This window comes from Salipiger sp. ABF4_146, assembly GCF_056161345.1.
Map to the genome: position 1 here is coordinate 1 of NZ_JBSWYX010000013.1, position 57,117 is coordinate 57,117.

The window sequence follows — 57,117 nt, forward strand, 5'->3', positions numbered from 1 at the left end:
AGAGGCGGCCGCGTTTCTTTTGCTTGTGTGGGACCTTGAGCCCTTCGCGCCGCCAAATGCGCGCCACCCGCTTGTGGTTCACCTGCCAGCCGGCACGCCGCAGCAGCACGGCGACCCGGCGGTAGCCGTAGCGGCCATACTCCCGAGCCAGCTCGATGACGTCGGCGGTCAGCCGCGCCTCGTCTTCCCGGCCCTGGGGCGGCTTGCGCTGCGTGGAGCGGTGCTGGCCGAGCACCCGGCAAGCCCGGCGTTCGGAGATGCCGAGTGTCTCGCACACATGCTCCACGCACTCCCGGCGGCGCGAAGGGCTTAGAAGTTTCCCCGTGCAGCCTCGGTCAGGATCAGCTTCTCGAGCGTCAGGTCGGACACCGCCCGCCGCAGCCTCAGGTTCTCCTTCTCGAGCTCCTTCAGCCGCGACAACTGTGCCCGGTTCATCCCGCCATACTGCTTCCGCCACCGGTAGAACCTGTGCTGCGATATCCCGATCTGGCGCACCGCATCGGCCATCGACAGGCCCTGGCCGTGCAGCACCTCGACCTGGCGCAGCTTGGTGACAATGTCTTCCGGCTTCTCTCGCTTTCCAGCCATTCCGTAGTCCTCCTGTTCGACGAAATCCTATCGGATTTCACGCTTCGTGGGTGGACCACTTCGAAGGGGCTGGCTCAAGCCTATGCTTGAGTTCCTGAGCTATCTCCGCGACGAAGGTTTCGCGACTTATATCGTCTCGGGGGGCGGCATCGACTTCATTCGCGCCTTCGCCGCAGACACCTACGGGATTCCCCCGTGGCAGGTGGTCGGCACCGAAGGCGACACCAGCTATGACGTCATCGACGGCGCGCCGACCCTCACGAAGAACTATGGCATAACCTTTCTCGATGACACGGAGGACAAACCGGTCGGGATCATGCGGCATATCGGGCAACGCCCGATTTTTGCTGCGGGCAATTCGGATGGCGACTTTATGATGCTGGAATACACGACCTCCGAAGGCGGGCCATCCTTGGGCTTGCTGGTGCATCACACCGACGCGGATCGGTAGTTCGCCTATGACCGCGACAGCCACGTCGGGCAACTCGCTCGCGGGCTCGACGAGGGCGAAGGGCGAGGTTGGCTGATGGTCGACATGGCACAGGACTGGGCAGGGTATGGCTCGGACAGTGACTTGCGAGCGCCATCTTCTGGCGCATCGCGAGCTCTTCAGTGCGCCCGCGGCCCGCGGCCTTTGCGGCAAGGCAGACCGGGTGCCGCGCCTCCCGTGATGGGGTCGTTGCAATGCCACGCGTGAGCGCCGACCATTTCGGCGGGCCCTCTTGAATGTCTCAAGAGGGGAGGGAAAGATGCCACGTCGGCGCGGCAACGCCCTGTCCGGAAGGGGCGCCGTAAGATGCAGAGGGCACAACCGGCGCGGACGTGCCCTCCGAAAGCGGAATTCCAGCCCGCCTCAGGCGGGTGCAGAGGCCGTTTTGCGCGCCGAGGCTGCATTGGTTGTCTTCTTGACGGTCGCCTCGGCCTCTTCAGCTGCGCCAGCAGACACCGTGCCCATCTGCTCGCCCGCGCCTTGCGCGACTTCGAAAAGCTGCGCCGCTGTGCTCTGGGCGAGTTCCATCTGCGCCTGCACGAAGCCCGCGAAGGCTTGGCCATAGGCCGAAGGTTCGTGCACCGTTGTCAGGTCGCGCATGTTGCCGAGCGCTTTCTTGGTCGAGGCCGTCATCACCTCGTTCGACTTCTCGGCGGCACTGAGCGTCACATCACTGATCTTCGCGTTGTACTCGGCGACCGATGCCAGTCCGCCCTTCGTCAGGTCCGGGTTGCACACGTTCGGGATCGCGCTGAACATTTTGGCGAATTCGTTCTGAGCAGTCATGAGATCCTCCTCTGGTGTTTCGTTGTTCCCAATCGATATGAATGCTGCAGTGCAGCATTTCAACCGCCACCCAAAAAAATAGCTTCGAGAAAACGGCGAGCTTACGGTTGGCTCGTGGTACTCGGGCGAACCTGCGCGGTGGGGCAGGCGGGCGTGTCCCTGACCAAAGAGGTATAGGCGCGCTGTTGGGCGATCATTGAAACACTGCCGGTAAGTTCGCGTGCGAATTTTACGGCGTCATAGGCCGTCCAGCGCGGCGACACGCCCTGTCTTTATGTCGGCCGAAAGGATCGCAGCGGAGCTTTTACCAATTCAGCGCCCCGCTGTCGTTTATCGAAGCTCTCCGGACTGACCTTGCAATGGCCTCCCGGCAGGATAAGTTCAGCGGAATGACCATTGCCGAAAGCTTTTCTGCAGAGTGAGACTTGAACTGACTTTACCGACGACTCTCCGCGGACAGACAGAGATGCTGGATGCGTTGGAGGCCGTGGATGGCGGCAAGCAGGCCAAGGACTTGCTGCGTCCGATCCTAGAAATCGTGAGGCGTGCAGTCTCTTCCGGAATCCAGCAGGAATTTTTCACCAAATTCGAGCGCTATGCGCAAGACGCGAACCTGCCTCGGCAGGGCTTCGGCGATGTGAGCGTCACGCTCGATCTGCCAGAGACCCAGTTGGAGGCGGCGCGGGGCGACCTCATAGATCTTGCAATGGCGGGGTCAGAATGGATCTGGCAGACCGCGTCGGACGGTCTGGCCGCCGCGGTCTTCGAAGTGCTTTGCGACGTCCTCGATGAGGGACTCGCTCCGGTTGATCAACAGGCGCTGCTTGACGCCAACCTTGCTGATTTGGCGGGCTAACTGCATTTCGGTGCAACTGTGCGCCCCTAGGAGGTCGCGCCCGGCTTGAGACCACCTTGTGTCTCCGGCGTGTGCCTGGTTGTTATCGCGCCATGGCCAGAATGACATTAAACCGGCAGACGCGCATGGATCTCAATCGGCGCAATCACTCCCCCCGCGATGTTTCGGACCATGTTTTGCACCTTGAGTGCGGTATCATCACCCATGACAAGATGCAGACCTAAGGGCGGAGGGCCGCCCGCACGGGCTTGTGCAGCAGCAAGCTCTGCAAAGAACTGTTCGGCAAATTCAGTGCGGTCGATGCGGTCCGTCACCTCGAAGCCAACCGTCTCCAAGATCGTGTCATACGTCTCGGGTGAGGCAAGCGCGCTCTGCTCCGGGGAAGAAGCCCATGGCGTTGGATAGTCCATGGCTCCTTCTCCGACTTGCATCACGTCGTAGATCGCAAAAATGCCGCCGGGTTTGAGCACGCGCTTTGCCTCCCGCGCCACCGCCACTTTGTCTGCAATGTTCATACCGACATGGATCATGTACGCGGCGTCCATGGAGGCTGCCTCCAGCGGCAGATCAAGTACGCTCCCTTCGATGAGCCGAACCTGATCAGAAAGACCCGTCCATTCCGTGAGCGTTTGCCCGGTTTCCACAAACTCGGGAGTCAGATCGATGCCGGTCACATGGGCTCCGGTGGTCTCGGCCACGTAGCGTGCCGGGCCTCCAAGCCCGCATCCGAGATCGACAACCCGACTGCCAGGCGTAAGACCCAGAGCCTGCACAAAAGGTTTGGTGGCGAGGCGCCCGCCAATATGAAACTCGTCTACCGGAGCCAATGCGTCCCGAGGCATCGGCGGCGCCAGATTGAGTGCCCTGCAAACGTCAGAAATTCTCTTGAGCAGGTTTCCGGAATGGTAATGGCCGGAGATGCGATTTGGATCGGTCATCGTGACGCCCTCTAAACAATAGGGGCAGGCTACACAGCGCGATCTGAGATGTCAGGTCTGTTCAGCGACGCGCCCGACCAAGATGGTGGGCTGATCGTCCGGTTCTGCGCGAAGCTGACCTCGCGGTTTATCTGGACTGGAGAGACCAGACCGTTGTCGCCTCTGGCGCAAGAAACCCGATGCTGGGGCGCGAGAAGCGGCGGGCCGTCGTGAGATCGGTGGTGATGCGCGTGTGGGCTCATCCTTGTGTCGAGGTCTCCGCATCATTTACGAGTCGTGCCCTGAGTGCGCATCATGCGACGAATTTGGTCTCTAGCCGCGGCGCGACCTTGCCTATCGGGCGAGAAAGAGTGGCCTTTATGGCCATGCCCCACGTCCAAGCCACCGGGAGCACCGGGCGATTGTTCGTAACGGGACCCTACAAGCGCGCCAGAAGTTCAGCCTTCTTCGCCTCGTACTCTTCTTTGGTGAGGATACCCTTTTCGAACAGACCCGCGAGCCGTTCTATCCGGCTGAAAACCTGGTCGTCATCCATGGCCGGAGCGGGCTCGACGGTCGGCGCAGGTTGCTGTTCCGCTCCGGCCGTTGGGGTAGGGGGTGGGGCGGCCGCGACAGCCGCTTCGGAGCACGGCAGTTGGGCGCTGTCTTGCAACGCCGGTGAGCCGCCATCGACGATCGGCAAGTCCGAGATCTGCACGAGCCCGAACTGGCTGGTAAAGGTCAGACTCTGGCCGGAGCCCTGCGCCTGTCCAAAGCCGCCGATCCGGTGCTCGCCGGTGTCGTAGACCGTGGTTTGCCCTCCTACCTTGACAGCCAGCCTGCGTTTGTCGGGGAAATAGGCGTAGCGCAGGTCATTTTGCGTTCCGACGGACGACGGCTGACCGAGGTCAGCGGGCCAGTCGTTGCTCTCCTGCACGAATAGGCTGACCCCGGACACGTCAGGCGTTCCGCTTTGCGATTGCGATTGCGAGGAAACCGGCGCGGCGAAAAGGCTGTGCTGCTGAACGATCCCCGAGAGCTCCGTGCAAAGCGTATCGACCCGCGCCTTTAGGCCATTGTTGAACATGTCACCGACCATCGTCATCCCGCCCAGTGACCATTGCCCCATGCCGCCAAGCTCGGGGTGGTTAAATTGCGCCTGCGTGCCATGCCCGGCGGACACGGCAACGAGCATGTGCGTGGCAGCATCGCCACTGATCCCATGGCGGGCTGCGATATCGGCGACGATCGCATCGCCTTCTTCAGTCAGTTGGGCCATCTGTCCAATCTCGTGTTGCTCCAAACCCGACGCTAGCACCGATGCGCCGCGACAGACACCGTCGATCGTGTCGGCGCTGCCCTTGTGACAATTCGCCCGCCGTAGACGCTCAGCGCAGCCGCAGCCGCAGCCGCAGCCGCAGCCGCAGCCCCGTGTGCCGAGTGGATGTTCAAAGATCATTGCGTGCAGAGGCCACCAGCCCGTGCCTCGCGGCCTCTGGAAGCCGTCCGAAACGGTTCGTTCCGGGCGGCTTTCAGAGTTGGCGCGGCGCTGGCCTAGGGGCAGCCAGCCTGCAACAGAGGCTTCGCCTGCGCTCGAGGTCGGGCCGTCCTTTGGCTTTCTGGCTGCTCTGCCAAGATGAGATAGCGTGTTCTGGACAACGGGCGCTCGAATGCTTTCGGACCGCGGCTGACGTTTACGCAAGCGCGCTGCGGAAAAACACGGCACGCCCTCTTCGGCTGGTTGGGGCGCACGCGCCTTTGATCCGAAGGTTGGTGTGGCACCCGGGGTGCGGCGTCAGACCGACCCGAGGTAATAGCCGATGGCCTCCGCCAGTTCGGTTTCCTCATAGCCGAAGTGGGAGCGTACGACCTGATCCAATTTTCGAAAGATTGTGGCAGCCTGAACGAAGTTCTCCTCTCGAGGGTCCTCCGCCAGTTCGGCGGCGGCACGACCAAGGCGCACGATCAGTTCATGGACCACTTCGTGCTCCGACTTCAGTTTCGCCACAATCTCAAGGAACTTTCCTCCGCCTGCGGCCTCGATCCGGGGGAACATGTCGGTGTTTTCTATGTCATGGTGAAACTTGAGCACTTGGCATTCGCGTCCGCACAGCGATCCAAAGGCCCGAAAATTCTCAGCCATGTCGAGTGAGAGCACGATCCTTTCTAGGTGCTCAGGCGGTGTCCCGCCCGCTTCGATCCGCGTCAGGACCGCACCGATTTGGCCCATCTCCATCAGGTAGTGACGGTGGATTGCCGCCAGTTGTCTTCCTTGGCGGCGATGGGCGTCGGTTGCCGCAGGGACCGGCGGCGCTTTGGGACGGGCAGCCTCGTCGAGGCCGAGTTCATCCAGAAATTGGGTCGAAAGGTCAGTCATGAGCGACAAGAAGAGCCTTGCACGGACCAAGTCAAGGGCGTAGCGCCATCTCTCGGGACGCGGCAGAGACTGTCCACGGCCTCCTTGCGACTGCAAGACGCGTGCACTGTCTTGGTTGCTGGTTGTCTGTGACCGCCTTCGGGCTGCGCGCCGCGCGGGAGTGCGCGACGGTCAGGCAGCCCAATATGAAAAGCGCGCTTCAGTGACGATTCCGAGCAGGCACAGGCGAATGCCCGGCGCAGCGGTTTGCTGCACCGAAGCGGTCCAGCTCTTGGAAGGGTTTGCCCGGGATGCCGCGGCGCTCAGCCGAGGCGCCGCAGCGGCGAAACATCCGGGTCCGGGTCCGGGATCGCGTCCATCAGCTTGCGGGTGTAGTCCTGCGACGGGGTGTCGAAGATCTCGGCCACCGGACCCTGCTCGACGATCTGGCCACGCTCAATCACCGCCACGCGGTCGCAGGTGTAGCGGATGACACCGAGGTCGTGGCTGATGAAAAAATAGGTCAGCCCAAGCTCTGCCTGCAGCCGCTTCAGTAGGTTGAGGATGTCCGCCTGCACCGACACGTCGAGCGCAGAGGTCGGCTCGTCGAGGATCAGCAACTCGGGTTGCACCGCGAGGGCGCGCGCGATGTTTATACGCTGACGCTGACCCCCGGAGAACTCGTGCGGATGGCGGTAGAGATGCTCGCGCCCCAGCCCGACGGCCTCGAGCAATTCAAGCACCCTGCGGGTGTAATCGCTGCGCGGCAGACCCAGGTCGGGACCATGGATCACCAGCGCCTCGCAGATGGTGTCATGGATGGTCATGCGCGGATCGAGCGAGGCCTGCGGGTCCTGAAACACGATCTGCATCCGGCGCCGCAGCCGGCGTTCACCGCCGCGGCCAAGGTCTACGACCGGATGCCCATCAAACAGCACGTGCCCCTCGGAGGGACGTTCGAGCCCGAGGATATTGCGGGTCAGGGTGGTTTTGCCCGAACCGCTTTCGCCGACAAGGCCAAAGCTCTCGCCGCGCGCGACAGAGATGTCGATGCCGGTCAGCGCCCGGAACGCCTTGGACGTGCCGAACAGCCCGCGGCGGCCGCCGTAGACATGGCCCAGTCCTTCGATCTTCAGAAGCGGGGTGGTCATGCGGCGGTCTCCTTAGCGGTTGCAGCGATTTCGGCCTCGATGCGGTCACGCAGCGGCCCGTCGATGCCGCGCAATGTGTCCATTTCGGCCCGCGCTGTCGGGATCGCATCCATCAGCGCGCGCGTGTAGATGTGCTCGGGCGCCTTGAGCACCTTGCTCACCGGGCCACGCTCGACGATGCGGCCGCGGTACATCACCGCCACATGCGAGCACAGCTGCGCCACCACCCCGAGATTGTGGGTGATGAACATCACCCCGATGTTGCGCTCCTCGACCAGACGGTGGATCAACCGCAAAATTTGCGATTGCACAGAGACGTCGAGCGCCGTGGTCGGCTCGTCGGCGATCAGCAGGTCGGGCTGGCCGATCATCGCCATCGCGATCAGGACACGCTGGCGCATCCCGCCAGAGAACTCTTGCGGGAACCTCGACATGCGATCCTCGGCGTCGTGCAACCCGAAGCTCTCGAGCAGCGCGACGCTGGCATCCCAGGCGGCGCGTCGGCGGGCCCGGCGCGACTCGCGCCCTGTAAGGCCAAGAATTTCAGGCTTGTCGCGCGCCGCGTGCAGCGCCGCATCAACCATCTGCGTCCCGATGCGGAAGCTTGGGTTCAGGTTGGTCGTCGGGTCCTGAAAGATCATGCCGATGCGGCCGCCGCGCAGGCCGCGCATGTCGCGGTCGCTGGCCTGCAGCACGTCTTGCCCGTCGAACCTGACCTGCCCGCGGGTATAGCGCGCCGTGGCGCTTGGCAGCAGGCGCGAGATGGTCAGCCCGGTCAGCGACTTGCCCGATCCGGTTTCGCCCACCACGCCCCAGATCTGCCCGCGCTCGACGGTCAGGTCGATGCCCTTGAGGATAGGTGTCTCGCCTTCGAAGCTGCGCATCGAAAGGTGAAGGTCGGAGATATCCAGCAATGCCATGCGGTCGCTCCTCTCAGCGGCGGGTGCGCGGGTCGAGCACGTCGCGCAGACCGTCGCCCAGCAGGTTGAAGGCCAGCACGGCCAGAAAGATCGCGGTGCCCGGGAAGATTGCCGTCCACCAGTATTGCGGCATGTAATTGCGCGCTTCGGCCAGCATGGTGCCCCATTCCGGCGTGGGCGGCTTGACCCCGATGCCGACGAATCCCAGCGAGGCCACCAGCAGGATTGCAAAGCCCACATCGAGCGAGGCTTTCACCACCACCGGCGTCACGATGTTGGGCAGCACGTGGCGCCCGATCAGCCGCAGCGGGCCGACACCAAGCACGCGCGAGGCGATGACGAACTGCTCCTGCTTCTTTGCGGCGACTTCGGCGCGCACCAGCCTTGCGTAGGTCGGCCACCACGTGATGGTGATGGCGATGATCATGTTCCAGATGCCGGTGCCAAGCGCGGCGGCCACGGCCATGGCAAGGATCAGCGAGGGGATGGTCAGTAGCAGGTCGGTGATGCGCATGATCACCTCGTCGATCCAGCCGCCGACCCAGCCGGCGATTACGCCGAGCGTGCCGCCGATGATCAGCGCAAGGCCGATCACCGTCAGCCCCGACAGCAGCGAGATGCGGCTGCCGTAGATCACCAGCGTCAGAATGTCCTGACCGACCGAGTTGGTGCCGAACCAATGCGCGGCCGAGGGCGGCTGGAAGGCCTCCGCCGGGTTCACCGCGCCGGCCACATCGTCGGGATAGGGCAGGATCCACGGCGCCAGCAACGCCACGGCGACCAGGATCACCGCAATTGCGAGGCCGATCACCGAAAGCAGGCTCTGGCGGAAGCGATAGATCGCGCGGGCGCGCGCCTCGGCGCGGGCGGAACGGGCGAGCTGGGCGCGGGGGAGAGTGGTGTCGGACTGGCTCATTGCAGGCGCACCTTCGGGTTGAGGACCGCCTGGAGGATGTCGACGATCACAGAGGTGACGAGGTAGATCATGGCGATCACGAGGGTCACGCCGATCACCGGCATGAAGTCCTGTCCCAAGATCGCCTGGGTCGAATAGAGGCCGATGCCGGGCCAGTCGAAGATCGTTTCGACCAGCACCGTCCCGCCAAGCAGCCAAGACACGTACAGCCCGATCACCGTCAGCGTCGCCGAGACGGCGTTGCGCAGGGTGTATTTGAACAAGATGATCCACGAGGGGATCCCCAGCGCCCGCTCGGTCAGGATATAGTCCTGCTGCAGCACTTCGATGGTCGAGGCGCGCATCATCCGCAGGATCGTCGCCAGCGGCGACAGCGACAGCGCGATCGCCGGCAGCGCAAGATGCTGCAGGGCGACGCCGAGCGCGTGCCAGTCGCCGATCAGGATCGCGTCCACGGTGTAGAAGCCCGTTATCCGGTCGGGCGGAAACTCGATCAGCGGGAAGCGCCCAGACAGCGGCAGCCAGTTCAGCGCCATCGCGAAGGCCAATTGCAGCAGCAGACCGAGGAAGAAGCGCGGCATGGCGATCGCCCCCAGCGACACGGTGCGCGTGAGATAGTCGAAAATGCCATCGCGGCGGATCGCAGCCAGCAGACCAAGCGGAATGCCCACCACCACGGCGATCAGCAGCGCCGCGATCACCAACTCCAGCGTGGCGGGCACGAACTCGGCAAGGTCGGCGGCCACCGGGCGGCGGGTGAACAGCGAGACGCCCCAGTCGCCCTGCACAAGGCCGGTGAGGTAGTTCCAGTATTGAACCGGGATGGGCTTATCCAAGCCGAATTCGGCAGCGACCGAGGCAACGACCTCGGGGGTGGCGTTCGGCCCGGCGGCGAGGCCCACGGGATCACCCGGCAACAGACGGGCGATCGCGAAGACGATCATCGAAAGGCCGAGCAGCGTGGGTATGATCAGCAAGAGGCGGCGGATCACGTACCAGAGCATGGAGATCTCCCCGGTTCGGAGTGTGAGGAAAGCCCCGGCCGTGGGTCGGCCGGGGCGGTGTCGTCAAACGGGTTGGATCAGTCCAGCGACAGCGGCAGCAGTTCCACCGCGTTGGCGGCGACCGGCGTAAACACGAAGTTCTGCACGTTGTCGCGCAGCGCCAGCTTGCGCTTTTCGAGCACGCCGAACAGGTCCGGCGCATCGGCGACCACCGCGCGTTGGAATTCGCCGTAGATCTCGGCGCGGGCCTCGGCATCGATCTCGCCGCGGGCGTCCTCGATCAGCGTATCGACCTCGGGGTTGCCATAGGTCGGGTTCTGCCAGGTGCCGTTGCGCGACGAGTGGTAGGCTGCGTAGGCGATGTTGTCCGGGTCGGCGTAGTTCGCGGTCTGGAAAATGAAGTGGAAGTCCGGCGCCGTTTCGGGCGTCGCCACCGAAGACACGATGTCCGGCCACGCGGTCGGCTGAATGTCGAGCGAGATGTTCAACTCCTTCAGCGATTCCAGCAAGATCAGGGCCCAGCGACGCATGTTCTCGTAGCCTGCGGCGTAGCGCGCGGTCAGCGTGAAGCCGCCCTCGGCATAGTCCGACTGCGCCAGATACTCGCGGGCCTTTTCCATGTCACGGCGCGGCACCTCAAGTTCGGGGTCGAAGCCGAGGATACCGGTGGGCAGCGGGCCGTTCATCAGTTCGGCGGGGCCGGCGGCGGCCAGCATCGCCTCATAGTCGTAGGCGTAGCTGATGGCGCGGCGCAGGTTCAGATCCTGCAGCGGGCCGTCCTGCGTGTTCATCTTGATCGAGAAGGTGCGGTACTCGGTCTCGTAAATCAGATCGACGCCGTCGGCGCCCTCGAGCGCTTTCATGTCTTCGGCCGAAAGGTCCATCGCCATATGCGCCTCGCCGCGCGCCACCATCAGGCGCTGGGTCGAGGTCTCGCGGGTGATCTTCCAGATCGCGCCGTCGAGGTTGCCGCCGCCGGTGTGCCAGTCGTTGTCGGCGCGCATAAGCTGGTACAGGTTGCCGGTCTGGTAGCGCCCGATGGTGAACGGGCCCGAGCCGGCGATGTTGCTCATCAGCCAGGCCTGGCCGTCATCATCCGCGAGGTTGGGCTCGACCGCGTCCTTGTTGACGATGAACATCCAGATCATCACCTGCAAGAAAGGCGCATAGGGCTTGGTCAGGGTGAATTCGACGGTACGCTCGTCCAGCGCGCGGGTCGCGCCCGGCGCGACGATGCCTTCGATCATCCACGCATTGCCGCGCTGCAGCTTCAGGATGCGCTCGATCGACCAGACCACATCTTCGGCGGTGACCGGCGATCCGTCGTGGAACACCGCGTCGGGGTGCAGAGTGAAGGTGTAGACCAGACCGTCGTCCGAGAGCGTCCAGTCCGAAGCGAGGCCCGGCTGGATCTCGGGCGGGTTGCCGGAGACGCGGACCAGCGGGTCATAGACGTTGCGGAACAGCATCGCCGGTGCGAAGCCGGTGGCGACATGCGGGTCGAAATTGGGGATGTCCACGGCGCTGGCAAGCACCATGACCTTGCTGCCCTGTGCGAGGGCGGCAGGGGTGAGATGCGCCAAAGCGGCACTTGCGGCGGCACCGCCCAGCAGGGCGCGACGGGTGAGGTTCATGGCAGAAACTCCTGTTGGATATAATTTATTCTTCGAGGCAGGACCGCCTTGGCGGACCCGCCGAGGGCTGCGCACGCGTCAGGGAGCAGTCGCGCGCGCAGCCCGGTCACTGGCTCAGGCAGCCGAATTGCGGCGCTTGGACAGGCCGTAGATCGTCTCGGCAGCCTCGGCGCTGATGTAGCCTTCCGAGAGGTCTCGCTCGATCGCGCCCAGGGCGCGGTCTTCAGGCTTGCCGAAGCCGGAGCCGCCCGAGAGGCAAAGCTCGACCACGGTGTCGGTGTCGGTCAGATCGACCATGCCGCCGGTGCCCACGTTGTGGATCACCTCGCCCTGCGCGTTGCGCAGCACGCCGTGCGCGGTGCGCCCCGGGGTGCCACCGAAGGCGCCCTCCATCGGCAGGTTCACGCCCTCTGGCGCCACCATCGCCTGCATCGGGCTGCCATCGGTGAGGCGGCGTGCGCGGACGCGGACGCCAAGGCCGCCACGGTTCGCGCCAGCCCCGGCGCTGTCTTGGATCAGGCTCTTTTCCTCGATCAGCACGGGGATGCGGGTTTCCATCAGCTCAAGCGACGTGGTCGCCGCCGAGGTCGGCCAGAGGATCGGAGACTTGCCGTCCTGTTTGGCCGAGCCGCCCTGTCCGGCACCGAGCAGCAGAAGCTCGTAGAACATCTTGCCCTCGTCGTTGCGGCCGTAGAACGACAGCAGGCTGGGCAGACCCGAGAAGGCCTGCACCCGGTCGGGCGCGGTGTCCTCCATGGCGCGGAAGACATTCGGCGCGAGATACCAGCCGGTGCGGGTGCGCAGGCTGACCGGCGAGGGTTTCTCGCAGTTCAGGATCGAGCCCTTCGGCGCGGAAACGGTGAACGGACGGTAGCAGCCCGCGTTGCCGCGCACATTCGGTGTGAGCATGCACTTCAGCGGGTAGGTGGCATGGGCGCTGGTGTAGGACAGCGTGCAGTTGATGCCACCCTTGGTCACCGCCGGCGGTGCGCCGTCGAAGTCGAGCGCGATGGTGTCTCCGCTGACCGTCAGCTCAAGCGGGAAGGTCATCACCTCGCCCATCGGGTTGTTGCTGATCGTCGAGGTGTACACCCCGTCGGGCAGGTCGCGGATCGCCGCGCGCATCGCCGCTTCGGAGCGGGACTGGATCACCTCGGAGAAGGCTTCGAGGTCTTCAAGCCCGTATTCCGACAAGAAGGTCTCGATCCGGTGCTGGCCGCGCTCGTTGGCGGTGATCAGCGACCGGACATCGCCCAGAACCTGCTCGCTGTCGCGGATGTTCTCGCCCATCAGGCGGAACAGGTCCTCGTTCTCCACGCCCTCGCGGATCAGCTTCATCGGCGGGATCTGCATGCCTTCTTCGAAGATCTGCGTCGCCGACAGACCGTCGCGCAGGCCGCCGATGTCACCGACGTGACCCACGGTGCCCATCAGCGCAACGACCTTGCCGTTCGAGAACACCGGGGTGACGATGGCCAGATCAAAGAGGTGACCGGCGCATTCCCACGGATCGTTGGTGATGTAGACATCGCCGGGTTTCATGCTTTCGGCGGGGTAGGTCTTGAGAATGTGCCGCACCGCCCAGGGCAGTGTCAGGTTGAACACCGGCATCACCCGCGCCGAGTGAGCGATGGTCTCGCCCTTGGGGTCGAGGATGGCGCAGCCGAAGTCCTGGCTCTCCGAGATGATCAGCGAGAAGGCCGTGCGGCAGACCGTGTGCCACATCTCTTCCGCGACGGTGACCAGCCGCGACCACATGATTTCCAGCGTGATCGGATCGGCCTCGAGCAGCTTGATCGCCTCGTCGCGCGGGGTATCGGCGGTGATGCGTGTCGCGGCACGTGCCGCAGCGGCGACCTTGATGATCAGATTGCCGGCGGCGTCCTGCGTTGCCACGTCGCCCGGCGGGACAATGGTGGTGGACTCCGGTTCTTCGACGATCGCCGGGCCGACAACCTCATCGGCGGGGGTCAGGGTGCGGCGATCGTAGACGCTGGCTTCGAGGAATTCGCTGCCGAACCAAGTCTGACGCGTGCCCTTAAGGGCCGCACCTGCGGCGGCGTTCACGCCTTCCGAGGCCATGGTGATGGTGATTTTCGGCTCCGGCCCGCGCAGACGCAGACGCAGCGAGAGGATCTCGATCTGCGCATCAGTCGGCACGCGGGTGTAACGCTCGGAGTAGGCGGTCGCAAAGGCGGACCGGATCGTTTCGAGCGCATCCGGGCCCAGCGGTCCCTGCGGTAGCGGTACGGTGATGTCGTGCAACTGGCCGCGGATACGCATGTCGGCGGCGGGCTCGGCCACCATGTCGGCCTCTGCGACACCCGACGCTGCAAGTTCGGCTTTCGCCTCGGAGGCCATGTCGGCCAGCACCTGAGACAGTTCGCCCGAGGCCAGGGCTTCCGAGAGGTCCATCGGGCGCGAGCGCACCATGTCCACAGACAGCGGTGCAGTCAGGAACCCGAAGGCCGATGCGGCACCGGAAGCGGGCGGAATGATCACCTCGCCGACGCCGAGGATGCGCGCGACCTTCGCCGCGAAGGCCGGGCCGGCACCGCCGAAACCGATCATCGAATAGGCGCGCGGGTCCTTGCCCTTTTCGACAAGGTGGATCTGTGCGGCCGAGGCCATGCTTTCGGCCACGGTCTGGTGGATGCCCCAGGCTGCGTCCATCGTGCCGATGCCCAGCGGACCGGCCAGCGTGCCGATGGCGGTCTCGGCCGCCGCCTTGTCGAGCGTCATGCGCCCGCCAAGAAAGTTGTCGGGGTTGTAATAGCCCAGAGCCACCGAGGCGTCGGTCACGGTCGGCTTGTCGCCGCCCTGCCCATAGCAGGCGGGGCCGGGGGCCGCGCCGGCGGAGTGGGGGCCGACCTGCATCAGACCGACGGCGTCGATCGAGGCGATCGACCCGCCGCCCGCGCCGATCTCGATCATGTCGACAACCGGCGATTTGATCGGCAGGCCCGAGCCGTTCTTGAAGCGATGCGTGCGGCCTGCTTCGAGGAACGACGCGATATGCGCGCGGCCATTCTCGATCATGCAGGCCTTGGCGGTGGTGCCGCCCATGTCGAAGGAGATCACGTTCTCCTTGCCCACGGCGAGGCCGAACCACGCGGTTGCCAGCGCACCACCGGCGGGGCCGGATTCCAGCAGGCGGATGGGAAGCTCACGCGCGGTGCGCGAGGAGACCAGACCGCCCGCAGAGGACATCAGGCGGAAGTCGCCTTCAAAGCCATGCGCGGCGAGCTCGCTTTCGAAGCGTTGCAGGTAGCGGTTCATCAGCGGCTGCACGTAGGCGTTGGCGCAGGTGGTGACGAAACGCTGATACTCGGAGATCTCTGCGACGACGTCGGAGGAGATCGAAACGGAAACCTCGGGGTGCGCGGCGCGGATCAGCTCGGCGGCGCGCTGTTCTTGTGCCGGATTGCGGTAGGCGTGCATGAACGCCACGGCGATCGCCTTGGCGCCCGCGGCGACCAGTTCACCGGCCTCGCGCAGCACGGCGGCTTCGTCGAGCGGGGTCAGTTCGCTGCCATCGGCCGTGATCCGGCCCGCGACTTCGCGGCGCCAGGCGCGGGCCACCAGCGGCTCTGGGAAGGCCAGCGTCAGGTCGTAGATGTCGTAGCGCTGCTCGGTGCCCATCTCGAGGATGTCCCGGAAGCCTTGCGTGGTGATCATACCCACCGGCGCGCCCTTACGCTCGATCACCGCGTTGGTGACCAGCGTGGTGCCGTGAACGATCTCTGCGAGATCGGCATGCGCAAGGTCCGCACGTTCTAGGAGTTCGGAAAGGCCCTTGAGAGCGCCAAGCGAGGGGTCAGCCGGGGTGGTCAGGTGCTTGTAGAGCTGAATCTCGCCGGTCCGTGTGTCCGTGAGAACGAAGTCGGTAAAGGTGCCACCGATGTCGATCCCCACCCGGTAAGTCTTTGCGGTCATCTTACGCCTTTCCAGATCCAAAGTTCCGCATCTTCAAAACGCAAAAATTTTCGAATTGGAAAAACTTCTGTCGGATTCTCGTGTTATTTTCGAGATTGAACCAGATGTGCCTGAGAATTGTGCGCAATTATGGTCAAAAAGGCTTACTTATTGATCAAATTCGAGATGTCACCCAAGGGAATCGCTGGAAAACGGAAGTTTCGATTTTCCTTCTCGAAAAATTTAGCGATCAGGAGAAAGAGGCCGTGGTCTCGATAGGCGTCTGGCAAGGGAGCGGGTAGAGTATGGCGAGCACTCAACGGAAGGGACCGGCACAGCAGGTGTCGATCGGCAGCAAGGTGCAGCGCCTGCGGCAGCAGCAGAGCATGACCTTGTCCGACCTCGGCAACCGCAGCGGCGTCTCGATATCAACGCTGTCGAAGATCGAGAACGGCCAGACTTCGCCCACCTACGACACGCTGACGCGCTTGGCCGCCGGACTGGGCGTCGACCTGACCGCTCTGTTCCACTCCAAGGCCCCGCCCAGCGTCAACGGTCGTCGCGCCATCACGCACGCGGGCGAGGGGCCGCGCCACCGCAGCGGTAACTACGAGTACGAACTGCTGTGCGCCGATCTCGCCCATCGCGCCTTTGTACCGCTGCTGACAACGCTGCACGCGCGCAGCATCGAGGATTTCCGCAAGATGGCAAATCACGCCGGCGAGGAGTTCTTCTATGTGCTCTCCGGCGAAGTCGTCCTGCACACCGAACACTACGCCCCCGCGCTTATGAAACCGGGCGACAGCTCGTATTTCGACAGCAACATGGACCACGCGGTCTATTCCGTGTCCGAAGAACCGGCGCAGATCCTGTGGATCGCGACGAAGGTTTCGAAGGCGCTGGAAGACGTTGTCGGCAGCTGACCCAAGTCCTACGGAAAGGCCCGCCACAGATGAAAGACACTGGCCCCGCCGCCGCAAGCGCAGCCCTTGAGGCTGCGTTTTCGTCCCTAGAAGACATGCATGACCGCTTCGTCGAGGATATCGTCAGCCTCGTGCAAATCCCCGCGCCCACCTTTGACGAGACAGAGCGCGGCCGGGTCTATGCCGAGATGCTGCGCGCCGAGGGACTCGAGCCAGAGGTCGACGCCATCGGCAATGTCACGGCGCTGCGCCGCGGCAGCGCCCCGGAGGGCGGCCCGGTGATCGTCGCGGCGGCCCACCTCGATACGGTGTTTCCAGCCCAGACCGATCTGACCGTCCAGCGCGAGGGCAACATCCTGCGCGCGCCGGGCATCGCCGACGATGTGCGCGGTCTTGCGGCGCTTCTTGCCTTTGCGCGCGCGATGAACGCCGCGGGGCTGGACACCGAGCACGACATCCTTTTCGTTGCTGACGTCGGCGAGGAAGGCCTTGGAGACCTGCGCGGCATCCGCCATCTCTGCACCGAAGGCCGCTGGAAGGACCGGATCGCCGGATTCTTCACCTTCGACGACATCCGGACCGAGGATCTGACCATCCGTGCGATCGGATCGCGGCGCTACCGCGTCGTGCTGCGCGGCCCCGGCGGCCACAGCCTCAACGATTTCGGGCGGCCCAATCCGGCCATCGCACTGGGCACGGTGCTGTCGGGCATGGCCGAGATCTCGGTGCCCGACACACCGCGCACGACGTTCTGCGCCAGCACTCTGGCCGGCGGCACCGCCATCAACTCGATCCCCGATGAAGTGTCTGTCGGTGTTGATCTCCGCTCCGAGGGGATGGCCGAACTCCAGCAACTGGACGCTAAGGTGCGCGCGTTGGTCGAGACAGCCGTCGCGCGCGAGAACGCCCGCTGCGGGACCCAAAGCGGGGCAATCTCTGCCGACCTCATCACCCTTGGTGATCGTCCCGCGGGCCAGACGCCGGAAACCGCCCGCATCGTCCAAGCAAGCCTCGCCGCGATCCGCGCCGAGGGGTTCGAGCCCGAACTGACCTGCTCGTCCACCGACGCCAACATCCCGATGTCGCTGGGGATCCCGGCGGTGAAGTTCTCGCATGGCGGCGATGGTGGTGCGATGCACAGGCTCGACGAATGGATCGACGTATCGCCCGAACTGAGCCTGCGCGGCCTGCGCGCGGGTCTGCGTGCTCTGGTCGGCACTGCGGGCGAGGCTGGCTGACTGCGCAAGCCTTGGCGGGCGCCCGAAGCGCGGCGCGGCCGCCAAAACGGTCGGGGTCCGCAGGCGCACCAGCGTCGCTGGCCGGTGGCAGACGAAGTGCTGTGGCGACCGGAGGTCAGCTGCCCACGGTCATCGCACCGGCCCCGTCCCGCCCCGCGCCAGAGCCGCGCGGGTGAAGCACAATGCGGGTCAGCTCCGATGGCACGCCAAGGCGCAGCGCGAAGCCGGGCCAGAGCGCCGTGCCATTGCTGACATAGAGATGCATGTCGTCCACGGCGTAATGGCCCGAGATGAACCCCTCGTTGAAGCGGGCAATGAGCGATGCTAGCCCGACCACCATGCCGCCATGCGTGTGGCCCGACAGATGCAGGTCGACGCCGCGCAACGCCATTGCCCGGGCCTGTTGCGGCTGGTGGTTGAGCAGAACGATCGGCGCATCCTCCGGCGCCCCGGCGAGCGCGCGGTCGATATCCGGCGCGGGCAGCCCGAAACGCCCTGCGGCGAGGTCGGTGAGGCCGGCGATTACCAAGGCGCCGTCCTCACGCTCGATCCGCGCATGGGCATTGGCGAGCGGCTGCATGCCAAGCTCTTGGTAGGTGGCCCACCAGCTGTCATAGCCGAAATAGTACTCGTGGTTGCCGGGGCTGACATAGACCCCGTCTCGGGCCGACAGACCGGCAAGCGGCGCCACATCCTCGCGCCGCACGTCGAGATAGCCATCGATCAGGTCGCCGCTGATCACGATGAGATCCGGCTCAAGCGCATTGACCCGCGCCACCAGTGTCTCGGCGAAGGGGCGGTGGAACAGGCGGCTCAGGTGGATGTCGGTCAGATGGATGACCGAATAGCCGCTGAAGCTCGCGGGCAGATCGGCGATCTCGAAGGCCAGATCCTTCTGCGCCGGCTGCCGCACGGCATTGGCCACGCCGACCCCGGCGAGCGCAAGGCCAAGAACCACGGCGCCGGTGCTCCAGCCCGGCGAAAGCGGGCGCCACTGCCAGAGCACGAGCGAGCGTAGCAGCATCACCACATCAAGCAGCACGTGCAGTGCTGCGGTGATCAGGATCGCGCCAAACCCGACATTCACCGCGATGACGATGGCGCGCGGGAGTTCCAGCGAGAACATGTTGCCATAGGCCAGTTTCGTCAGCAGGTGGTTCTCGGCCAGCAGCAGGATCAAGAGGCCAAGCAACAGCTTGCTCCAAACCGGCAGTCCCAGCGGCCCGATCACACGCAGCGCGACATAGGCGCCGATGATCCCCATCACGGTGGCAAACATTAACTGGCTCTCCTGATCTTTGGTGCGGGCAATCCGCGAAGGCTAAAGCACGGCCACCGTGCTGTCGCCCGCGCTTTGCCGATTTGAGTTATGAGCCTGACCCATAAATGAAATCTCTACGGGCGGAAGATCACGGACGGCACTGGAGGTCATTTTCGCAGTGGGGCAAAGGCCGGCCATGCCTCAGCGGTCCAGCCAGAGTGTGCCGGACCGTTCAAACGCGCTTCGCCGAGCGCTGCAGTACTGGAATGCTCCTGCGGCTGAAACACCGCCAGCAAGCCGGATGTTCATGGTCCCGCACCAGATAGTCCGCCGCAGAACGCGCGGGTGTGTCCGTCGACGCCTGTCAGGTCATCTCGCCGGCACCAAGGGCTCGGAAGACATCGGTGTCGGTCCGGTCAGAACGCGCTGATCCGCTCGATCACCCAGAAGGCCGCGATGCTGCCGATGCCGTAGCTGGCGAGACGGCTCAGCCGCCTGCCGTGCTCGGCCAGCACCGGTGCCATGCGGCGCGCAAAATAGCCCAGCGTCAGCACCAGCGCGACGAATATCAGCTGTCCCAACTCTACCCCCACGTTGAACGACAGCAGCGCCAGCGGAATGTCGGACTGCGGCAGGCCGATCTCGCGCAGCGCGCCAGCAAATCCAAGCCCGTGTACCAGCCCGAAGCCAAAGGACACCAGCGCGGGAAACCGCTCGGAGACGGGATCGCGCTGGTCCGGCGGCAGCGCCAGTTCGTAGGCCAGAAAGACGATCGACAGTGCCACCACCACCTCGACCGGGGCCGAGGGCAGGCGCAGCAGGCCCAGAGTCGCGGCGGCGAGCGTCAGGCTGTGCGCCAGCGTGAAGGCGGTGATCGCCCAGAGCAGCCTCCGAGGCTGGCGTACAAGCAGCAGCAGGGCGAAGACGAAGAGCAGGTGATCGACCCCCTCGAGGATATGCGACACCCCCAGCGCGACGTAGCTGGCAAAGACCGCGCCGGGTCCCAGATCGGCAGGAACGGTGAACTCCGGCGATCCTGCCGTGAGGCGCTGCGTCTGCGCTTGCCCCGGCTCCAGCTCATAGCGCACCAGCACGTCGGTGCGCGTGCGCTCCAGCCCGTCGATGCCGATGCTGCCGCCGGCCAGCCCCTCGGGGCACGTGGCGAGAAACGAGGTGACCCAGGCCCTCCCGTCGAACGCGGGATCGGGCGCCGGGGTCTGTTGGCAATTATTGGGCAGGCGCGGGCTGATCGGCATCGGGCGTCCGCTCACGTCGGGCATCCGCCAGTTCACCCGCCATTGTGCGCCTTCCATGGCCGACAGCTCAAGAAAGCCGGGATCGAGGGCATGGGCCTTTGCCCAACCGGGGTGCAGCGCCGCGGTCAGCAGCAGGATCAGGGCAAAAAACTGTCTCATGGCTGCTCCGCCGCGTCTTCGCCGGGCAGGTCCAGCCTATAGCGGCTTAGCAGTTCGTCGGTGAAGGCGCTGCGCATCTTGCGCGCCTCGGCCGAGCGCCAGTCGGCGATCACCTTATCTCGCAGCCCTTCGAGCGGTGGCAGTTGCGCCGCCTCGACCGCATCCAGCCTGACCAGGTGCTGTCCATAGCCGCTGCGCAACGGACCGGACCAGACCGAGACCGGCAACTCGGCCACTGCCGTGCCGAGGCCGCCGCCAAAGACGCGCTCCACCGCCGGCGTGGCCATCGCCTCGAGCCGCGGCGGCAGCATCGTCGTCTGCCCGAGCCCGGCGGGGTCCGCGCCTTGCTCCAACTCGGCGCGCAGCGCCGCAACTTCCTCTGTCGTGGCATCGCCGGGCAGCAGCACCTGCGTGAAGCTGACTTGCGCGGGGCGCGCGTAGGCCGCGGCGTTCTCCGAGTAATACGCTTGCAGCGCCGCGTCGTCCGGCGTCATGGCGGCGGCGGGGGCCTCTGCGAGAAATTCCATCTTGGTACGCAGGCGGTTGCGGATCATCGCGTCACCCTTATCGAGCCCGAGCGCCAGCGCCTCGCGCACCATCACCTCCTCAATCGCCCAGTCGCGCACAAGGCCGCGGGATTCCGCCTCGGTCGGCGCGCGGCCCCAGGCGGCAAGGAAACCGTCGGCCATGCGGTTCATCTCTGCCTCGGTGAGTTGCAACACATCGTCGCGGGGCGCGGGGGCCTCGGGCGGGGCCGTCACCGCGTAGAGGCCGAAGACAAGCCCACCCAACACGAAGAAATGCAGCAGCGGGGAGCGGAGAATGGTACCGATCTTCATGGTCCTGCCTTCTTGGTCCTTCCTCCGTCAGCCGCCGTGCAGCGCCGTCGCGACCCGGTCCAGCCGGGCGCCCGCGTCCTGCGCCAGATCGGCGATCTCGGGCACGTCGCCGAGATCGCCCATGGCCATCATCTGCCCGGCGTCCACCAGCCGCACCAGCACGCCGCCGGGGGCCTCTTCGACGGTGACGTTGCAGGGCAGCAGCAGCCCCACGTCGGGCCGCGCGGTCACCGCCCGATGCGCCAGCCCCGGGTTGCAGGCCCCGAGGATGGTGTAGCGGCGAAACTCGGTGCCGAGTTTTTCGGCGAAGGCCTTGTCGAGATCGATCCGCGAGATCACCCCAAAGCCCTCGGCGGCCAGCGCCGCGGTCACCACCTCGACCGCCTCGTCAAACGGGCGGTCGAGGGGCACATCGGTTCCAAACCCGCTCATGGTCACTCGCCCGCAGAGTACCAGATCGGCGAGGAATAGGCGCGTTCGATCACCTCCATCACCGTATCTTCGGGGAAGTCCGACTCCTCGAAGTAGGCGGCGTCATAGGCCGTCCAGCGCGGCGTCGGGATCTCCAGCACGCGGGCGTAGTAGAAGGCGTCGAGCGCCGGGTCGAACTCGGGATCGGTCCAGACGGTGATCAACTCGGGCGCGCCGATGGTGTTGGTGAAGGTGGCGTTTTCCACGTCCACCGTGTTGCCGACCGGAGGCAGCTTGCCGTCCTCGCCGGGCGCGCGGTCACCGGACCAGACCACGTCGAAGATCTTCTCCTGCATCGCGCCGTCCGCGTCGACCCAGCCCTTGATGATCTGGATGCGATCGAGGTTGCCCGAGAAGGGATCCTTCAGCGCCGCGACGAGGAAGTTCGGCGCCTCGGCCCCCTCGGGGGCGGGCATCAGGTCGGCGCCCATGGGCACGCCCTTGCCGTAGCCGATGGTGCCCGGGGTCCGGCCCAGAGCGTCGGCCTCCTCGAACTCCCAGCCGCCGAAGAAGCGCAGCCCGATGCGCGTGCCGGTGGTGCCGTAGACCTCCTTGCGCTTCATCGCGTCCCAGATCGCGGCGCGGGTGTTCTCGCGCGCCCAGACCGCGGTCAGGCCCGACGCGCCGAGCTGCCAATCCTTCACAGTCCGACCGTCGAAGTCGAAGGCATTTCCGGTGGACCGCTCAGGACCCGGCTCGCTCGACGGGAACTTGCCCCAGTAGTTGTTTTCCTCAGTCGAGGAAATACCCGTGTGATCGTCGGTGGAGCCGACAAGGCCGAACTTGAACGGGTTGGTGCCGAATTCGTCCTCGAGCAGCAGGCCGCGTTTCAGCGCCTCGCGCGCGTATTCATATTCGATCATGCCGGGCTCTTTCGGCACCACGTTGAGGTTGCCCTTGTCCCAGAGCTCGAAGTTGGCGAATTCGTCCGATGGCGCAAGCGAGGGGTGCTGTTCCGAGGTGCCCTTGCTCTGAGTGACCTCGTAGAGCGGCTCCCAGCGGGCGCGCTCTTCGGCCCATTCGGCGTCGATTGGATTGCCGTCCGGGGTTTCCGTGGCGAACATCAGCCCGTTCGACAGGTTGCCGTTGTGCGGGATGGCCAGCAGACGGCCGCCGGTCTTGTCCTCATAGGCCTGCATCCAGTCCCAGAGCTCGCGGGGTTGCTCGGTGTCAAAGGTGGTCAGCGGCCGCACCTGGTCGGCGAAATACTTGTCGTCGCGGTAGATAACGTTGCGGTGTAGGTTGTTGCCGCCCCCGTAGTTTGACGTCCACTCGTAGCCGATGAGCGCGGTGAACTGGCCGGGCTTGTTGTGGCGCTCCACGATGCTCGTCATGTTCGTCCACATGTCCATCTGGGTCTCGGGGTCGGTCATAGCTTCAGGGACTTTGCCCTCGCCCTGCGCGGTGATCATCTCCATCACCACCGCGGTGGCCGCCTCGCCGCCCTGCTGCATGCCGTCGTGCCAGCGCTTGAGGACAGGATCTGCGAGCAGTGCAGGATCCCCCTCGTATATGCTGGCCACGATCCCGAGCGCGTCCGAGTGGTCGGCGACGACCATCCAGTCGTAGGGGCGCGACAGCCTGACCTGCTGGCCGGTACTCGAGGTGATCTCCTCGCCCTCAGCATAGCGCAGCGCGTCGTCCGGCCCGACTCGCGTACCGCCCGCGAAGGCGTCCGGCGACCAGGAGGTGTGCAGGTGCTGCTCGCCCCAGAGCGGGCGGGTCGGGAAGCTGCGCCCGGCATAGGGCGAATAGCCCGGCTGGTTGAAAAAGCGCTCGATCTTCTCAGGCGTGATGGTGCCGGCGTCGGTGTTCACCTGCGCCAAAAGTGGCGTCGCGAGCAATGTGGTGGAGAGCAGGACAGAGGCGAAATGGCGTGCCATGGGACGGCCTTTCTGCGTCTAGAATTGTGTAAAAATCGCTCTTTTAATATCTTGGGCAGGGCCGAAGCCGAGTCGCCCACACCCTTTACGTGTATCATCGTCACCATTTGCTCAGCGTAATCAAGGCGGCCGTTTCCCCATAGGCCAGCGCACAAGCGAACTCGCCTTCGCCCCGAGGTTTCGCGGCATCTCTGGCCGAACCATCAGGTACTCTTGCCGTAAATGTCTCGGCCAGTTTCGGGAGCCCGGTGAGCGCAGGGCAATCTCATGAGCACCGGGCGAGGTCCCCGAGCGGGCGATCAAGCCGAGATGCGCAGCGGTTTTCTTGATGTCATAAGCGATGTTCCGGCCTTAGCTCTTGAGGCGCAGGCTGCGCAAAATGAGAACCTGAAGCGGACCCAAACCGTGAAAGGTCCAGCGGGCGGGCTCAGGCGTAAGCGGCGTAGGATCGGTAGAACAGGCGCCACTGGGTCGCGACGGCCTTTGGATCAGCCCAAAGCTGTTGCACTCAAGTGTGCAAGCGCTAGGGTCCGGCGCTCCGCCGACCTGCCTGAAAGCGAGCCACCTTCCTATGTCTGATCTTGAAAACGCCCTCATCGTTCACGTCTTTGGCGAGACCGATTACGCGTCCTTCGTCTATCCCAAGACATCCTTCGGCGCGCGGGAGAAGATTTTCGGCACGCCGCGCGCTGAGGTGATGGTCAAAACGATCGGCGCGCTGCTTGGCTTCGACAGCTGGAGCCAGCTCAAGGGTAAATCCACGCCCGCAGGGGCGAACTATGAGGAGGCTCTCTCGGAGAATGTCCTGCACTTGGTGAACGGCGCCGAGGACGTCAGCTTTGCGCTCGAGAACGACTATAACATCATCATGTTGGGGGTCTTTCGTGGCCCGGATGGAGAGGCGGGCGAGCCGGTCTTCAATGCGCGCTTTCTCGGCGTGTCGAGGACGTCGTCGGCGGATGTCGATGTGCACGCCGGGTTGGCGCGCGACGGGATCATCGCGATGGGGCCGGTGCTGCGCGAGGAGATCGACAGCGGCGCGCTCTCCAAGACCGGGATCGTCGCCGAGATCATGACGGAGCTTGAGGGCGAGGATGTGGCGGCCGACGATGAGGAGGCGCCGCTGCCGAACATGGTCGCCTTCCACGAGACGGTGACCGAAAAGGGTCTCGAGACGGTGATCCTTTGTGTCTGTGACACGGATCTTGCCGAGGCTGTCAGCGATCCGGCGCGCAAACTGTCGGTGGGGCTGGTCGCGGCGATGGTGCCCACGCCGCATGGTCCCGTGGGGTACTGGATCTGGCAGGTGATGCCCGAGGGCGCGCAGGGGTTCATTCAGGAACAGTTCATCGATCCCGGTGATTTCCCGAATGCCAGCTATGACCGGCTCAAAGCCAGCGATCAGCTGCGCTTTCTTGTGGTCGACCGGCAGAGCCATCTGACCACGCGCGCCGTGGCGCTCGATACCGCCACGCTTGGTCTGGACACTTTTGAGAAAAGCGCCGCCGAAGCTGCACGCACCGCGATCGATGCAGATTTCTCCGAGGCCTGTGCCTATGTCATGGCCAACTACGACGCGCTGGACTTTCTCAACGGTGCGCGTGGCTGAGGCGCAACGTCTGATCTGACAGCTTGCGGCTCAGCAACGTTGAACCTGCGACAGCGTCGAAGCGCATGATGACATCGGCTCCCTCGGCGAGCGGGCCGATCCATGTGCTCATTGTCGCGACGGCGCTTCCGCTGCTCGGCGTCGGACCCACGCTGGTCGCGATCCTCGCCGGACTGACCCTGACTAACGGTCGCCGGTCTGCTGCTCGATCATTTCGCGTGGCTGGCGAACGCCGCGATCGCATCTCGATGCGCGGCGTTGGGCGGCGTCCTGCTATTGGTCGGCGCGGTGTGGCTGAGACATGCCGGTAACCGCAGGTCACGTGCGGAGGGGAGGGCGAATTAAATATGCCGGTCCTCGCCGTCCCGCCGAACCTGCTGCGGCCGGCTGCCCAAGTTTGAGGCCAAAAACCGGGCCAGCTTTCCTACTGAAGTCGCGATAGCCCGAAGTCTTGGCGTTTGCCTGAAATTTAAGCGCGCCCCTTGCGGTATCTCGCCGAGACCTTTTCGGCGAACGCCCGCCCATGCGTTTCAAGGGGGCACTTAACGTTTTCGTACATATCCCGTTGAAGCTCAATTGTTTCTCAAGAATGCAGGATAACCTTTAGGTTGATCTTAGGCGTACCTTTGCGCCCCATGAGTGGAAACTACCGGCCCACCCGCTTTCACAACGTAAATTTGAGCGCAGATCCGCCCGCAGTGCGTCGGCGGTAACTCTCCCAGCGTTTTGGGCAACGCTTTCCATCGAATGGCTGCTTGGGGCGGATGGGGTGTCCGATCTTTTCACGATCGACCAAAGACTTGCAACTCAAAGCTGAATTTCAGGAAAAAGTTTCAAATGGGCATGGAAAATGGAAGAGCTCTGGCCTTCGAGGGCGCGCAAGGCTTCGGAGCGGAGACGACGGGTGGCCGTGGTGGTGACGTTGTTAAAGTGACAAACCTGAGGGACTCTGGGGAGGGGTCGCTACGCTGGGCGCTCGAAGACCTCGATGGGCCGCGTATCGTGGTGTTTGCGGTCGGTGGACAAATCGACCTCACCGATGAGATTCAAATTAACGGAGATGTCACACTGGCGGGCCAGACCGCTCCTGGTGGGATCACGATCACCGGCGCGCGGCTGCGCGTGGTCGAAAGCAACGTGATCATTCGCGGGCTGAATGTGCGGCCGGGGGACTCGGACGACGGGCATGACCCGGACAACCGCGACGGTATTTCCGTCGGCAAGCGCGGCAACGTCGTCGAGAACGTGATCATCGACAGCAACTCCATCTCGTGGGCGATCGATGAGAACACGGCGACATGGAGCAAGCCCAGCAATGTCACGTGGTCCAATAACATCATCGCCGAAGGGCTTATGGACTCGATCCATTCTAAGGGCGAGCACAGCATGGGCATGCTGATCGGCAATGGCAGCACCAACATCAGCATCATCGGCAATCTGTTCTCCAGCAACCACCAGCGCAACGCAATCGTCAAGGATGCGTCCGAGGGCATCGAGTTCATAAACAACGTCGTTTACAACTACGGCGATCAGGGGCTCGAGGTTTACGGCGGCAGCCTGCACGCCATAGGCAACGTCATGATGACCGGTGACGACTCCAACGGGCGCGCGGCGATCCGGCTCAACGGCGGCGACGGGGATAACCGGTTCTTCGTCGCGGACAATGTCTCGGAGATCGGCGGCAATGCCACGGGCCGGATCCGGAGCGGCCACGTCTTCGATCCGGCGACACGCGAGGTTCTCCCAACCGATGAGGTCGTGGACTGGGTGCTGGCGCACAGCGGGGTGATCATCAACGGCGAGCGCAGCAAGATCGACCAGCGCATCGTCGACACGGTGAAGAACGACACCGGCAAGCTCATCGACGCGCCCGGCGACGTCGGGGGCTATCTGGACCGGGGCAGTTCTTCGGCGCTCAGGGACAGTGATGACGACGGCATTCCCGACATTCACGAGGATTGGATCGGCTCGGATGACCGCAAGGCAGACGCGCACGCTGATGCGGACGGGAACGGCGTCTCGAACATCGAAGACTACATCAACGCGCTTCTGCAGGACGCGGACCGGGCGCCAAGCATCTACGCCGATACGGACGAGGCTTCAGATCCTGACGATGGGCCTGATGAAGACCCTGCGTCCGACGCGCCCGACAGCGACACCGTCGCATATTCGGCAGACGACAGCTCGGACCAGGAAGACGTGCAGGCTGCGCAACCGTTGGAGGCGTTCACCATCGAAGCCGAGGACTTCGAGCTTGAGGGCGGTTTCGATGTGGCGCGGCTTGGTGATGCCTCAGGCAGAAAGGTGATCCGGTCGTTCGATGAGGGTAAAGCGCGGACCACGTTCGACGGCGAGGACGGAACCTACGACCTTCGCGTCGAGCATTTTGATGAGACCGATGGCGAGTCCTACCTCGAGGTGTACATCAACGAAGAGCGGATCGATGCGTGGCATTGGGATGCCGATCTGGGCAGCGCCTGGGCGAACAAGAAGTCCCTCACCGAGCGGGTGATCGAAGGTGTCGATCTCGAAGCGGGTGACGAGATCATCTTTGTGGGCACCGGCGATCGAGGCAGTGAGCCGCTGCGCATCGACGCGCTGCAGTTCACGCCGAGCGACGCGGTGTTCGCCTGAGCCCGCCTGTCGGGATGTGATGGTGCCGGGCGGTGCGCACTGCGTGCCGCCCGATTTCATGTGGCGCCTGACGCATATGGCCCCAGGACGCATCTGAGCGCCGCGGGCTGGTATCCGCGATCCGGTGGCGCGATTGACTTCCGCGTCGGCCAAAGGTTGCGCGCGCGGGCCGGGCAGGCGCGCCGCAGCGTGACAGCCAAGCCGCGCGCAATGGCCAGAGCGCGCGCGGCCCCACTTGCGGGGCCGGGGGCAGAGTGACTAGCTATGCCCCGAACGGGATCGGCGCCGAAGCCTTCGCTTCGCGACCGCAGCCCGAGGAGCTACGTCATGAAGAATATCGGTTTCCTCTCCTTCGGCCACTGGTCGCCGCAACGCGGCTCGGCGACGCGCACTGCCTCCGATGCGCTGCTGCAAGCCATCGACCTCGCCGTGGCCGCCGAGGAACTGGGTCTCGATGGCGCTTACTACCGGGTGCACCACTTCGCCCGTCAGCACGCCAGCCCGTTCCCGCTGCTCGCCGCCGTAGGCGCGCGCACCTCGAAGATCGAGATTGGCACCGGCGTCATCGACATGCGCTACGAGAACCCGCTCTACATGGCCGAGGACGCCGGCGCCGCCGACCTGATCAGCGAAGGCCGCCTGCAACTCGGCATCAGCCGCGGCAGCCCCGAGCAGGTGATCGACGGCTGGCGCTACTTTGGCTACGCGCCGGATGAGGGAGAGAGCGATGCCGATCTCGGGCGTCGTCATGCGCAGGTGTTCCTGCAGATGCTCGAGGGGCAGGGATTTGCCGAGCCCAACCCGCGCCCGATGTTCCCCAACCCGCCGGGCAAGTTGCGGCTCGAGCCGTTCTCCGAAGGGCTCAAGGACCGCATCTGGTGGGGCGCCGGGTCCAACCGGACTGCGGAATGGGCGGCGATGCTTGGGATGAACCTGCAAAGCTCGACGTTGAAGGATGATGAGACCGGAGAGCCGTTCCATATCCAGCAGGCCAAACAGATCCGCGCCTATCGCGAAGCGTGGAAAGCGGCCGGTCATTCCCGCAAGCCGCGGGTGTCGGTAAGCCGGTCGATCTTTGCGCTGATGAACGATCAGGACCGGATGTACTTTGGCGATGGCGGCAAGGGCGACGACTCCGTTGGCTTTATCGAGCAGCAGCGCTCGATCTTCGGACGCTCCTACGCGGATGAGCCGGACCGGCTGATCGATCAGCTTAAGACGGATGAGGCGATCGCCGAGGCGGACACGCTGCTGCTGACAGTGCCGAACTCGCTGGGCGTCGACTACAACGCCCATGTGATCGAGAGCATCCTCACGCATGTCGCGCCGGCGCTCGGCTGGCGGTGACGCTCCGCACGTCCGGCGCGGTGACAAGCCGGGCGTGACGCCGCGCGCGGCTTATCACCTTGCGCTCGGGCCGGCGGACCACGCGACCGCGCCGCTGGGAGCGATCCTGCCGACAGGGCGTCACAGAATGGCGTCATAAAAATGTCTTCGCTCTCAGCGATCAGCGGCTCAATATGGATTTGAAATTCGCACGGGGTCCGCGCATAGCTTCGCCATGTTGGACGAGAACGATATCCGCTCTGCCGCGCGCGCGGTGATCCGCAAGGGACCGCGGGTGCTGGTACAGGTCAAGCGTGCTGCGTCGGGCCAGACCTACCTGACCTTGCCGGGCGGGCGGCAGGAGCCCGGTGAGAGTCTTGTCGAATGCCTGCAGCGAGAATGTCTCGAAGAGATCGGCGTCCGGCCCGAGGTCGGCGCGCTGCTGCATGTGGCGGATGTGGTACGCACCGGCGGGGGAAAGACCCGGTTGCTGCTTGAGAGCTTGTTCGATTGCACGGTGCCAGAGGGCTATGAGCCGCGGCTCGGGACCCGGCCGGACAAGCGTCAGGAGGACACGATCTGGGCCGATCTGCGGGCCGACGCCGCTGGGTTCCTGCCGCGCTACGATCTGGCACTGACGCAGAGCGATGCCCCCGTCTACCTCGGAAGGCTGCGCTGTGAAGCTCCCTGACGCCGTCGAAGAGAATTTTGCCTTTCTGCTGGCCGAGATCGACGGGCAACTGGCGCAGTTGATCGCTTATTTCGAGGCCCCCGAACCGGAGGCCGCGCAGAAGCTGATCCAGCGGGCGGGCTATGCGCACAACCTGTCCTCGCGTCTGCGCAAGGCCTGTCTGGCCGGGATGACCCAAGGCAAGCTTGGTCGGGCGCGGCAGCTGCATCTGGAGGGGATCGATACGATCGCCCGCAACCTTGATCTCATGTCTCGCCTTGCCCGGCGCGGTGTCCAGCACGCAGAGCAGATGCAAAGGCGCAAGGCCTTGCGGGCGCACGCCTATGTTGCGCCGCTGGGATCCTTGCGCAAGGCGGTCGCGCGGATCTCGACTGCGTTGCACTTACGCGACAGCAAGCTGGCCGTGGCGATCGGGCAGGACAGTGCCGCGCTCGACCGGCTGCGCGACGAGCTTTTCGCCGCGTACACGGGCGAGATGAGCGGCGCGAAACACCCCGAGGATCTGGCGCAGGCCCTGCTCGCTTTGAACGAGGTGTGCCGCAGTGGCGAGGCGCTGCGGGCGATCAGCGAGGCGCTGCTGTCGAGCAATATCGGCCAGAACGTGCAGTTCGAGCGTTACTTTACCCTGCGCAGCGTGCTGGCGGGGATCGGTTCGGAAAAGGACATCGAGATGCGCCCGCTGGCCGAGACGCGCTCGGGCAGCGCCATCTCCAGCGTGCGCATGCGTGATGGCGCGGGCAAGACCGTCGACGCGGTGTTCAAGGATGGCGACCGGCGCAAGGTGAAGGAAGAGCGGGGCGGTGTGAAAAGCTGGAATGCGGTGTACCCCGGCGTCGCGCCCGAGATCCTCTCATACGAAAAACGCGGCGGCTCGGCGGCGCTGCTGATCGAGCATCTGCAAGGCGAGACCTTCGAAGATATCGTGCTAGGGGGCTCGGAGGCGCGGCTGGCCGAGGCGCAGAAGGCGCTGCATCGCACGGTGCGGGACATCTGGCGTCAGACACGTAGCGACGAGCCCGCAGAGATGAAGGCGATGGAGCAGTTGGGCAAGCGGATGGCCGACGTCTATCGGCTGCATCCGCGGTTCGCCCAGCCCGCGCAGCGCGTGCAGGGGCTGAAACTCGACAGTCTCGATGAGCTGATCGCCGCCGCTGCGCAGCGCGAATGCAAGCTCGAAGCGCCGTTCTCGGTTTACATCCACGGCGATTTCAACCTCGACAACATCATCTACGACGCAGCCGAGCGGAAGATCCGCCTGATCGATCTGCACCGCTCGCGCTATATGGATTACGCGCAGGACGTGTCGGTGTTCATGGTGTCCAACTACCGGCTGCAGGTGCTCGATCCGGGCACCCGCGGGCGCCTCGCCTCGGTGGCGGTGGGGATGCATGACATGGCGGCAAAATTCGCCAAGCGGCAGAAGGACCCGACGTTCGAATACCGCGTGGCGTTGGGCCTCGCACGCTCTTTTGCCAGTTCCACGCGCTTCGTCACCGATCGTGACCACGCCAAGCGCATGATGCTGCGCGCCCGCTACATACTGGAAGCCGCGCTGCGTGTGCCGGAGGGCAAAGAGGCGCGTTTCAAACTTCCCATGAGGATGCTGTTCCGTGACTAAGAAAATCGCCGTCATCGGCACCCCCGGAAAATGGTCGACCGAGGCGCTGGCCGACGCGCTGGAGGCGCGCACGGGCCACCGGCAGGTTGTCGACATGGCCCACGTGACGCTGGACCTTGAGGCAGGCACGCTGATGGCGGATGGCACCGATCTGGCGTCGCTTGACGGGATGATCCTCAAGAAGGTGGCCGAGACCTACAGTCCCGATGCGCTCGATCGGCTCGAGATGCTGCGTGTCGCCGAGGCGCGCGGCGTGCGCATCTTCAGCCCGGCGCAGAGCGTGCTGCGGCTGATGGACCGGCTGGCCTGCACGGTGACCCTGTCGAACGCCGGCGTGCCGATGCCGCCGACCACGATCACCGAGGACGTCGCCGCCGCCAAGGACGCGCTGGCGCGCTATGGCGCGGCGGTGTTCAAGCCGCTGTTCTCCACCAAGGCCCGTGGCATGCTGCTGCTCGAGGCGGACGCGCCCGACGCCGAGGCGCAGATCGCGGCCTTCAAGGCCGACAACCCTGTGATGTACATTCAGCAAAAGGCAGAGCTGTCCGGCCATGATCTGGGGATGGTGTTCCTCGACGGAGACTACGTCTGCACCTACGCGCGGGTCAGCCAGACCGATAGCTGGAACACGACCATCCATTCGGGCGGGAGATACGCGGCGTATCAGCCGACGCCCGAGCTTATCGAACTGGGGCGCAAGGCGCAGGCGCCATTCGGTCTGACCTTCACGACGGTCGACATCGCGCTGACGCCGCAGGGGCCGATCGTTTTCGAAGTGTCGGCCTTCGGGGGCTACAGCGGCGCGCAAAAGGGCTGCGGCATCGACGCCGCGGCGCTGGTCGCCGACCATGTGCTGCAGGAGATTTCGGGATGAAGACCGCAAGCGACGTTCTGGCAAAGCTCGATCTCACTCCCGCCGCGTCTGCGCCGCCCTTTCACCTAGCGGTCGGGCCGGTGCGGGTCAGCGTGTTCTGTCCCGAGGGGCCGCTGCGCGCGGCGCTCGTGTCGTATTTCGCCCCGGCGCTCGGCGGGCAGCCCGGCGATCTGGCCGTGCATCTGCTGCAGGGGCAGGGCCTGAGCACAGAGCCAGCATGGACCGATTGGGCCCGCGAGGCCGGCAAGGCGGGCCGCAAGGATGCCATCGTCGATCTGCAGGACGCGCGGCTGATCCGCAAGCTGCGCAGCGGCGTGACCTTTCTGCAATCTCCCGACCATGCCGTTGCCTTTGGTCCGCTGGCCGATAACGAAAGCACGGTGATCAATTTCATCAACACGCAGGTGCTCAACGCCTGTCTGCGCGAGGGCTGGCAATTGTGCCATGCCGCCGCCGTGGCCGGGGCGCGGCGCACGCTGGCCATCGCCGGGCTGTCGGGGGGCGGCAAATCCACCTCGATCCTGCGCATGATGGATTTCGCCGGCACGCGCTTCGTGTCGAATGACCGGGTGCTGGTGCGCGCGGGCGAGCCGCCGCGCGCGCTTGGCATCCCCAAGCAGCCGCGCATCAACCCCGGTACGATCCTCGGCAACCCCCGGCTGCACGGCCTGCTGAGCCTAGAGCGCCGCGCCGAACTGGCGGCGCTGCCGGCGGCGGATCTGTGGGATCTGGAAGAGAAACACGATCTGATCATCCCCGAGATCTACGGCCCGGGCCGGGTCTGCTTTGAGGCGCCGCTCACCGATTTCTGGGTGCTGAACTGGCGGCATGACAGCGCCGCCCCGACACAGGTGACGCCGGTCGATCTGGCGGAACGGCCGGATTTGCTGGGCGCGATCATGAAAAGCCCCGGGCCGTTCTACCAGCGCGCCGACGGAGGTTTCGAGCCGAACGGCGCCGCGCCCGATCCGGCCCCCTATCTGCAAGCGCTGCGCGGGGTGCGGGTGTGCGAGGTCTTCGGCAAGATCGACTTCGACGCGCTCGCCGCCGAGGGGCGCGGCCTCTTCGATGTCTGAGACCGCCTATGTCGCCATCCTAAGGCACGGCGCCTATCACCAGCAGGTCGGGGCACCTTCGGCGCGCCAGCCCCATCCGCTCACCGAAGAAGGGCTGGAACAGGCGCGCGGCGCCGGGGTTGCGCTCGCCGAGATGATTGCCGAGCGCGGCCTGTCTCTCGCGCCGGTGCTCTATTCCTCGCGACAGCTGCGGGCGTGGCAGACCGCCGAGGAAATCCGCAAACACCTCGCCGCGCGGGGTTACCGCGTCGAGGGGATCACCGAGACTTCCGCTCTTGCCGAACGCGGCCTTGGCAGCGCCGCGAACCTGACGGTGGCCGAGATCGAGGCGGCGCTCGCCGTCGATCCGCGCTACGACGCGCCGCCGCCGGGATGGAAATCCGACAGCGCCTACCGTCTGCCGCTAGAGGGCGCGGAAAGTCTGATGGACGCCGGGCGCCGGGTGGCGGATCACCTGCGCAACACGGCAGTGCCGGGCAAGCTTACCATTCACGCCGGTCACGGCGCCTCGTTCCGCCACGCCTGCCACCACCTCGGTCTGCTGGCACAAAAAGAGATTGCCCAGCTCTCGATGTTTCATGCTCGCCCGTTACTTCTGTGTCATGATGCCGATGGTAGATGGCGTCATTTGGCCGGCGCGTGGAAGATCAGGGCTCCGAAAGAGGACCCGATCGACTGAGCCGGCACCGCAGCAAGAGGCCGGACCATGTACAGCAGCTCCCAGATCAGCGAAGCGGCGCATCTTCTGCCGCCTGTCTTCGACCCAGAACGCTGCCTTTCGGACCTGCCGCGTGAGATCGAACCATGGCCGGGCGCCGAGGCGCAGCCGCAGATCTCGGCCTGTCTGGCGCGCGCCCGTCTGCATGGCGGCTGGCGCTGGCCCGAGCGCCCGGTGATCTTTGTGTCCGACCCGCATGCCGATGCCGAAGGCCTGCTGCGCTCGCTGATCGCGGGCGGGGTCATCCGGCGCGCGGGCGGGCGCATCGCGCTCACCGGTTTCGGACGCAGCGCGCGGATCATTCTGGGGGGCGACAGTTTCGACAAGGGGCCCAGCAACCTTGCGCTGCTCGACACGCTGGGGGCGCTGCGCGGGATCGGTGCCGATCTGCATATTCTCGCCGGGAACCACGATCTGCGCATGCGCATGGCGGTGGACGCGCTGCGCGGCCCGCGCAACGCGCTCAACGAGCATCTTTTCGTGCGCATGGGGCGCAAGATCCTGCCCGCGCTGCGCGAGGTTCTGGAGCGTTTCGTTACCCCCGCCGATCTGGACGCGCTGCCCGATGAGGCAGCCTGCCGCGCCCGATTGCTGCCCGGTGAGGGCTGGGCCGAGCGCTTTGCCGAGGCCGCCCGCCTTGAACTGCGCGCCAAAGTGATCGCCAAGGAAGTCGACAAGCTGCAGGACAAGCTGCGCAAGTTCGACCGTGAACTGGCGCGGGCCGGGCTTAGCCACCGCGAGACGCTGGCGGCGGTCCTGAAATGCCATGAGGTGTTCTTTGAGCCGGGCGGCGCATATGCGTGGTTTTACGAGGCGATGGATGTGGTGACGCGCAGCGGCTCGCTGCTGTTCGTGCATGCCGGGCTGTGCGACGACATGTGCGGGCTGCTGGCGCGCGATGGCATCGCGGCGGTCAACGCCCGGTATCAGGCCGGGGCCGAGCGCGCCTCGCTGGGGTTCTACTTCGGGCCTCTGGCCAACCTCGTGCGGACCAAATACCGCACCACCGACTGCCAGCTTACCGATCGCGGCGTCACCGCGCTGCACAAGGCCGGGATTCACATGGTGGTGCAGGGCCATGTGAACAGCCACGATGGACAGCGCCTGCTGGCCAAACGCGGGCTGCTGCATCTGGAGGGCGATGTGACCCTCGACCGTGCCTCGCGGCGGCTTGAAGGGCTGGAGGGCATCGGCGCCGGGGCGACCTTGATTTTCCCAACCGGAGATGTGATCGGTCTGAGCAGGGACTATCCGCGGGCCAAGCATTTTGCGCCCGACCGGATGGTCTGAGGGTGTGTGATCGGGGAAGGGGCACCGATGGGAGAGTCGAGCAAACGGTTCCGGCACGAGTCGTTGCAGGATGCCAAGTCGATCAAGAGCCTGCTGACGTCTCTGGCCAAGGGGTTTTCCAAGGGTGAGATGACGCTCGGCGATGAGGAAGACGAACTGGTCCTGAACCCGGATGGATTGATGAACGTGCGCATCAAGGCCGACCGCGAAGATGGCAAATCCACCGTCAGCCTGCGCGTGACATGGTCTGATCCCTCGGATCAGAAGCTGCAGAAGGGCGCGCCGCGGGTCGACAGCTGAGCCGCCTTCTGGCTGGCGTGGCACGTCGTGACCCCGAGGTCCGCCAAGCGTGTCAGTCGGACACCAGCGCCATCGCGGCCAGTTTGTCGATCAGCCTGTCGAGATCGAAGGGTTTCTGCACCACATCCACATCGGCCGCCGGAAGATCGCCTCCTAGCGCGGCGGTCTCATCGTAGCCGGTGACGAAGACGATCTTCAGCCCCGGTCGCACCAGCCGCGCCGCCTGCGCCAACTGCCGCCCGTTCATGCCGCGCGGCAGGCCGACATCGGTCAGCAGCACGTCAACAGTCGCGGCCCTGTCCAATTGCTCCAACGCCTCGGCGCCCGAGCCCGCCTCCAGAACGGAAAAGCCGCGCTCGCGCAGCGCGTCGACCACCACCATGCGCACCAGAACCTCGTCTTCGACCACGAGGATGGTCTTGCCGGTGGGGTCTGGGGCGGCAGAAGCGCTGGTCGATTGCGCGCCCTCGGTCTCGACCGGTGCGCTGCTGCGCGGCAGATACAGCGTCACCCGTGTGCCCGCACCTTGCTGCGAGCGGATCACGGCGGTTCCGCCGCTTTGCTGCGCGAACCCATAGACCATGGACAGCCCCAGCCCGGTTCCTTCGCCCATCGGCTTGGTGGTGAAGAACGGATCGAAGGCGCGTGCGATCTGTTCGGGAGACATGCCGGTGCCGGTGTCGATGACCGAGATCGCCACATAATCGCCCGGAGACAGCTGTCCCTCATTTGCCCGCAAGGCGGTGTGGTCGCAGTTCTCGATCCGGGCCTGCAGTTGCCCGCCGTCCGGCATCGCGTCGCGCGCGTTGATGCACAGGTTCAGCAGCGCGTTTTCCAGCTGGTTGGGATCGACGAGGGTTGGCCAGACACCCTCGGCAACCGTGCTTGACACCTCGATGTGCGACCCCACGGTGCGCTGCACCAGATCGGTCATGCCCTGCGTCAGCTGCACCAGATCGGTGGGCTTGGGGGCGAGCGATTGCTGGCGCGAGAAGGCCAGCAGGCGCTGGGTGACATGGGCGGCGCGCTCGGTCGCGCTCTTGGCGGCGGCGAGGTAGCGCTGCAGATCGTCGCTGCGTCCGTCGTCCAGCCGTTTCTGCATCATCTCCAGCGAGCCAGAGCAGGCCGCCAGAAGGTTGTTGAAATCATGCGCCAGCCCGCCGGTGAGCTGGCCGACCGCCTCCATCTTGTGCGCCTGCCGCAGCGCCTCTTCCTTGGCCATCAATTCGCTGGTCTGCTCGGTGACCCGCTGTTCCAGCGTCTCGTTCAGGCGCGACAGTTCGGCGATGGCGCGGTCGCGTTCGGCTTCGACGGCGCGGCGTGCGTCGATGTTCATCAGCACGCCGGAGAAACTCTTCGGCTGGCCGTCGGCAGTGTGCTCGACGCGCCCGTTGGCTTCGATCCAGTGGTATTCGCCGTCGGCCTGCAGCACCCGGAACTGCTGTGCGTATGCGCCGCCGACCGCCAGAACCCCGTTGATCTCGCGCAGCAACCTGTCCTTGTCCTCTGGGTGCACATTGGTGACCAGCACATCGAGGGTCAGCGCGGCGCGGTCCTGCTCGGGGCGCAGGCCCATGGACAGCGCGAGCGCCTTGTCGACGATGAAGGCGTCTTTCGGGACGTCCCAGACCCATGTGCCGACAATCGCACCCGCCGCCAGCGCAAGATTGACCCGCTCTTCATTGGCGCGGGCGCGCTGTTCGCTCTCACGGATCTCCGCCTCGCCGAGCTTGCGGTTAGTGATGTCGCGAAACAGCACGGCGACGCGGCCAAGGCTGGCAGGCTCCACCCGCCGGGCAGAGACCTCGATGAAGCGGTCAATTTCCGAGAACTCGCGCTCGAAGCGGATCGGCGTGCCGGTTTTGAGCACCTCGCCGTAGATTTTCACCCATTCGCGCCCATCATCCGGGGCAACGTCGAACACCGTTTTGCCGACGATCCCCTGAATGCCGGTGTGGCGTTCGTAGCCCGAGTTCGCCTCGATGTGCACGTAATCCGAAAGCGGGCCGTCCGGCCCGTCGGTAAATTGGATGATGCAGAACCCGTCGTCGATGATTTCGAAAAGGGCGCGATACCCGGCCTCGCGCCGGTCTCTTTCCGCGTCAGAAGCTGTGCCCGTCGCAAGTGCCGCGGACGGCATTCTTTCTTTGAAGAATGGAAAACGCATCACGGCCTCGGGCTATTGGAGTGTCACGCGACAACATGTAGAGGCGCGTGGGCCGAGGCAAAGGGCTCTTCGGCGCAATGTGTTGGCTGCGCGACATTTTTCAGGGCAGGTCTCGCGCCTTGCCGCGTCACCTTGGGTCAAGGGCGTGGCCTGAGGAGCGCGCGGCGGTGCGTAAGGTGATCGACGGCCGTTCTGCCGCGCCGACTGGTGGATGACCCGTGTCGAAAGGGGCGCTGACACCGATATGCGCAGCGAATTTTCCTCATAGGAAAATTCCCTGTCGCAATCCGCGCGGCGCTGCGCCTATGCTGCAGGCCGCAAAGGATCGACAGGAGAGGCGCGCGTGAAGCGACAGGATCAGGCACTCACCCAAGACCCCCACGCCGAACGCGGCCCGCGCGAGAAGAACCTCGAGGTTGCGATCGGGCGGCAGGTGCGCGATCTGCGCAAGCGCCAGCGCATGACCGGCGCCGAACTGGCGGCGCAGGCGGGGCTTTCGGTGGGCATGCTGTCGAAGATCGAGAACGGGGTGATCTCGCCCTCGCTCAACACCATCTCGACGCTGGCGCATGCGTTGCGTGTGCCGCTCGTGCAGCTGTTCGCGGGCTACGAGGAAGAGCGCGGCTGTATCCACGTCAAATCCGGGCAGGGGGTCGAGGTCGAGCGCGCGGGCACCCGCGCCGGGCATCAGTATCATCTCCTCGGGCATCTGGGGTCGAACAACTCGGGCGTGGTGGTCGAGCCCTATCTGATCGTGCTCGACAGCGAGAGCGACCTCTTCCCGACCTTCCAGCACGAAGGGCTGGAGATGCTTTATATGCTCGAAGGTCTGCTGAAATATCGCCACGGCGATCAGGAGTATCTGCTCGAACCGGGCGACTCGCTGTTCTTCGACGCCGACGCGCCGCATGGCCCCGGCGAGTTGGTGCAGCTGCCGATACGCTATCTCGCGATCATCTCTTACCCGCAGGCCCGCTGATCTCCGCATAGTTTTTGGGCAGTGCCGCCCTAGCGGCAAGAACTTTCCGGCAGGGATATAAATATTCTTGATGAGAAAATTTCGCCTCGCTACTCAATAGGGGACGGGCGCGCCGCGCCCCTGACCTGACGGAGAAAAACATGTGTGGCATCGTTGGCCTCTTCCTCAAGAAGGATGACCTGCGCCCCAAGCTGGGCGACATGCTGACCGACATGCTCATCACCATGACCGACCGTGGCCCCGACAGCGCGGGCATCGCGATCTACGGTGATGAGACGGGCGGTCTGAAGATCACCGTGCAGAGCGACACGCCGGATGTAGCCTTTGCCGGGCTAGGTGACGCGCTGACCGAAGCGTTCGGCCCCGAGGTCACGCTGCGCGTTGTCGACACCCACGCCGTGCTGACGCTGCCGAAAGCGCACGAAGCGGCGGCGCTCGACTGGCTCGAGGCCCGCGGCCTGCGCGTCATGGGCGCGGGCGAGAGCATGGAGATTTTCAAGGAGGTCGGGCTGCCCAAAGACGTGGCGGCGCGCTTTGGCATCCGCGAGATGGGCGGCAGCCATGGCATCGGCCACACCCGCATGGCGACGGAGTCCGCCGTGACGACGCTCGGGGCGCACCCGTTCTCCACCGCCGACGACCAATGCCTTGTGCACAATGGCTCTCTGTCGAACCACAACGACATGCGCCGCCGTCTTGCCAAGAAGGGCGTCTTCACCAAGACCGAGAACGACACCGAGGTGGGCGCGGCCTATATCTCGTCGCGCATCGCCGAGGGCGCTACGCTGGGCGAGGCGCTGGAGGGCACGCTCAAGGATCTCGACGGTTTCTTCACCTTCGTCACCGGCACCAAGACCGGCTTTGGCGTGGTGCGCGATCCGGTCGCCTGCAAGCCCGCGGTGATGGCCGAGACCGACGACTATGTCGCCTTCGCCAGCGAATACCGCGCCTTTGCCGATCTGCCGGGCATCGACGCCGCCCGCGTCTGGGAGCCCGAACCCGCAACCGTCTATTTCTGGGAGCGCTGAGAATGCCGGTACTGGATATGTCGCAAACGCCGCTGCGCGAAGTCAACGCGGCGCTGCAGGAGGCCGCGAAGGCGCAGGCCAACGAAAGCTTCACGATTGAGAACCCGCGCGGCGCGCATGCCATGGCGGTGGGGCTGGACGGGCCTCTGTCGGTCACCGTCAGGGGCAATACCGGTTACTATTGCGCCGGGATGAACAAGCTCGCCACGGTGCACGTCGAAGGCTCGGCCGGGCCGGGCGTGGCAGAGAACATGATGTCGGGCGAGGTGATCATCGACGGTGATGCCAGCCAATACGCCGGAGCCACGGGCCATGGCGGGCTGCTCAACATCAAGGGCAACGCCAGTTCGCGCTGCGGCATCTCGATGAAGGGCATCGACATCGTCGTGCACGGCAGCATCGGGCACATGTCGGCCTTCATGGCGCAGAAGGGCAATCTGGTGGTTCTGGGCGATGCCGGGGATGCGCTGGGAGACAGTCTCTACGAGGCGCGGCTCTTCGTGCGCGGCAACGTCAAATCGCTGGGCGCGGACTGCATCGAAAAGGACATGCGGCCCGAGCATCTGGCGGTGCTCAAGGACCTGCTCGAACGCGCAGGGGCCGTCGCCAAGCCCGAGGAGTTCAAGCGCTACGGCTCGGCCCGCAAGCTCTACAACTTCAACATCGACCACGCCGACGAATACTGAGGAGCGGACAATGGACAAGACCCCCCAGACCGACCCGCGCCAGTCCTGGACCTTCTCGCGCGAGGTGAACTCCGAGATCCGGCGCGCCGCGGCGACCGGCATTTACGACATCCGCGGCGGCGGGGCGAAACGCCGCGTGCCGCATTTTGATGATCTGCTGTTCCTCGGGGCCTCGATCTCGCGCTACCCGCTCGAAGGCTACCGCGAGAAATGCGACACCTCCGTCACGCTTGGCACCCGGTTTGCCAAGAAACCGATCGAGCTGAAGATCCCGATCACCATCGCCGGCATGTCTTTCGGCGCGCTTTCCGGGAACGCCAAAGAGGCTCTGGGCCGGGGCGCGACCCTTGCGGGCACCTCGACCACCACCGGCGACGGCGGCATGACCGAGGAAGAGCGCGGTCACTCGGAAAAGCTGATCTACCAGTACCTTCCCAGTCGCTACGGCATGAACCCCGACGACCTGCGCCGCGCTGATGCCATCGAGGTGGTCGTGGGGCAGGGCGCGAAACCCGGCGGCGGCGGCATGCTGCTGGGCCAGAAGATCACCGACCGGGTCGCCGGGATGCGTGATCTGCCCGTGGGCATCGACCAGCGCTCGGCCTGCCGTCACCCCGACTGGACCGGGCCCGACGATCTGGAGATCAAGATCCTCGAACTGCGCGAGATCACCAACTGGGAAAAGCCGATCTACATCAAGGTCGGCGGCGCGCGCCCCTATTACGACACTGCGCTCGCGGTAAAGGCCGGGGCCGATGTGGTGGTGCTTGACGGCATGCAGGGCGGCACCGCCGCAACGCAGGACGTGTTCATCGAGAACGTCGGCCTGCCGACGCTGGCCTGCATCCGCCCCGCCGTGCAGGCGCTGCAGGATCTCGGCCTGCACCGCGAAGTGCAACTGGTGGTTTCGGGCGGCATCCGGTCTGGCGCAGATGTCGCCAAGGCGCTGGCTCTGGGCGCGGATGCGGTGGCCATCGGCACCGCCGCTCTGGTGGCGCTGGGGGACAATGATCCCAAGTGGGAAGACGAGTACCGCAAGCTTGGCACCACCGCCGGGGCCTATGACGATTGGCACGAGGGACGCGACCCTGCCGGGATCACCACGCAGGATCCCGAGCTGATGGCACGGCTCGATCCCATCGCCGCCGGACGCCGTTTGCGTAACTACCTCAACGTGATGACCCTGGAGTGTCAGACGATCGCGCGGGCCTGCGGCAAGAGCCATGTGCACAATCTTGAACCAGAAGACCTCTGCGCGCTGACCATGGAGGCCGCCGCCATGGCGCGCGTGCCGCTGGCCGGGACAGAGTGGTACCCGGGCAAGCCGGGCTTCTGAACCGGCGCAGCACCGGCAGTAAAAGACCGGGCGAGGGCGCGCAGACGCCCCGCCCGCAACAACAGGGAACGAAAGGTATCGCCATGGCCGATCTGGCTGAATTCGCCCGCGAACGCGGCATCAAGTACTTCATGATCTCCTACACTGATCTGTTCGGGGGGCAGCGCGCCAAGCTGGTGCCGGCGCAGGCAATTGCGGACATGCAGGCAGAGGGCGCGGGCTTTGCCGGGTTCGCCACATGGCTCGATCTCACCCCGGCGCACCCCGACATGCTGGCGGTGCCCGACGCTTCGGCGGCGATCCAACTGCCGTGGAAGCCCGAGGTGGCATGGGTGCCCGCCGATTGCGTGATGGAAGGCGCGCCGGTGGATCAGGCGCCGCGCAATGTGCTGCGCAAGCTGGTCGACGAGGCCGCGTCCGAGGGGTTGCGGGTGAAGACCGGGATCGAGGCCGAGTTCTTCCTGCTCAGCCCCGAAGGCACGCAGATCTCCGATCCTTTCGATACCGCCGAGAAGCCCTGCTACGACCAGCAGGCGGTGATGCGCCGCTACGACGTGATCGCCGAGATCTGCGATTACATGCTGGAGCTGGGCTGGGGCCCGTATCAGAACGACCACGAGGACGCCAATGGCCAGTTCGAGATGAACTGGGAGTTCGCCGACGCGCTGGTCACCGCCGACCGCCACAGCTTCTTCAAGTTCATGGTGAAGTCGGTTGCGGAAAAGCACGGCCTGCGGGCCACCTTCATGCCCAAGCCGATCGAGGGGCTCACCGGCAACGGCTGCCACGCGCATATCTCGGTCTGGGATCTGGACGGCAAGACCAACGCCTTTGCCGGCGATGCGGGCGGTCAGATCGGCGAGGTTGGCCTGTCCGAGCAGGGCGGGCATTTCCTTGGCGGCATCATGAAACATGCCGAGGCGCTGGCCGCGATCACCAACCCCACGGTCAACAGCTACAAGCGCATCAACGCGCCGCGCACCATGTCGGGCGCAACTTGGGCGCCGAACACGGTCACATGGACCGGCAACAACCGCACCCATATGGTGCGGGTGCCGGGGCCGGGCCGGTTCGAACTGCGCCTGCCGGACGGCGCGACCAATCCCTATCTGCTGCAGGCGGTGATCATTGCTGCGGGGCTGTCGGGCATCCGCTCCAAGGCAGATCCGGGCAAGCGCTATGACATCGACATGTATGCCGAAGGCCATACGGTCGAGGGTGCGCCGAAGCTGCCGCTGAACCTGCTCGACGCGATCCGCGCCTATGACGCGGACGCGGACCTCAAAGCGATGATGGGCGCCGAGTTCTCGGCCTCCTACGCCAAGATGAAGATGCAGGAGTGGACCTCTTTCGTGTCGCATTTCTCGCGCTGGGAGAAAGAGAACACGCTGGATATCTGACGCAAAGGCCCGCCCGTCCGGCGCGCGGGCGACGCGCGGCCGGGCGGGCGCCTAGCGCAGCCTGTCCGACGCCGCACGACCGGCCCAGAGCCCGGTGGCAAGGCAGCCGGTCAACAGGTAGCCGCCGGTCGGCGCTTCCCAGTCGAGCATCTCTCCGGCGACGAAGGTGCCGGGCCGCTCCTTCAGCATCAGCCCCGCGTCCAGCGCCGCAAACGGCACGCCGCCCGCCACCGAGATCGCCTCGTCCAGTGGTCTCAGCCCGGTGTGCGGCACCGGCAGGGCCTTGAGCAGCGCCGCCAGTTCCTGTGGGTCATCGGGCAGTGGGCGCGCGCATTCCATCAGCAGGGCACGGGCGGCGGGCGAGAGCTTGACCATTTTGCGCAAATGGTTCGACAGGCTTTGTTTGCCGCGCGGGCGCGACAGGCGTTTGGCCAGCGCGGGCTGATCAATGTCGGGGCAAAGATCGACTTCCAGCGCCGCGCCGCTGCGCAGCGCTGGCGACAGCGGGTAGAGGCCGCCGCCCTCCAGCCCGCGTGCCGAGATCACCGCCTCGCCGCGCGAGACGAGCGCGCCAGCGCGGAACGCCACGCCCTTCAGCGGGGACCCGAACTGCGCCTGCATGTGGTGCGACCACTCCACCAACAGCCCGGCATTGGCCGGCGCAAAGGGGGTGACGGGCAGGCCCTCGGCGGCGAAAATCTCTGCCCATTGCCCGTCCGAGCCAAGCCGTGCCCAGCTTGCGCCGCCAAGTGCCAGAACGGTGACTTCGGGTGTCAGACGGTGCGGGCCTTCGGGGGTGTCCATCGTCACCGCGTCGCCCTCCCAGCCAGTCCAGCGCCAGCGGGTGTGCCGCTCCAGCCCCATACCGTCGAGGCGCGCCAGCCACGCCCGCAGCAGCGGCGAGGCCTTCATGCCGTGCGGAAATACCCGCCCGGTGGAGCCGGTGAACAGCGTCTGACCCAGTCCTTCGGCCCAGTGCATCACCGCTTCGGGCGGGAAGGCCGATAGCATCGGGCGCAGCGCCGGGGCCGCTTCGCCGTAGGCCGACAGGAATTGCGAAAAGGGCTCTGCCTTGGTGATGTTCAGCCCCGATTTGCCTGCCATCAGCAGCTTGCGCCCGATCGAGGGTTTGGCTTCGGCCAGCGTCACGCTGTGCCCCGCCGAGAGCAGCGCGTCGGCGGCCATCAGCCCGGCAGGGCCGCCGCCGATCACCAGCGCGCGGCTCATGAGTGGCGCTCCGGGTCGCGGGCGAAGCGCTGAGAGCGGAAGGAGGGGGTGTCTGGAGTCCTGGCGTGCATGCCGCCCGTCTTGCCCCGCCGCAGCGGCGGGCACAAGTTCCGAGCTGTGGCTGCGCGGATCAGAACCTTGTGTCCCATGAGGGGTGGGCATCGTCGATCAACAGCGCGTGGCGGTGCCGGGATCCGTTTTGCACATGCGGGTGATTTCGCGGCAGGTTGCTGTGAGTGTGCTCGATCTGTGTCGGATCGCCCGCGGGCCAGAGGCGCAGCGCCAAGAGAAGGCCGGCGGCGGCAAGCGCAGCCAGCACGATCAGCGCGGGCACCGCGCCGAAGCGCGTCATCATCCAGCCGGCGAGCGGGTAGGTGAGCAGCCAGCAAGCATGGCTCAGCGCGAACTGTGCGGCGAAGAGCGCGGGGCGGTCCTCGGGGTGGGCAGATCGCCGCAGAAGCCGCCCGGAGGGGGTCAGCACCGCCGAAGTGCCAAAGCCGACCAGCAGCCAAGCCAGCAGCAGCACCTCCCACCGCAGGCCGACACCGGCGATCACCGCGGCCAGTCCCATCAGCACCGCCGCCATCATCGCGGCCCCTATGAGCATCACGGGGCGATCCGGGACGCGGTCGAGCAGCCGTGGCAGCATCAGGGCGGCGAGCATCGAGCCTGCGCCGAAGGCGAACATGGTCCACGCCAGCGCGCTTTCCGAAAGACCGAGCCCGCCGCGCACCAGCACCACGGAATTGACCAGCACCATCGCCCCCGCTGCGGAAACCGCAAGGTTCAGCGCCAGCAACCCGCGCAGCCGCGGCGTGGCGAGATAGATGCGCAGGCCCCGGGTGGTTCGGTCATAGATGCCGCGCGGTGCGGTGGGCTGGGGGCTTGGCAGCAGCACCGAAACGACCAGCAGCGCCGACCCCACAAAGCCCACCGCCGTGCCGAAGAAGAGCGCGTTGTAGCTCATCACCGAAAGCAGAAGCGCGGCCAGCGTCGGGCTGGCGATGTTCTCCAGATCGTAGGCGAGACGCGACAGCGACAGCGCGCGGGTGTAGCGTGCCTCTTCCGGCAGCACGTCGGGCAATGTCGCCTGAAACGTCGGAGTGAACCCCGCCGACGCGGACTGCAACAGAAAGATCAGCGCGTAGATCTGCCAGACCTCGGTGACGAAGGGCAGCGCCAGCGCCGCCATCGCGCGCACCCCATCCAGAGCCACCAGAAGCGCACGGCGGTTGACCCGGTCGGCCAAGGCCCCGGCGACCGGCGCGACCCCGACATAGGCCACCATCTTGATGGCAAACACCGTGCCCAGAACCATGCCCGCGCGCTCTCCGGCAAGATCATAGGCCAGAAGCCCCAGCGCCACGGTCGCCAGCCCCGTGCCCAGCAGCGCGACGATCTGCGCAAGGAACAGGTGGCGATAGCGGCGGTCGGATAGGATGTCGAGCATGGGGCCTCGGTGGTTGCGGGGGGGGGGCGCGTTCCTTAGCCGAGCCTAGCCGCCACGCCGGCTTGTGCCAAATGCGAAGGCGCGCGCCGTCCGGGAGCGCGCCGAGGGCCGCTCAGTCCTGCGCGACGTCGATGCGCGCCTCTTCGGCGGAGGAAATGGCGGGCTCTGTCGTCTCGGCCGCTGCGTTCTGATGCACGCGGATCCGCCACAGGTGATAGGCGGTGCGGTGCAGCCAGCGCAGCGCGTCAAGCTGCTGCAGCGCATCCTCGTCGGTGATCCGCCCGGTCACGGCGGCATCGACGATGCGGTCACGCGGACGCTTGCGTTGATCACGGGCCAGTCGTCGCAATCGGTCGAGCGCCACCTGCGTCGCTTCGGTGTCGATGGGACGAGCCTGACAGGCGGCACCGCGCCCGACGAGGCCGCGCAGACGGCGCAGGCGATGTGTGCTGCCAAGCGCCTCGATACGGTCAAGCTGCGCGCAGCGGTGCAGCAGGCGAAACAGATGGTCGATGGCGTGGAACATGCCGCTGATGGCGGTGGCCGGATCCTCGTCCCTCTCGGTCACGCGAATGCGGTCGAGGTAGTCCCGCAGCTCGGTCAGCGCGCTGCGCAACGCCTCTGGCGTATGCAGCGAAGCGTCTGCCGGAAGGGCGCAGCCGAGCCGGGATGCGAGCAGATCGCAGGTGGCGGTGTTAAGCCGATCAAGACACTCGCGCGCAAGGTCCGCGGCGATCCGCGGCTCGCGCAGCAAGGCGGGATCCAGCGCGGCGGTGAGCGGCGTGCCGCGTTCGGGCACCAGCCACTCGATCATCCGCGCGAAGGGCCGGGTCAGCGGCAGCACAAGCAGAACTCCAAGCCCGTTGAAGGTGCTATGGAACGCGACCAGCGCGATCTGCCCGTTGCCTTCTGAAACCCACCGCGCCACCAGTGCCGCAAAGGCGCCGAGCAGGGCAAAGGCCATGATGCCGGTCAACACGTTGTAGATAACGTGCGCCAGCCCGGTGCGGCGGGTCATTGTGCCGCCGCCGACAGTGGCCAGCAGGGCGGTGAAGGTGGTGCCGACGTCCATGCCGATCACCAGCGCGGCGGCCTGCGGGAAATTGATCGCCCCGGCGCCAAGCGCGGCCAGCGCGGTGGCGACCCCGGCGCTGGAGGATTGCGTGACCAGCGTAATCAGCAGCCCGATGCCCACCAGTTGCAGGCGGCCCCACAGGCTGTCTTCGGGGAAATTCGAGGGGGTCACCACGCCTTCGAATGCGGCGAGCCCGTCCTTGAGGTGGTCGATGCCGATGAACAGCAGCCCAAAGCCCGCTAGTGCCTGCCCCAGCGCCGCAAGCCGCGGACGCCCGGAGAGATGCATCACCGCGCCGAGGAAGATCAGCGGCAGCACCGCCTCTCCGAGATTCAGCTTGAAGCCCAGCGTGGCGACCATCCATCCGGTGAGCGTGGTGCCGATATTGGCGCCGAAGATGATCCCCAGCGCCTGCGGAAAGGTCAGCATGCCCGCCGCGACGAAGCCCACGGCGGTCACGGTCGTGGCGCTGGAGGATTGCACCACTGCCGTGGTCAGCGCGCCGGTCACCGCGCCGCTGAGCGGCGTGCGGGTGAAGCGGGCGAGGATCGTGCGCATCTGCCCCCCGGCAAGACCCTTGAGGCCGCCGGTGAGCATGAGCATGCCCACGAGAAATATGCCGACGCCGCCGAGTGCGGCGAGAAAATCCCACACCATGCGCAAGTCATAGCACCGCGCTCTGCCCCGCGCGACAGTGCGCTGTGCCGCAGGCTGCGCGGCCCGGTCGGGGCGCGTCTATGTCTTTCGGGAGACCGCGGCCTATCCCACTGGCTAGGTCGCTATCCGCCAGCAGCCTTTGCCCATCCCTGCGCGGGTCCTGCGCCGCCCGCAGGGGGCTGATATCCATCTCTTACCGGCCCGCGACACTGGCGCTGCCTCGCACGGACCGCCCCGAGATTTCACGAAGGAGAGTGAAAATGGTTAAAGGTCTGTTGAAAATGGCTGGGTACCGGGTCGAATACGTCTGTGATTGGGGTGTCTACGAGCGCCGTTACGGCGATCTGGAGTATCACATGAATTACCCTGTGCATCCGGAGATGACGATCGCGCCGCCTTGGGCCGAAAAGCGGATTGTGCGTAAGGGCTGAGGCAGACTGAGCTGACGATCTTCGGGGCTCCGCCGGGACCCTCCCGGTTGCGGGAAAGGTCGGGCGGTGTCCTTTGGTTTGTGGTCCGCCAGTCCTCGCCGCAATGGGGGGCCTTGCCGCGTTTCTGTCTCGCCCACGGCCCGAAATTTCGCGGCATTTAGATGCAAGCACACCCGAAGCGCCGGTGCGGCGAGTTCTCCCATATTGCTCGATGGCAAGGATGATGAGGCCGGGCCTTAACGTAAGACGCGGACACGACGACATGCGCCGCCAAAGCGGCACGCCCGAGCTTTCGGCGGGCGGGGCCCTGATCTCATGGCGGTGCATCCATCGACCTAAGTCGTGTCAGCGGACTGTGGGGCGCCAGTACTTGCGCTACGCCGCCGCGAGATCGCGCATGGCGGCGCGGAACTTGCGGCTGATCTCGTCGCGGTGCAGGTGGCGGCCTTGCGCAACGCGCTTTTCGCCCCGTGCCCAGACGCAATCCACGGTGATCCCGTCGGCGAACACCCAGTGATCGAGCAATTGCTCGCGCGGGACATGCGGGGCGGCTCGGGTATCGAGCGTCACCAGATCGGCCGGGGCGCCGACGGCAAGACCCGCGGTCGTGCCGAGCGCCGCTGCAGCGCCGGTCAGGGCGCCTTCGAACAGGCGCTGCCCGGTTGAGCCGCCGGGCTGCGCCACCACGTTGCGCGCGCGCAGGCCAAGGCGCTGGGAGTATTCGAGGCTGCGCAGTTCCTCGGTCAGCGAGATGCGGATGTTCGAATCCGAGCCGACGCCGAAGCGGCCACCGGCATCCAGAAAGCCCGGCGCATTGAAAATGCCGTCACCCAAGTTGGCCTCGGTGATCGGGCAAAGCCCGGCGATGGCACCGCGTGTGGCGGCGGCGCGGGTTTCGTCCGCGGTCATATGCGTGGCATGGATCAGGCACCAGCGCCCGTCCACCGGCGCGTTCTGCAGCAGCCATTCGACCGGGCGGGCACCGGACCACGCGACGCAGTCCTCGACCTCCTTGACCTGTTCGGCGACGTGGATGTGGATCGGCCCGCCCTGCGCCAGTGGCAGCACTTCGGTCAGGTCCTGCGGCGTGGCGGCGCGCAGGCTGTGCGGGGCGATGCCGAGCACGCTGCCGGGCAGCTCCGCGAGGATGCCGCGGCAGGCCTCAAGCAGGCGGGCATAGCGGTCGGGCTCGTTGATAAAGCGCCGCTGCCCCTCGCTGGGCGGGGTGCCGCCAAAGCCCGAGCGCGCGTAGAACACCGGCAGCAGCGTCAGGCCAAGCCCGGCGGTGCGGCTGGCCGCGGCAACGCGCGCGGCCATCTCGCCGATCTCGGCATAGGGCGCGCCGGTCGTGTCGTGGTGCAGGTAGTGGAACTCGCCAACGCGGGTGAAGCCAGCCTCGAGCATCTCCATGTAAAGCTGCGCTGCCACCGCCTCGACATGGTCGGGGGTCATCGACAGGGCAAAGCGGTACATGGTCTCGCGCCAACTCCAGAAGCTGTCGTTGCCGGGGCCGCGCAATTCCGCCAGCCCGGCCATCGCGCGCTGGAATGCGTGGCTGTGCAGGTTTCCGGTGCCGGGCAGAAGGCAGCCGTGGCGCTCGTCCTGCGGCTCTGCGCCAACGCCCGAGGTCATCTCGGCGATCTCTCCGTCGCGCAGGCTCAGCCGGACGTCGCGGGCCCAGCCTTCGGGAAGAAGTGCGTGTTCTGCGTGAAGTGTCGTCTGTGCCATGGTTGCGTGCCTCGCCTGTGAGCGCCCGGATGCCGCCCCGGTGTGCAGGGGCGCGGCTTGTTCGCCTTCAATTATGTATATACAATAGTGCGCGAGGGAAAGTGCAAACATCGGGCCATGGCGGACCGGGACGGCCCCTCTCGCAAGCGAGGTCAAACGATGGGCGAGGCAATTTACAGGCGCGCAGGGCGGCAGTTCGCGCCGTGGAAAAACGATGGCGGCGAGACGGCGGAGATCCTCTGCGTTCCCCAAGGTGCTGGGTTCGACGATTTCGCGTGGCGCATCAGTACGGCGAAGGTGGACCGCTCCGGTCCGTTCTCGGCGTTCGAAGGCGTGTCGCGCAATCTCACCGTGCTGGAAGGCGGCGCGATGAGCCTGACAGTGGATGGCGCGGCGCCGGTTCCGCTTTATCCCGGCAGCGGTCCTTTCGCATTCAGCGGCGCTGTGCCCTGCGCGGCCGAGCTGCATGGCGAGGCGCTGCTTGACCTCAACGTCATGACGCGCGCGCCCTATGCCTGCAAGGTGTTGGGGCAGGGCGCGGCACTGGCCGGTGCCGCAGAGGCGCGGGCGTGCTATCTCTTTGCGCTCAACAACCTGCCCGAGGCGGATCTGCAACAGCATGATCTGCGCGATCTGGGGACAGCGCCGCTGCCGGGCCTGCGCCGGGTCCCGGAGGGCGCAGTGCTGATCGTGATCGAAGAGGCATAGGGCGCGCGGCGACAAGCGGATCGTTGTCTGGCGCGGCGTCTCTGATCCGCAGGCACGCCGCTGCGGATCACCGGGAAAGCCGCCTTGCCAGCGCTGGTTCAGGCGGCCTCATGCGGCGCCACCCGGTCCAGTTCCGCGTAGGAGGGCAGGGCAAGGTCCAGAAGTTTTCCGCCGCGCATCAGCCGCCGGTCGGATTGCGGGCGTGCGATGACCTGATCCATGCTCCATGCCTCCAGCACCATCAGATCGGCGCGTTTGCCGATGCCAAGGCTGCCTGCGTCAAAGCCTGTTATGCCCGCCGGGGCGGGACCGGCCAGTGCCGCCGCTGCGCCAAGCGGGTGATCCAGATGACAGATCCGCACCGCCTCGCGCCATGTGTCGAGCATGTCGTGATCGCCGTAGGCGTAGAACGGATCGCGGCAATTGTCGCCAGCCACCGCCACCGGCACCCCGGCTTCGCGCAGTTCAAGCAGCGGCATCACCCCGCGCCAGCGCGGCGTGCGGCCCGGCATACGGTCCTGAAGGTACATATTGACGGTCGGCAGGGTGACCAGCGAGAGCCCGGCATCTTTCACCAGCGCGATGGTGGCGTGCATCTCCTCCTCGGGCAGCCGCGCGAGCGAGCAGCAGTGGCCGCAGGTGACGCGCCCTTCATAGCCGTGGCGGATCGCGGCGCGAGCGACATGCGCCAGCGCCCCGCCTTCGGCGGCCTCGTCAACATGCAGATCGACGTCGAGATTGCGCTCGCGCGCGAGCGTGAACAGCCGGTCGAGCAGCCCGTCGATATCGCCCAGAGAGCCATGCGTGCCGCCCGAGGCGCGGGTGACGCCGCCGAGGATCCCGCCATGCTGCGCCACGAGATCGGCCAGACGCGGGGCATAGTCCGTGCCCCACGCGTCCAGCGGCACCAGCGCCACCGCCTGCAGCGCAACGCGCTCTTTCCATGCCGCCCGGATCTCGGCAAAGGCGCCCCATGTGGTCTCGCCCTGTCCGTCGTGGCTGTCGAGATGGGTGCGGATCGCCGCGACCCCATGCGCCTCGGCGCACGACAGGCCAAAGTCCATGCGCCGGATCAGATCGTCATGGCGCCAGTGGGCGATGCGATCCTGCGTGGTGGCCTCGCGCGCACCGGCGTGGATGCCCCCCGAGTCCGGCGCACGGCCCAGCACATGGCCCTTGTCGAGATGCGTGTGGGCGTCGACGAGCATCGGCCAGACGTGCCGCCCGCCGAGGTCCACCACCCGCGCGCTGGCCTCAAGCCCACCGCGGGCGGTGATGGCGGCGATCCGGCCGCCCTGGATCAGCATGTCGATCGAGGCCGCGCCGTCGGGATCAATGGGGGCGTCCGAGGGGGCTCCGCCGGCGAGCAGGGCTTCGGGGCAGCGCAGGTTGCGCAGCAGCATGTCGCCGCCTTGGGTCAGCGCCTCGGTCAGAGGGCGATGATTGGTCTTGGTCATCTTGGGGGTTCCGTATGTCTGGGGCGGCTCAGGCGTCGGCCTTGCCGAAATGGTCGCGGATCGCCTGCATGAAGCCATCGGCCGCGGGCGACAGCGCGCCGCGGCTGCGGTGCACGAGGCTGAGCCTTTGGCGTCCGGCGGCGGCCAGAAGCGGCAGGAAGGCGAGATCGCCGTCGCGCAGTTCCTGATCCACGTCGACGCGGTTGAGGAAGGTGACATTGGGCGGCTGGCGCACCAGCCGCTTCATCATCTCGGTCGAATTGGTCTCCACCGCCGCGCGCAGTTCGGCGGTGGCGGGGGTGAGGTTTTCGATCAGCGGGCGCAGCGAGAGCCGGTGCGAAGCGAGGATCAGCGGGTAGATCAGGCAATCAGCGACCCGCACGTTGGGCTTGGCGGTGAGCGGATGGCCGGGGGCGACCACCGCGCCAAGCCGATGCTGGAACACCGCCGTCAGCTGCATCCGGTTGTCTTCCGGCAGGTTGTAGCCCAGCCCGATCTCGGCCTCGCCCGAGGCCACCATGTCCATCAGGCCGGAGCGGTCGCAGACCGTCACGTTCAGGTCGACCCTCGGATGGCGTTCGCGGTATTCCGCCACCACATCGGCCAGCCGCCCTGCGGCAAGCGTGGCCATTGTCGCCACCGTCACCGTGCCATGGCTCTGCCCCTTCAGCGCGTGGATCCGCGCCTGCAGGCGATCGTGGCCCTTCAACGTCTCGCGGATGTGGGCGATTAGCAACTCGCCCGGTGCGGTCAGCTTGAGCCCACGCGGCAGCCGCTCAAAGATCTGCACGCCGAAATCGGCCTCGACCTCGAGCACCTGCCGGTTCACCGCAGAGGCGGCGACATTGAGCTCGCGCGCTGCCTTGCGGATAGAGCCCTGACGGGCGACCTCGTCGATGTAGCGCAATGCGCGGCCGTGCAGCATGGACCTTCCAAAGCTGGGTCTCGCAGGGATCGAGGCCCTGCCTTTTGTCGTGATGGTGTCACCCGGAAGGCCCATGCTCAACGCCTTACTTCTTGGTCGCTTTAGCAGCGGCGAAGTTGGCGTTGATGCGCATGGTCAGATAGTCGCCTGCGGTGATCGGCTCGTATTTGCCCAGCGGCCCCTGCATGACCGCGTCGCGGTTGGCCTGACAGAAGAACGGCAGAGACAGGCGGCGGCCCTTGTATTCGCCCTCGGTGGGCATGCGCACGCGGTGCAGGGTCGACTGCAGCTGATCGTCAGACCAGCGCATCAGCATGTCGCCGATATTGCAGGTGATGTAGCCGCGGCGCGGCGGCACGTCGGTCCATGCGTTGGTGCCTGCGTCCTTGCCGGGGCAGACCTGCAGCCCGCCTTCGCCCTCTTTCTGGTGCAGGATGGTGAGGCAGTCGAAATCGCTGTGCGCGCCGGCACGCCACGCCTTGAAGTCCTCGGGCTTGGCATCTTCCATCGACATGTAATGAATGAGGCGCAGGGTCGACTGGTACTGGTCGGACTCGGGGTCATGGGCGTCGGTGAAGAAATCCTCGGGAAAGCCCATCTTCAGCGCGAAGCAAGACAGGATCCGCATGCCCAGTTCCCAGTTCTGACGCTCGAACTTCAGCGCGCGCTCCTTGAACTTCGGGAGTTCCTCTTCGGTCGGCCACTTGCCGTCCATCAGCGGGCGGGTGACCTGATAGCTTTCCTTGTTGTCCGGCGTACCGGTGGAGGGGCGCACCTGCGCCTTGAATTCCCAGCCGGCGTTGGTGCCCTTGGGCATCGGGTATTGGGCCTTCACCTCGGTGGGCAGTTCGAAGAACTCCCACGCGGTATCGAAGGCGGCGTCGATGTCTTCCTCGGGGATGCCGTGGTTGTAGACTTGGAAGAAGCCGATGCCGGTCGAGGCCTCCCAGAGCGCGTCGGCGATCTCGTGCTTGCGGGTCTCGAAGTCCGACAGGTCGATGGCGGGCACGTCACGCTCGATGGTGCTGCCCATGCCGCCGATGGTGGTTTCCTTGTTCAGTTCGGCAAGGTCGTAGTTGGTGCTCATTGCGGTCTCCAAAGTAGGGCGCCGGAGGGTCCGGCAGGGTGGGGAGCAATGTCCGGGCCGGGGCCTGACTGCTTCTACTCCGGGGGATGCACCGGGCGGCTCGGCACCCGGCACGGATAGGGTTAGCGCTTGCGCGGCAGGCTCCATGGGAACAGCAGCTTCTGCGCCCAGTTCACCGCCTGAAACAGTGCCAGCGACATGGCGGCCAGGACGAAGAGCCCGGCCCAGGCCTGCGGCAGCTTGAACATCGAGGTCGAGAACTGGATGAAATAGCCGACGCCCGCGTCCGAGGCGCAGAACTCGGCCACCACTGCGCCGATCACCGCCAGCGTCACCGAGATCTTCAGCGCCGAGAAGATGTAGGGCACGGCGAAGGGCAGACGGATCTGGGTGATCTCGCGGAACGCCGGGGCGCGCAGGCTGCGCGACAGCTCGATGAGTTCCGGCGGCGTCGCGGCAAGGCCGGTGGCGGTAGAGACCACCAGCGGGAAAAAGCAGATCAGCGTGGTGATGACGATGCGCGGCGCGTCGCCGGCGCCCAGCACCACAATGATGATCGGCGCGATGGCCACCACCGGCGTCGACTGTACGATCACCAGCAGCGGGTAGAGCGTGCGGTTGAGCGCGGGTGAGCGCACCAAGGCGATGGCCAGCGGTACGGCGATGGCAATGGCCAGCGCGAAGCCAAGAAGCGCCACGCGGAGGGTTGCCCAGAGATGGCTGACCCAGCGGTCTGCTCCGATGCTGGGGAAGGTCGAGAAGATCGCGCTTGGCGCGGGCAGCAGGTAGCTTGGAATGTTTAGCGTGCGCGCGGCAAGCTCCCAAAGCGCCACTGTGCCGAGGATGGTGAGGATCGCGGCAACACCCGGCGCGGCGAGGAGGCGGCGCAGGTCGGGGCGTTTGCGCTCGGGCTTGGTGTAATCTGGCATGGAGAGGGTCATCAGGCGGCGTCCCTTTGCAGCAGCAGGTCCCGCAGGTGGGCGGCAAGCTCGGTCACGGCGGGGTCCTTGATCGTCTCGCGCCCGCGCGGGCGGGCGACGGGCACCGGCAGTTCGGTCAGCACCGAGCCGGGGCGGCCGGTCATCACCAGCACGCGGTCGGCGAGCAGCGCCGCTTCGCTGACGGAATGGGTGATGAAGACCACGGTTTTTGGCCGCTCGCCGAAGATGCGCAGCAGATCGAAGCCCATCTCCTCGCGGGTCAGCGCGTCGAGCGCCGAGAAAGGCTCGTCCATCAGCAGGATATCGGGGTCCATGTGCAGCGCGCGGGCGATGCCGACGCGCTGCTGCATGCCGCCCGACAGCTCGTCGGGCAGGCGCTTGCCAAACCCCTCGAGCCCGACCATGCGCAGAAGCTCCTGCGCGCGGTCGCGGTCGTGGCTGCCCACCCGCCCGCGCTTATGGCGGACGGGAAACGTGACGTTATCCTCGATATTGGCCCAAGGCAGCAGCGTCGGCTTTTGGAAGACGATGCCGATGTCCTCACGCGCGCCGGAGACCCGCCGCCCGAACACTTCGACGGTCCCGGAGGTCGGTTCGAGCAGCCCGGCGATCATGCGCAGCAAGGTGGACTTGCCGCAGCCCGAGGGGCCGAGCACGGCAAGAAACTCGTGCCTGGCAACCTCGAAACTGACGTTGCGCAGGGCCTCCACCCGGCCCGAGCCGGTCTCAAAGACCTGACCCAGCCGGTCGAAGCGAATGGCGGCGGGGGTCTGCATCAGCCTTCCCCGCCGGACTGGAAGCTGCGGGTGACGAAGTCTTCGGCGCTGTGCGCGCTCTCGTCGAGCCCCTGCGCCGCGGCGACGCGGGTCCATGTGGCGGCAAGGCGGCCCGGCTCGAAAACCCCGAGGCCGTCTTCTTCGGTGACATCGTTGAACACCAGTCCCAGCATGTCGTTCAGCGAACCCAGCACGTCGCCATGCTCCAGTTCGGGCACCATGTTGACTACCGACTGCGCGGCCTCTTCGGGGTTGGTCTGGCAGAACTCGATGGACTTCTTGAAGGCGGCGACGAAGCGCGCGGCCACGTCGGGACGCTCCGCGAGGAAGGCGTCATTGGCATTCAGCGACGCCGAATACAGTTCGAGCCCGGCGGCAGACCACGGCAGTGCGATGATTTCTTTGCCCGCGTCTTTGCCCTGTCCGGTGTAGCGCGACAGGTCGGTCATCCACGCCACGATGCCGTCGACCTGACCGGTCATCAGCATCGGCCCAAGCGCGCCCGCGTCGGCCTTTGTCAGTTCGAGGTCGTCCGCCGACAGGCCGACGTCCGCCAGCACCAGCGGCAGATAGACGTTGGACGAGGTGAAGGGCGAGGTGGCGATCTTCTTGCCCTTCACGTCCGCCACGCTGTCAAAGCCGCTGTCCTTGACGGTGTAGAAGGCGTGCGGGCCCTTGTTGAACACCGACAGCACCGAGGTGACGCCGACGCCTTCCTGCGCCTTGGCGGCCATCAGCGCGCCGATGTCGGCCATGCCGATGTCGGACGATCCAGCGGCGAGGCGCGAGATCGCATCCGACGAGCCGCGCCCCGAGGCGATGGTCACGTCGAGCCCGGCGTCGGCGCAGAACCCCTGATCGATACAGACATAGATCGGTGCCTTGTCGCCGCCGGGCAGCCAGTCGAGCTGGTAGGTGACCGGATCGGCGGCCAGAGCGGTGGTGGCGGTCAGCGCGAACCCCAGTGCCGTGAGGGTGGTGGACTTGCAGTTCATGAGGGGCCTCTCCCTAGTGTGCGATTTTGTTGGACAGTTGGAGTCGGTCGACCTCGGCCCGGCGGATGCCGTCTGAGAGCATCCGGTCGCGGGCACAGCGGCGGCGTTCCGGATCTGCGCACGTCAGGCAGGCCCGGCACGGATGCGCCGCAGGGTCGACTTTCTGGGTTTTATTATTCAGAAGCAGGTGCTTGTCGGACATGATTGGTCTCGTCAGAGTCGGAACTACTGGCGAGCAATGTCCAGGATCGGATCCAGACCGCTTCTACTCGTGCCCTCATTTATGGAACGGTGAAACAGCGGGGAGCAACGGAAAACCAAGAGTTTTCAAGGTGCCTTCTTCTTGTGCAGACATGACGGGTCAC

48 protein-coding genes and 1 pseudogene are annotated in these 57,117 nt (G+C 65.7%); 21 read left to right on the forward strand and 28 right to left on the reverse strand.

Going from position 1 to position 57,117, the window contains the following annotated elements:
• Positions 1-588, reverse strand: a pseudogene (locus ACXAJT_RS18240) (IS3 family transposase); the annotation flags it as partial.
• Between the two features lie 82 nt (positions 589-670).
• Between ACXAJT_RS18240 and ACXAJT_RS18245 the strand changes: the two are divergent.
• The gene (locus ACXAJT_RS18245; protein ID WP_475237474.1) at positions 671-1,039 is read left to right on the forward strand and encodes an HAD family hydrolase; all 369 of its coding nucleotides are present in this window, start codon (positions 671-673) and stop codon (positions 1,037-1,039) included.
• A gap of 402 nt (positions 1,040-1,441) precedes the next feature.
• On the opposite strand, the gene ACXAJT_RS18250 is transcribed toward ACXAJT_RS18245, so the two are convergent.
• On the reverse strand, positions 1,442-1,864 hold the full coding sequence (locus ACXAJT_RS18250; RefSeq protein WP_475237475.1) for a hypothetical protein: 423 nt from the start codon (positions 1,862-1,864) through the stop codon (positions 1,442-1,444).
• Between the two features lie 466 nt (positions 1,865-2,330).
• Here ACXAJT_RS18250 and ACXAJT_RS18255 point away from each other — a divergent pair, with 466 nt between their 5' ends.
• Positions 2,331-2,720 (forward strand): hypothetical protein, encoded by a 390-nt coding sequence (locus tag ACXAJT_RS18255; RefSeq protein ID WP_475237476.1) that lies wholly within the window; start codon positions 2,331-2,333, stop codon positions 2,718-2,720.
• A gap of 107 nt (positions 2,721-2,827) precedes the next feature.
• Here the strand turns inward: ACXAJT_RS18255 and ACXAJT_RS18260 are convergent, their stop codons facing one another.
• From ACXAJT_RS18260 to ACXAJT_RS18300, 9 genes are all read right to left on the reverse strand, one after another.
• Positions 2,828-3,658 carry a class I SAM-dependent methyltransferase gene (locus ACXAJT_RS18260; RefSeq protein WP_475237477.1) on the reverse strand — a complete coding sequence of 277 codons (831 nt, stop codon included), beginning with the start codon at positions 3,656-3,658 and terminating at the stop codon, positions 2,828-2,830.
• Positions 3,659-4,076: 418 nt separating this feature from the next.
• A complete protein-coding gene (locus tag ACXAJT_RS18265; RefSeq protein WP_475237478.1) occupies positions 4,077-4,916 on the reverse strand; it encodes an SHOCT domain-containing protein in 840 nt (279 codons plus the stop codon).
• 516 nt (positions 4,917-5,432) lie between these two features.
• Entirely contained in the window at positions 5,433-6,014 is a 582-nt protein-coding gene (locus tag ACXAJT_RS18270) for a hemerythrin domain-containing protein (RefSeq protein ID WP_475237479.1), read from the reverse strand.
• Between the two features lie 302 nt (positions 6,015-6,316).
• Positions 6,317-7,144, reverse strand: a complete 828-nt coding sequence (locus tag ACXAJT_RS18275) for an ATP-binding cassette domain-containing protein (protein WP_475237480.1) — start codon at positions 7,142-7,144, stop codon at positions 6,317-6,319.
• Entirely contained in the window at positions 7,141-8,064 is a 924-nt protein-coding gene (locus ACXAJT_RS18280; RefSeq protein ID WP_475237481.1) for an ABC transporter ATP-binding protein, read from the reverse strand. The genes ACXAJT_RS18275 and ACXAJT_RS18280 overlap by 4 nt, the downstream gene beginning before the upstream one ends.
• Positions 8,065-8,077: 13 nt before the next feature.
• On the reverse strand, positions 8,078-8,980 hold the full coding sequence (locus tag ACXAJT_RS18285; RefSeq protein WP_475237482.1) for an ABC transporter permease: 903 nt from the start codon (positions 8,978-8,980) through the stop codon (positions 8,078-8,080).
• Complete coding sequence (locus ACXAJT_RS18290; RefSeq protein ID WP_475237483.1) at positions 8,977-9,984, reverse strand: ABC transporter permease; 1,008 nt, start codon at positions 9,982-9,984, stop codon at positions 8,977-8,979. The genes ACXAJT_RS18285 and ACXAJT_RS18290 overlap by 4 nt, the downstream gene beginning before the upstream one ends.
• A gap of 77 nt (positions 9,985-10,061) precedes the next feature.
• Positions 10,062-11,618, reverse strand: coding sequence for an ABC transporter substrate-binding protein (locus ACXAJT_RS18295; RefSeq protein WP_475237484.1), 1,557 nt, complete (start codon positions 11,616-11,618; stop codon positions 10,062-10,064).
• A gap of 114 nt (positions 11,619-11,732) precedes the next feature.
• Positions 11,733-15,554: a hydantoinase B/oxoprolinase family protein gene (locus tag ACXAJT_RS18300; protein ID WP_475237485.1), complete on the reverse strand. Its 3,822-nt coding sequence runs from the start codon at positions 15,552-15,554 to the stop codon at positions 11,733-11,735.
• 284 nt (positions 15,555-15,838) lie between these two features.
• Between ACXAJT_RS18300 and ACXAJT_RS18305 the strand changes: the two genes are divergently transcribed.
• On the forward strand, positions 15,839-16,456 hold the full coding sequence (locus ACXAJT_RS18305; protein WP_475237486.1) for a helix-turn-helix domain-containing protein: 618 nt from the start codon (positions 15,839-15,841) through the stop codon (positions 16,454-16,456).
• Between the two features lie 29 nt (positions 16,457-16,485).
• Positions 16,486-17,694, forward strand: a complete 1,209-nt coding sequence (locus ACXAJT_RS18310) for a M20/M25/M40 family metallo-hydrolase (protein WP_475237487.1) — start codon at positions 16,486-16,488, stop codon at positions 17,692-17,694.
• A gap of 115 nt (positions 17,695-17,809) precedes the next feature.
• Here the strand turns inward: ACXAJT_RS18310 and ACXAJT_RS18315 are convergent, their stop codons facing one another.
• The 5 genes from ACXAJT_RS18315 to ACXAJT_RS18335 all read right to left on the reverse strand — a co-directional run bounded on the left by ACXAJT_RS18315 (position 17,810) and on the right by ACXAJT_RS18335 (position 23,563).
• The gene (locus ACXAJT_RS18315; protein ID WP_475237488.1) at positions 17,810-18,973 is read right to left on the reverse strand and encodes a metallophosphoesterase; all 1,164 of its coding nucleotides are present in this window, start codon (positions 18,971-18,973) and stop codon (positions 17,810-17,812) included.
• A gap of 398 nt (positions 18,974-19,371) precedes the next feature.
• Entirely contained in the window at positions 19,372-20,370 is a 999-nt protein-coding gene (locus ACXAJT_RS18320; protein ID WP_475237489.1) for a HupE/UreJ family protein, read from the reverse strand.
• Complete coding sequence (locus ACXAJT_RS18325; protein ID WP_475237490.1) at positions 20,367-21,209, reverse strand: peptidyl-prolyl cis-trans isomerase; 843 nt, start codon at positions 21,207-21,209, stop codon at positions 20,367-20,369. The genes ACXAJT_RS18320 and ACXAJT_RS18325 overlap by 4 nt, the downstream gene beginning before the upstream one ends.
• 27 nt (positions 21,210-21,236) lie before the next feature.
• Complete coding sequence (locus ACXAJT_RS18330) at positions 21,237-21,641, reverse strand: DUF302 domain-containing protein (RefSeq protein WP_475237491.1); 405 nt, start codon at positions 21,639-21,641, stop codon at positions 21,237-21,239.
• Positions 21,642-21,643: 2 nt separating this feature from the next.
• Entirely contained in the window at positions 21,644-23,563 is a 1,920-nt protein-coding gene (locus ACXAJT_RS18335; RefSeq protein ID WP_475237492.1) for a DUF3604 domain-containing protein, read from the reverse strand.
• 571 nt (positions 23,564-24,134) lie between these two features.
• On the opposite strand from ACXAJT_RS18335, the gene ACXAJT_RS18340 reads away from it, so the two are divergent.
• From ACXAJT_RS18340 to ACXAJT_RS18385, 10 genes are all read left to right on the forward strand, one after another.
• Complete coding sequence (locus ACXAJT_RS18340) at positions 24,135-25,172, forward strand: hypothetical protein (RefSeq protein WP_475237493.1); 1,038 nt, start codon at positions 24,135-24,137, stop codon at positions 25,170-25,172.
• A gap of 930 nt (positions 25,173-26,102) precedes the next feature.
• Positions 26,103-27,806, forward strand: a complete 1,704-nt coding sequence (locus ACXAJT_RS18345) for a hypothetical protein (protein WP_475237494.1) — start codon at positions 26,103-26,105, stop codon at positions 27,804-27,806.
• Positions 27,807-28,133: 327 nt separating this feature from the next.
• Complete coding sequence (locus tag ACXAJT_RS18350) at positions 28,134-29,153, forward strand: LLM class flavin-dependent oxidoreductase (RefSeq protein WP_475237495.1); 1,020 nt, start codon at positions 28,134-28,136, stop codon at positions 29,151-29,153.
• A gap of 214 nt (positions 29,154-29,367) precedes the next feature.
• Positions 29,368-29,823, forward strand: coding sequence for an NUDIX domain-containing protein (locus ACXAJT_RS18355; protein ID WP_475237496.1), 456 nt, complete (start codon positions 29,368-29,370; stop codon positions 29,821-29,823).
• A complete protein-coding gene (locus tag ACXAJT_RS18360) occupies positions 29,810-31,441 on the forward strand; it encodes an aminoglycoside phosphotransferase family protein (RefSeq protein WP_475237497.1) in 1,632 nt (543 codons plus the stop codon). Before ACXAJT_RS18355 ends, ACXAJT_RS18360 begins: the two co-directional genes overlap by 14 nt.
• Positions 31,434-32,315, forward strand: a complete 882-nt coding sequence (locus ACXAJT_RS18365) for a GAK system ATP-grasp enzyme (protein WP_475237498.1) — start codon at positions 31,434-31,436, stop codon at positions 32,313-32,315. The genes ACXAJT_RS18360 and ACXAJT_RS18365 overlap by 8 nt, the downstream gene beginning before the upstream one ends.
• Positions 32,312-33,391 carry an HprK-related kinase B gene (locus ACXAJT_RS18370; RefSeq protein ID WP_475237499.1) on the forward strand — a complete coding sequence of 360 codons (1,080 nt, stop codon included), beginning with the start codon at positions 32,312-32,314 and terminating at the stop codon, positions 33,389-33,391. Before ACXAJT_RS18365 ends, ACXAJT_RS18370 begins: the two co-directional genes overlap by 4 nt.
• Positions 33,384-34,070, forward strand: coding sequence for a histidine phosphatase family protein (locus tag ACXAJT_RS18375; protein WP_475237500.1), 687 nt, complete (start codon positions 33,384-33,386; stop codon positions 34,068-34,070). The genes ACXAJT_RS18370 and ACXAJT_RS18375 overlap by 8 nt, the downstream gene beginning before the upstream one ends.
• A 27-nt stretch (positions 34,071-34,097) precedes the next feature.
• A complete protein-coding gene (locus tag ACXAJT_RS18380) occupies positions 34,098-35,399 on the forward strand; it encodes a metallophosphoesterase family protein (protein WP_475237501.1) in 1,302 nt (433 codons plus the stop codon).
• 27 nt (positions 35,400-35,426) lie between these two features.
• On the forward strand, positions 35,427-35,699 hold the full coding sequence (locus ACXAJT_RS18385) for an amphi-Trp domain-containing protein (RefSeq protein ID WP_475237502.1): 273 nt from the start codon (positions 35,427-35,429) through the stop codon (positions 35,697-35,699).
• A gap of 52 nt (positions 35,700-35,751) precedes the next feature.
• Here ACXAJT_RS18385 and ACXAJT_RS18390 read toward each other — a convergent pair whose 3' ends face one another.
• On the reverse strand, positions 35,752-37,839 hold the full coding sequence (locus ACXAJT_RS18390; protein WP_475237503.1) for an ATP-binding protein: 2,088 nt from the start codon (positions 37,837-37,839) through the stop codon (positions 35,752-35,754).
• A 370-nt stretch (positions 37,840-38,209) separates the two neighbouring features.
• Here ACXAJT_RS18390 and ACXAJT_RS18395 point away from each other — a divergent pair, with 370 nt between their 5' ends.
• The 5 genes from ACXAJT_RS18395 (at position 38,210) to glnT (ending at position 43,295) form a co-directional block, all read left to right on the forward strand.
• Positions 38,210-38,845 (forward strand): helix-turn-helix domain-containing protein, encoded by a 636-nt coding sequence (locus tag ACXAJT_RS18395; protein WP_475237504.1) that lies wholly within the window; start codon positions 38,210-38,212, stop codon positions 38,843-38,845.
• A 140-nt stretch (positions 38,846-38,985) separates the two neighbouring features.
• A complete protein-coding gene (locus ACXAJT_RS18400) occupies positions 38,986-39,873 on the forward strand; it encodes a class II glutamine amidotransferase (RefSeq protein WP_475237505.1) in 888 nt (295 codons plus the stop codon).
• Positions 39,874-39,875: 2 nt separating this feature from the next.
• Positions 39,876-40,559: a protein GlxC gene (locus ACXAJT_RS18405; protein ID WP_475237506.1), complete on the forward strand. Its 684-nt coding sequence runs from the start codon at positions 39,876-39,878 to the stop codon at positions 40,557-40,559.
• 10 nt (positions 40,560-40,569) lie between these two features.
• A complete protein-coding gene (locus ACXAJT_RS18410; protein ID WP_475237507.1) occupies positions 40,570-41,895 on the forward strand; it encodes an FMN-binding glutamate synthase family protein in 1,326 nt (441 codons plus the stop codon).
• Positions 41,896-41,978: 83 nt separating this feature from the next.
• Positions 41,979-43,295 carry a type III glutamate--ammonia ligase gene (gene glnT / locus ACXAJT_RS18415; RefSeq protein WP_475237508.1) on the forward strand — a complete coding sequence of 439 codons (1,317 nt, stop codon included), beginning with the start codon at positions 41,979-41,981 and terminating at the stop codon, positions 43,293-43,295.
• Between the two features lie 51 nt (positions 43,296-43,346).
• Here glnT and ACXAJT_RS18420 read toward each other — a convergent pair whose 3' ends face one another.
• From ACXAJT_RS18420 to ACXAJT_RS18430, 3 genes are all read right to left on the reverse strand, one after another.
• The gene (locus ACXAJT_RS18420; RefSeq protein ID WP_475237509.1) at positions 43,347-44,522 is read right to left on the reverse strand and encodes a TIGR03862 family flavoprotein; all 1,176 of its coding nucleotides are present in this window, start codon (positions 44,520-44,522) and stop codon (positions 43,347-43,349) included.
• A 130-nt stretch (positions 44,523-44,652) separates the two neighbouring features.
• Positions 44,653-45,972, reverse strand: coding sequence for an MFS transporter (locus ACXAJT_RS18425; RefSeq protein WP_475237510.1), 1,320 nt, complete (start codon positions 45,970-45,972; stop codon positions 44,653-44,655).
• A gap of 112 nt (positions 45,973-46,084) precedes the next feature.
• Positions 46,085-47,704, reverse strand: a complete 1,620-nt coding sequence (locus ACXAJT_RS18430; RefSeq protein ID WP_475237511.1) for a Na/Pi cotransporter family protein — start codon at positions 47,702-47,704, stop codon at positions 46,085-46,087.
• A 260-nt stretch (positions 47,705-47,964) separates the two neighbouring features.
• Between ACXAJT_RS18430 and ACXAJT_RS18435 the strand changes: the two genes are divergently transcribed.
• The gene (locus tag ACXAJT_RS18435) at positions 47,965-48,135 is read left to right on the forward strand and encodes a hypothetical protein (protein WP_475237512.1); all 171 of its coding nucleotides are present in this window, start codon (positions 47,965-47,967) and stop codon (positions 48,133-48,135) included.
• Positions 48,136-48,510: 375 nt separating this feature from the next.
• Here the strand turns inward: ACXAJT_RS18435 and ACXAJT_RS18440 are convergent, their stop codons facing one another.
• The gene (locus ACXAJT_RS18440; RefSeq protein WP_475237513.1) at positions 48,511-49,863 is read right to left on the reverse strand and encodes a formimidoylglutamate deiminase; all 1,353 of its coding nucleotides are present in this window, start codon (positions 49,861-49,863) and stop codon (positions 48,511-48,513) included.
• A 159-nt stretch (positions 49,864-50,022) separates the two neighbouring features.
• Here ACXAJT_RS18440 and ACXAJT_RS18445 point away from each other — a divergent pair, with 159 nt between their 5' ends.
• Entirely contained in the window at positions 50,023-50,571 is a 549-nt protein-coding gene (locus ACXAJT_RS18445) for a HutD/Ves family protein (RefSeq protein WP_475237514.1), read from the forward strand.
• 98 nt (positions 50,572-50,669) lie between these two features.
• On the opposite strand, the gene ACXAJT_RS18450 is transcribed toward ACXAJT_RS18445, so the two are convergent.
• From ACXAJT_RS18450 to ACXAJT_RS18480, 7 genes are all read right to left on the reverse strand, one after another.
• Complete coding sequence (locus ACXAJT_RS18450; protein WP_475237515.1) at positions 50,670-52,028, reverse strand: cytosine deaminase; 1,359 nt, start codon at positions 52,026-52,028, stop codon at positions 50,670-50,672.
• Between the two features lie 28 nt (positions 52,029-52,056).
• Positions 52,057-52,953, reverse strand: coding sequence for a LysR family transcriptional regulator (locus tag ACXAJT_RS18455; protein WP_475237516.1), 897 nt, complete (start codon positions 52,951-52,953; stop codon positions 52,057-52,059).
• A gap of 85 nt (positions 52,954-53,038) precedes the next feature.
• Complete coding sequence (locus ACXAJT_RS18460) at positions 53,039-54,040, reverse strand: isopenicillin N synthase family dioxygenase (RefSeq protein ID WP_475237517.1); 1,002 nt, start codon at positions 54,038-54,040, stop codon at positions 53,039-53,041.
• Between the two features lie 122 nt (positions 54,041-54,162).
• A complete protein-coding gene (locus ACXAJT_RS18465) occupies positions 54,163-54,981 on the reverse strand; it encodes an ABC transporter permease (protein WP_475237518.1) in 819 nt (272 codons plus the stop codon).
• Positions 54,981-55,757, reverse strand: a complete 777-nt coding sequence (locus ACXAJT_RS18470) for an ABC transporter ATP-binding protein (RefSeq protein WP_475237519.1) — start codon at positions 55,755-55,757, stop codon at positions 54,981-54,983. Before ACXAJT_RS18470 ends, ACXAJT_RS18465 begins: the two co-directional genes overlap by 1 nt.
• Positions 55,757-56,752, reverse strand: a complete 996-nt coding sequence (locus tag ACXAJT_RS18475) for an ABC transporter substrate-binding protein (protein WP_475237520.1) — start codon at positions 56,750-56,752, stop codon at positions 55,757-55,759. Before ACXAJT_RS18475 ends, ACXAJT_RS18470 begins: the two co-directional genes overlap by 1 nt.
• A 13-nt stretch (positions 56,753-56,765) precedes the next feature.
• On the reverse strand, positions 56,766-56,954 hold the full coding sequence (locus ACXAJT_RS18480) for a hypothetical protein (protein WP_475237521.1): 189 nt from the start codon (positions 56,952-56,954) through the stop codon (positions 56,766-56,768).
• Positions 56,955-57,117 lie beyond the last annotated feature (163 nt).

Bases quoted from the DNA above. Each gene is read 5' to 3' on its own strand.
- ACXAJT_RS18480 (WP_475237521.1), bottom strand. From the start codon at position 56,954: ATGTCCGACAAGCACCTGCTTCTGAATAATAAAACCCAGAAAGTCGAC.
- ACXAJT_RS18260 (WP_475237477.1), bottom strand. From the start codon at position 3,658: ATGACCGATCCAAATCGCATCTCCGGCCATTACCATTCCGGAAACCTG.
- ACXAJT_RS18335 (WP_475237492.1), bottom strand. From the start codon at position 23,563: ATGGCACGCCATTTCGCCTCTGTCCTGCTCTCCACCACATTGCTCGCG.
- ACXAJT_RS18255 (WP_475237476.1), top strand. From the start codon at position 2,331: ATGCTGGATGCGTTGGAGGCCGTGGATGGCGGCAAGCAGGCCAAGGAC.
- ACXAJT_RS18420 (WP_475237509.1), bottom strand. From the start codon at position 44,522: ATGAGCCGCGCGCTGGTGATCGGCGGCGGCCCTGCCGGGCTGATGGCC.
- ACXAJT_RS18400 (WP_475237505.1), top strand. From the start codon at position 38,986: ATGTGTGGCATCGTTGGCCTCTTCCTCAAGAAGGATGACCTGCGCCCC.
- ACXAJT_RS18370 (WP_475237499.1), top strand. From the start codon at position 32,312: ATGAAGACCGCAAGCGACGTTCTGGCAAAGCTCGATCTCACTCCCGCC.
- glnT (WP_475237508.1), top strand. From the start codon at position 41,979: ATGGCCGATCTGGCTGAATTCGCCCGCGAACGCGGCATCAAGTACTTC.
- ACXAJT_RS18270 (WP_475237479.1), bottom strand. From the start codon at position 6,014: ATGACTGACCTTTCGACCCAATTTCTGGATGAACTCGGCCTCGACGAG.
- ACXAJT_RS18310 (WP_475237487.1), top strand. From the start codon at position 16,486: ATGAAAGACACTGGCCCCGCCGCCGCAAGCGCAGCCCTTGAGGCTGCG.
- ACXAJT_RS18290 (WP_475237483.1), bottom strand. From the start codon at position 9,984: ATGCTCTGGTACGTGATCCGCCGCCTCTTGCTGATCATACCCACGCTG.
- ACXAJT_RS18285 (WP_475237482.1), bottom strand. From the start codon at position 8,980: ATGAGCCAGTCCGACACCACTCTCCCCCGCGCCCAGCTCGCCCGTTCC.
- ACXAJT_RS18380 (WP_475237501.1), top strand. From the start codon at position 34,098: ATGTACAGCAGCTCCCAGATCAGCGAAGCGGCGCATCTTCTGCCGCCT.
- ACXAJT_RS18355 (WP_475237496.1), top strand. From the start codon at position 29,368: ATGTTGGACGAGAACGATATCCGCTCTGCCGCGCGCGCGGTGATCCGC.
- ACXAJT_RS18390 (WP_475237503.1), bottom strand. From the start codon at position 37,839: ATGCCGTCCGCGGCACTTGCGACGGGCACAGCTTCTGACGCGGAAAGA.
- ACXAJT_RS18445 (WP_475237514.1), top strand. From the start codon at position 50,023: ATGGGCGAGGCAATTTACAGGCGCGCAGGGCGGCAGTTCGCGCCGTGG.
- ACXAJT_RS18325 (WP_475237490.1), bottom strand. From the start codon at position 21,209: ATGAAGATCGGTACCATTCTCCGCTCCCCGCTGCTGCATTTCTTCGTG.
- ACXAJT_RS18315 (WP_475237488.1), bottom strand. From the start codon at position 18,973: ATGTTTGCCACCGTGATGGGGATCATCGGCGCCTATGTCGCGCTGCGT.
- ACXAJT_RS18465 (WP_475237518.1), bottom strand. From the start codon at position 54,981: ATGACCCTCTCCATGCCAGATTACACCAAGCCCGAGCGCAAACGCCCC.
- ACXAJT_RS18295 (WP_475237484.1), bottom strand. From the start codon at position 11,618: ATGAACCTCACCCGTCGCGCCCTGCTGGGCGGTGCCGCCGCAAGTGCC.
- ACXAJT_RS18440 (WP_475237513.1), bottom strand. From the start codon at position 49,863: ATGGCACAGACGACACTTCACGCAGAACACGCACTTCTTCCCGAAGGC.
- ACXAJT_RS18435 (WP_475237512.1), top strand. From the start codon at position 47,965: ATGGTTAAAGGTCTGTTGAAAATGGCTGGGTACCGGGTCGAATACGTC.
- ACXAJT_RS18405 (WP_475237506.1), top strand. From the start codon at position 39,876: ATGCCGGTACTGGATATGTCGCAAACGCCGCTGCGCGAAGTCAACGCG.
- ACXAJT_RS18430 (WP_475237511.1), bottom strand. From the start codon at position 47,704: ATGGTGTGGGATTTTCTCGCCGCACTCGGCGGCGTCGGCATATTTCTC.
- ACXAJT_RS18470 (WP_475237519.1), bottom strand. From the start codon at position 55,757: ATGCAGACCCCCGCCGCCATTCGCTTCGACCGGCTGGGTCAGGTCTTT.
- ACXAJT_RS18275 (WP_475237480.1), bottom strand. From the start codon at position 7,144: ATGACCACCCCGCTTCTGAAGATCGAAGGACTGGGCCATGTCTACGGC.
- ACXAJT_RS18250 (WP_475237475.1), bottom strand. From the start codon at position 1,864: ATGACTGCTCAGAACGAATTCGCCAAAATGTTCAGCGCGATCCCGAAC.
- ACXAJT_RS18350 (WP_475237495.1), top strand. From the start codon at position 28,134: ATGAAGAATATCGGTTTCCTCTCCTTCGGCCACTGGTCGCCGCAACGC.
- ACXAJT_RS18475 (WP_475237520.1), bottom strand. From the start codon at position 56,752: ATGAACTGCAAGTCCACCACCCTCACGGCACTGGGGTTCGCGCTGACC.
- ACXAJT_RS18450 (WP_475237515.1), bottom strand. From the start codon at position 52,028: ATGACCAAGACCAATCATCGCCCTCTGACCGAGGCGCTGACCCAAGGC.
- ACXAJT_RS18340 (WP_475237493.1), top strand. From the start codon at position 24,135: ATGTCTGATCTTGAAAACGCCCTCATCGTTCACGTCTTTGGCGAGACC.
- ACXAJT_RS18245 (WP_475237474.1), top strand. From the start codon at position 671: ATGCTTGAGTTCCTGAGCTATCTCCGCGACGAAGGTTTCGCGACTTAT.
- ACXAJT_RS18330 (WP_475237491.1), bottom strand. From the start codon at position 21,641: ATGAGCGGGTTTGGAACCGATGTGCCCCTCGACCGCCCGTTTGACGAG.
- ACXAJT_RS18320 (WP_475237489.1), bottom strand. From the start codon at position 20,370: ATGAGACAGTTTTTTGCCCTGATCCTGCTGCTGACCGCGGCGCTGCAC.
- ACXAJT_RS18280 (WP_475237481.1), bottom strand. From the start codon at position 8,064: ATGGCATTGCTGGATATCTCCGACCTTCACCTTTCGATGCGCAGCTTC.
- ACXAJT_RS18375 (WP_475237500.1), top strand. From the start codon at position 33,384: ATGTCTGAGACCGCCTATGTCGCCATCCTAAGGCACGGCGCCTATCAC.
- ACXAJT_RS18460 (WP_475237517.1), bottom strand. From the start codon at position 54,040: ATGAGCACCAACTACGACCTTGCCGAACTGAACAAGGAAACCACCATC.
- ACXAJT_RS18305 (WP_475237486.1), top strand. From the start codon at position 15,839: ATGGCGAGCACTCAACGGAAGGGACCGGCACAGCAGGTGTCGATCGGC.
- ACXAJT_RS18385 (WP_475237502.1), top strand. From the start codon at position 35,427: ATGGGAGAGTCGAGCAAACGGTTCCGGCACGAGTCGTTGCAGGATGCC.
- ACXAJT_RS18425 (WP_475237510.1), bottom strand. From the start codon at position 45,972: ATGCTCGACATCCTATCCGACCGCCGCTATCGCCACCTGTTCCTTGCG.
- ACXAJT_RS18410 (WP_475237507.1), top strand. From the start codon at position 40,570: ATGGACAAGACCCCCCAGACCGACCCGCGCCAGTCCTGGACCTTCTCG.
- ACXAJT_RS18300 (WP_475237485.1), bottom strand. From the start codon at position 15,554: ATGACCGCAAAGACTTACCGGGTGGGGATCGACATCGGTGGCACCTTT.
- ACXAJT_RS18455 (WP_475237516.1), bottom strand. From the start codon at position 52,953: ATGCTGCACGGCCGCGCATTGCGCTACATCGACGAGGTCGCCCGTCAG.
- ACXAJT_RS18265 (WP_475237478.1), bottom strand. From the start codon at position 4,916: ATGGCCCAACTGACTGAAGAAGGCGATGCGATCGTCGCCGATATCGCA.